This window comes from Mycobacterium sp. NPDC051804, from assembly GCF_044452905.1.
In the GTDB taxonomy this organism is placed as follows: Bacteria; Actinomycetota; Actinomycetes; order Mycobacteriales; family Mycobacteriaceae; genus Mycobacterium.
Genome location: NZ_JBITCD010000007.1, coordinates 224,417 through 280,856, shown reverse-complemented (window position 1 = coordinate 280,856; position 56,440 = coordinate 224,417). Strand labels below are relative to the sequence as shown.

General features: G+C 65.9%; 56 protein-coding genes and 2 pseudogenes (2 of these 58 cut by a window edge). 34 read left to right on the top strand and 24 right to left on the bottom strand.

The annotated features are described in order from the left end of the window. Positions 1–505, top strand: partial view of an ATP-binding cassette domain-containing protein gene (locus ACIA48_RS27290; RefSeq protein ID WP_396738964.1) — the 3' portion only. Its footprint begins 320 nt before the window's first position; only the last 505 of its 825 coding nucleotides appear in the window; the start codon falls outside the window, past its left edge; it ends in the stop codon at positions 503–505. A gap of 271 nt (positions 506–776) precedes the next feature. On the opposite strand, the gene ACIA48_RS27285 is transcribed toward ACIA48_RS27290, so the two are convergent. Genes ACIA48_RS27285 through ACIA48_RS27270 form a run of 4 tightly spaced genes read right to left on the bottom strand, consistent with a single transcriptional unit; the run spans position 777 to position 4,781 of the window. Next, the gene (locus tag ACIA48_RS27285) at positions 777–1,739 is read right to left on the bottom strand and encodes a Gfo/Idh/MocA family protein (RefSeq protein WP_396738963.1); all 963 of its coding nucleotides are present in this window, start codon (positions 1,737–1,739) and stop codon (positions 777–779) included. Further along, positions 1,736–2,617 carry a sugar phosphate isomerase/epimerase family protein gene (locus tag ACIA48_RS27280; RefSeq protein WP_396738961.1) on the bottom strand — a complete coding sequence of 294 codons (882 nt, stop codon included), beginning with the start codon at positions 2,615–2,617 and terminating at the stop codon, positions 1,736–1,738. The genes ACIA48_RS27285 and ACIA48_RS27280 overlap by 4 nt, the downstream gene beginning before the upstream one ends. Further along, entirely contained in the window at positions 2,614–3,621 is a 1,008-nt protein-coding gene (locus ACIA48_RS27275) for a Gfo/Idh/MocA family oxidoreductase (RefSeq protein WP_396738959.1), read from the bottom strand. The genes ACIA48_RS27280 and ACIA48_RS27275 overlap by 4 nt, the downstream gene beginning before the upstream one ends. Then, positions 3,618–4,781: a phytanoyl-CoA dioxygenase family protein gene (locus ACIA48_RS27270; RefSeq protein WP_396738957.1), complete on the bottom strand. Its 1,164-nt coding sequence runs from the start codon at positions 4,779–4,781 to the stop codon at positions 3,618–3,620. Before ACIA48_RS27270 ends, ACIA48_RS27275 begins: the two co-directional genes overlap by 4 nt. Before the next feature lie 71 nt (positions 4,782–4,852). Here ACIA48_RS27270 and ACIA48_RS27265 point away from each other — a divergent pair, with 71 nt between their 5' ends. The 6 genes and pseudogenes from ACIA48_RS27265 to ACIA48_RS27240 all read left to right on the top strand — a co-directional run bounded on the left by ACIA48_RS27265 (position 4,853) and on the right by ACIA48_RS27240 (position 11,849). Continuing rightward, positions 4,853–5,857, top strand: a complete 1,005-nt coding sequence (locus tag ACIA48_RS27265; protein WP_396738955.1) for a LacI family DNA-binding transcriptional regulator — start codon at positions 4,853–4,855, stop codon at positions 5,855–5,857. A 313-nt stretch (positions 5,858–6,170) separates the two neighbouring features. Then, positions 6,171–8,108: a 2-oxoacid:acceptor oxidoreductase subunit alpha gene (locus ACIA48_RS27260; protein ID WP_396738953.1), complete on the top strand. Its 1,938-nt coding sequence runs from the start codon at positions 6,171–6,173 to the stop codon at positions 8,106–8,108. Beyond that, a complete protein-coding gene (locus tag ACIA48_RS27255) occupies positions 8,105–9,175 on the top strand; it encodes a 2-oxoacid:ferredoxin oxidoreductase subunit beta (protein ID WP_396738951.1) in 1,071 nt (356 codons plus the stop codon). The genes ACIA48_RS27260 and ACIA48_RS27255 overlap by 4 nt, the downstream gene beginning before the upstream one ends. Before the next feature lie 10 nt (positions 9,176–9,185). Beyond that, a complete protein-coding gene (gene mobA, locus ACIA48_RS27250; RefSeq protein ID WP_396738949.1) occupies positions 9,186–9,776 on the top strand; it encodes a molybdenum cofactor guanylyltransferase in 591 nt (196 codons plus the stop codon). A 1,139-nt stretch (positions 9,777–10,915) separates the two neighbouring features. Next, positions 10,916–11,149: pseudogene (locus ACIA48_RS27245) on the top strand (transglycosylase family protein); the annotation flags it as partial. A 217-nt stretch (positions 11,150–11,366) separates the two neighbouring features. Continuing rightward, entirely contained in the window at positions 11,367–11,849 is a 483-nt protein-coding gene (locus tag ACIA48_RS27240; protein ID WP_396738947.1) for a transglycosylase family protein, read from the top strand. Position 11,850: 1 nt separating this feature from the next. Here the strand turns inward: ACIA48_RS27240 and ACIA48_RS27235 are convergent, their stop codons facing one another. Genes ACIA48_RS27235 through ACIA48_RS27225 form a run of 3 tightly spaced genes read right to left on the bottom strand, consistent with a single transcriptional unit; the run spans position 11,851 to position 13,979 of the window. Next, positions 11,851–13,017: an FAD-dependent oxidoreductase gene (locus ACIA48_RS27235; RefSeq protein WP_396738945.1), complete on the bottom strand. Its 1,167-nt coding sequence runs from the start codon at positions 13,015–13,017 to the stop codon at positions 11,851–11,853. 22 nt (positions 13,018–13,039) lie between these two features. Beyond that, positions 13,040–13,570 carry a PaaI family thioesterase gene (locus tag ACIA48_RS27230; protein ID WP_396738943.1) on the bottom strand — a complete coding sequence of 177 codons (531 nt, stop codon included), beginning with the start codon at positions 13,568–13,570 and terminating at the stop codon, positions 13,040–13,042. A 10-nt stretch (positions 13,571–13,580) separates the two neighbouring features. Beyond that, positions 13,581–13,979: a winged helix-turn-helix transcriptional regulator gene (locus tag ACIA48_RS27225; protein ID WP_396738941.1), complete on the bottom strand. Its 399-nt coding sequence runs from the start codon at positions 13,977–13,979 to the stop codon at positions 13,581–13,583. A 69-nt stretch (positions 13,980–14,048) separates the two neighbouring features. Here ACIA48_RS27225 and ACIA48_RS27220 point away from each other — a divergent pair, with 69 nt between their 5' ends. From ACIA48_RS27220 to proB, 12 genes are all read left to right on the top strand, one after another. Continuing rightward, positions 14,049–16,043: an alpha/beta fold hydrolase gene (locus ACIA48_RS27220; protein WP_396738939.1), complete on the top strand. Its 1,995-nt coding sequence runs from the start codon at positions 14,049–14,051 to the stop codon at positions 16,041–16,043. A gap of 10 nt (positions 16,044–16,053) precedes the next feature. Then, positions 16,054–17,307 (top strand): saccharopine dehydrogenase family protein, encoded by a 1,254-nt coding sequence (locus ACIA48_RS27215; protein ID WP_396738937.1) that lies wholly within the window; start codon positions 16,054–16,056, stop codon positions 17,305–17,307. A gap of 91 nt (positions 17,308–17,398) precedes the next feature. Next, positions 17,399–18,019: a DUF937 domain-containing protein gene (locus ACIA48_RS27210; protein WP_396738935.1), complete on the top strand. Its 621-nt coding sequence runs from the start codon at positions 17,399–17,401 to the stop codon at positions 18,017–18,019. A 74-nt stretch (positions 18,020–18,093) separates the two neighbouring features. Next, positions 18,094–20,748, top strand: coding sequence for a valine--tRNA ligase (locus tag ACIA48_RS27205; protein WP_396738933.1), 2,655 nt, complete (start codon positions 18,094–18,096; stop codon positions 20,746–20,748). A gap of 28 nt (positions 20,749–20,776) precedes the next feature. Then, positions 20,777–22,201, top strand: a complete 1,425-nt coding sequence (locus ACIA48_RS27200) for a bifunctional folylpolyglutamate synthase/dihydrofolate synthase (protein WP_396738931.1) — start codon at positions 20,777–20,779, stop codon at positions 22,199–22,201. After that, a complete protein-coding gene (locus ACIA48_RS27195) occupies positions 22,198–22,599 on the top strand; it encodes a DUF4233 domain-containing protein (protein WP_396738929.1) in 402 nt (133 codons plus the stop codon). Before ACIA48_RS27200 ends, ACIA48_RS27195 begins: the two co-directional genes overlap by 4 nt. Before the next feature lie 10 nt (positions 22,600–22,609). Then, entirely contained in the window at positions 22,610–23,029 is a 420-nt protein-coding gene (gene ndk, locus ACIA48_RS27190) for a nucleoside-diphosphate kinase (RefSeq protein WP_396738928.1), read from the top strand. Positions 23,030–23,295: 266 nt separating this feature from the next. Beyond that, positions 23,296–26,157: an Rne/Rng family ribonuclease gene (locus ACIA48_RS27185; protein WP_396738926.1), complete on the top strand. Its 2,862-nt coding sequence runs from the start codon at positions 23,296–23,298 to the stop codon at positions 26,155–26,157. A 177-nt stretch (positions 26,158–26,334) separates the two neighbouring features. Further along, on the top strand, positions 26,335–26,658 hold the full coding sequence (rplU, locus tag ACIA48_RS27180) for a 50S ribosomal protein L21 (RefSeq protein WP_014212465.1): 324 nt from the start codon (positions 26,335–26,337) through the stop codon (positions 26,656–26,658). A gap of 13 nt (positions 26,659–26,671) precedes the next feature. Beyond that, positions 26,672–26,938: a 50S ribosomal protein L27 gene (gene rpmA / locus ACIA48_RS27175; protein WP_396738923.1), complete on the top strand. Its 267-nt coding sequence runs from the start codon at positions 26,672–26,674 to the stop codon at positions 26,936–26,938. A gap of 82 nt (positions 26,939–27,020) precedes the next feature. Next, a complete protein-coding gene (gene obgE, locus ACIA48_RS27170) occupies positions 27,021–28,466 on the top strand; it encodes a GTPase ObgE (RefSeq protein WP_396738922.1) in 1,446 nt (481 codons plus the stop codon). Next, entirely contained in the window at positions 28,463–29,560 is a 1,098-nt protein-coding gene (gene proB / locus ACIA48_RS27165) for a glutamate 5-kinase (RefSeq protein WP_396738920.1), read from the top strand. The genes obgE and proB overlap by 4 nt, the downstream gene beginning before the upstream one ends. A gap of 3 nt (positions 29,561–29,563) precedes the next feature. Here the strand turns inward: proB and ACIA48_RS27160 are convergent, their stop codons facing one another. The 4 genes and pseudogenes from ACIA48_RS27160 to ACIA48_RS27145 form a co-directional block, all read right to left on the bottom strand. Beyond that, complete coding sequence (locus ACIA48_RS27160) at positions 29,564–30,226, bottom strand: hypothetical protein (RefSeq protein ID WP_396738918.1); 663 nt, start codon at positions 30,224–30,226, stop codon at positions 29,564–29,566. Between the two features lie 8 nt (positions 30,227–30,234). Then, positions 30,235–31,071 carry an NAD-dependent protein deacetylase gene (locus ACIA48_RS27155; protein WP_396738916.1) on the bottom strand — a complete coding sequence of 279 codons (837 nt, stop codon included), beginning with the start codon at positions 31,069–31,071 and terminating at the stop codon, positions 30,235–30,237. 147 nt (positions 31,072–31,218) lie between these two features. Beyond that, positions 31,219–31,662 (bottom strand): annotated as a pseudogene (locus tag ACIA48_RS27150) (Hsp20/alpha crystallin family protein); the annotation flags it as partial. 137 nt (positions 31,663–31,799) lie between these two features. Further along, a complete protein-coding gene (locus tag ACIA48_RS27145) occupies positions 31,800–32,339 on the bottom strand; it encodes a cysteine hydrolase family protein (protein WP_396738914.1) in 540 nt (179 codons plus the stop codon). Between the two features lie 43 nt (positions 32,340–32,382). On the opposite strand from ACIA48_RS27145, the gene ACIA48_RS27140 reads away from it, so the two are divergent. Further along, positions 32,383–34,425, top strand: coding sequence for an NAD(+) synthase (locus tag ACIA48_RS27140; RefSeq protein ID WP_396738912.1), 2,043 nt, complete (start codon positions 32,383–32,385; stop codon positions 34,423–34,425). Here the strand turns inward: ACIA48_RS27140 and ACIA48_RS27135 are convergent. Genes ACIA48_RS27135 through ACIA48_RS27115 form a run of 5 tightly spaced genes read right to left on the bottom strand, consistent with a single transcriptional unit; the run spans position 34,422 to position 37,729 of the window. Continuing rightward, positions 34,422–35,024: a methyltransferase family protein gene (locus ACIA48_RS27135; protein ID WP_396738910.1), complete on the bottom strand. Its 603-nt coding sequence runs from the start codon at positions 35,022–35,024 to the stop codon at positions 34,422–34,424. The two genes, ACIA48_RS27140 and ACIA48_RS27135, sit on opposite strands and share 4 nt — an antisense overlap. Continuing rightward, the gene (locus ACIA48_RS27130; RefSeq protein ID WP_396738908.1) at positions 35,015–35,647 is read right to left on the bottom strand and encodes a cation transporter; all 633 of its coding nucleotides are present in this window, start codon (positions 35,645–35,647) and stop codon (positions 35,015–35,017) included. The genes ACIA48_RS27135 and ACIA48_RS27130 overlap by 10 nt, the downstream gene beginning before the upstream one ends. Next, complete coding sequence (locus tag ACIA48_RS27125; RefSeq protein WP_396738907.1) at positions 35,647–35,976, bottom strand: ArsR/SmtB family transcription factor; 330 nt, start codon at positions 35,974–35,976, stop codon at positions 35,647–35,649. The genes ACIA48_RS27130 and ACIA48_RS27125 overlap by 1 nt, the downstream gene beginning before the upstream one ends. A 53-nt stretch (positions 35,977–36,029) precedes the next feature. Further along, on the bottom strand, positions 36,030–36,851 hold the full coding sequence (locus ACIA48_RS27120) for an enoyl-CoA hydratase/isomerase family protein (protein ID WP_396738905.1): 822 nt from the start codon (positions 36,849–36,851) through the stop codon (positions 36,030–36,032). Beyond that, a complete protein-coding gene (locus ACIA48_RS27115) occupies positions 36,848–37,729 on the bottom strand; it encodes a ribokinase (protein WP_396738903.1) in 882 nt (293 codons plus the stop codon). Before ACIA48_RS27115 ends, ACIA48_RS27120 begins: the two co-directional genes overlap by 4 nt. 73 nt (positions 37,730–37,802) lie before the next feature. Here ACIA48_RS27115 and ACIA48_RS27110 point away from each other — a divergent pair, with 73 nt between their 5' ends. The 10 genes from ACIA48_RS27110 (at position 37,803) to ACIA48_RS27065 (ending at position 45,588) form a co-directional block, all read left to right on the top strand. Next, the gene (locus ACIA48_RS27110) at positions 37,803–39,074 is read left to right on the top strand and encodes a glutamate-5-semialdehyde dehydrogenase (protein ID WP_396738901.1); all 1,272 of its coding nucleotides are present in this window, start codon (positions 37,803–37,805) and stop codon (positions 39,072–39,074) included. Between the two features lie 14 nt (positions 39,075–39,088). Then, a complete protein-coding gene (locus ACIA48_RS27105; RefSeq protein ID WP_396738899.1) occupies positions 39,089–39,988 on the top strand; it encodes an AAA family ATPase in 900 nt (299 codons plus the stop codon). A gap of 12 nt (positions 39,989–40,000) precedes the next feature. Further along, a complete protein-coding gene (locus ACIA48_RS27100) occupies positions 40,001–41,449 on the top strand; it encodes a VWA domain-containing protein (RefSeq protein ID WP_396738897.1) in 1,449 nt (482 codons plus the stop codon). Positions 41,450–41,496: 47 nt separating this feature from the next. Beyond that, a complete protein-coding gene (nadD, locus tag ACIA48_RS27095) occupies positions 41,497–42,120 on the top strand; it encodes a nicotinate-nucleotide adenylyltransferase (protein WP_396739508.1) in 624 nt (207 codons plus the stop codon). Continuing rightward, positions 42,117–42,518, top strand: coding sequence for a ribosome silencing factor (rsfS, locus tag ACIA48_RS27090; protein WP_396738896.1), 402 nt, complete (start codon positions 42,117–42,119; stop codon positions 42,516–42,518). The genes nadD and rsfS overlap by 4 nt, the downstream gene beginning before the upstream one ends. Continuing rightward, the gene (gene gpgP, locus ACIA48_RS27085; protein WP_396738894.1) at positions 42,515–43,177 is read left to right on the top strand and encodes a glucosyl-3-phosphoglycerate phosphatase; all 663 of its coding nucleotides are present in this window, start codon (positions 42,515–42,517) and stop codon (positions 43,175–43,177) included. Before rsfS ends, gpgP begins: the two co-directional genes overlap by 4 nt. After that, positions 43,167–43,895, top strand: coding sequence for a diglucosylglycerate octanoyltransferase (gene octT, locus ACIA48_RS27080; protein WP_396738892.1), 729 nt, complete (start codon positions 43,167–43,169; stop codon positions 43,893–43,895). The genes gpgP and octT overlap by 11 nt, the downstream gene beginning before the upstream one ends. Then, complete coding sequence (locus ACIA48_RS27075) at positions 43,886–44,722, top strand: DegV family protein (protein ID WP_396738890.1); 837 nt, start codon at positions 43,886–43,888, stop codon at positions 44,720–44,722. Before octT ends, ACIA48_RS27075 begins: the two co-directional genes overlap by 10 nt. A 63-nt stretch (positions 44,723–44,785) precedes the next feature. Then, the gene (locus tag ACIA48_RS27070; protein ID WP_396738888.1) at positions 44,786–45,112 is read left to right on the top strand and encodes an ArsR/SmtB family transcription factor; all 327 of its coding nucleotides are present in this window, start codon (positions 44,786–44,788) and stop codon (positions 45,110–45,112) included. Continuing rightward, complete coding sequence (locus tag ACIA48_RS27065) at positions 45,109–45,588, top strand: SRPBCC family protein (RefSeq protein WP_396738887.1); 480 nt, start codon at positions 45,109–45,111, stop codon at positions 45,586–45,588. The genes ACIA48_RS27070 and ACIA48_RS27065 overlap by 4 nt, the downstream gene beginning before the upstream one ends. Here ACIA48_RS27065 and ACIA48_RS27060 read toward each other — a convergent pair. The 3 genes from ACIA48_RS27060 to ACIA48_RS27050 are packed head-to-tail and all read right to left on the bottom strand — an operon-like array spanning position 45,585 to position 48,093. Then, positions 45,585–46,637, bottom strand: a complete 1,053-nt coding sequence (locus ACIA48_RS27060) for a dihydrodipicolinate reductase (RefSeq protein ID WP_396738885.1) — start codon at positions 46,635–46,637, stop codon at positions 45,585–45,587. The genes ACIA48_RS27065 and ACIA48_RS27060 overlap by 4 nt on opposite strands. Positions 46,638–46,647: 10 nt before the next feature. After that, complete coding sequence (locus ACIA48_RS27055) at positions 46,648–47,451, bottom strand: SDR family NAD(P)-dependent oxidoreductase (RefSeq protein WP_396738883.1); 804 nt, start codon at positions 47,449–47,451, stop codon at positions 46,648–46,650. Between the two features lie 60 nt (positions 47,452–47,511). Then, on the bottom strand, positions 47,512–48,093 hold the full coding sequence (locus ACIA48_RS27050) for a PaaI family thioesterase (protein WP_396738881.1): 582 nt from the start codon (positions 48,091–48,093) through the stop codon (positions 47,512–47,514). 121 nt (positions 48,094–48,214) lie between these two features. On the opposite strand from ACIA48_RS27050, the gene ACIA48_RS27045 reads away from it, so the two are divergent. Continuing rightward, complete coding sequence (locus ACIA48_RS27045) at positions 48,215–48,886, top strand: PadR family transcriptional regulator (protein WP_396738879.1); 672 nt, start codon at positions 48,215–48,217, stop codon at positions 48,884–48,886. Here ACIA48_RS27045 and ACIA48_RS27040 read toward each other — a convergent pair whose 3' ends face one another. Then, positions 48,887–50,602, bottom strand: a complete 1,716-nt coding sequence (locus ACIA48_RS27040; RefSeq protein WP_396738877.1) for a 3-ketosteroid-delta-1-dehydrogenase — start codon at positions 50,600–50,602, stop codon at positions 48,887–48,889. Between the two features lie 100 nt (positions 50,603–50,702). On the opposite strand from ACIA48_RS27040, the gene ACIA48_RS27035 reads away from it, so the two are divergent. The 3 genes from ACIA48_RS27035 to ACIA48_RS27025 are packed head-to-tail and all read left to right on the top strand — an operon-like array spanning position 50,703 to position 52,967. After that, a complete protein-coding gene (locus tag ACIA48_RS27035) occupies positions 50,703–51,857 on the top strand; it encodes a Rieske 2Fe-2S domain-containing protein (protein WP_396738876.1) in 1,155 nt (384 codons plus the stop codon). Then, the gene (locus ACIA48_RS27030; RefSeq protein ID WP_396738874.1) at positions 51,857–52,147 is read left to right on the top strand and encodes a ferredoxin; all 291 of its coding nucleotides are present in this window, start codon (positions 51,857–51,859) and stop codon (positions 52,145–52,147) included. The genes ACIA48_RS27035 and ACIA48_RS27030 overlap by 1 nt, the downstream gene beginning before the upstream one ends. A gap of 10 nt (positions 52,148–52,157) precedes the next feature. Further along, on the top strand, positions 52,158–52,967 hold the full coding sequence (locus tag ACIA48_RS27025) for an SDR family NAD(P)-dependent oxidoreductase (protein ID WP_396738872.1): 810 nt from the start codon (positions 52,158–52,160) through the stop codon (positions 52,965–52,967). A 3-nt stretch (positions 52,968–52,970) separates the two neighbouring features. Here ACIA48_RS27025 and ACIA48_RS27020 read toward each other — a convergent pair whose 3' ends face one another. The 4 genes from ACIA48_RS27020 to ACIA48_RS27005 form a co-directional block, all read right to left on the bottom strand. After that, positions 52,971–54,047 (bottom strand): hypothetical protein, encoded by a 1,077-nt coding sequence (locus tag ACIA48_RS27020; RefSeq protein ID WP_396738870.1) that lies wholly within the window; start codon positions 54,045–54,047, stop codon positions 52,971–52,973. Positions 54,048–54,333: 286 nt separating this feature from the next. Then, positions 54,334–55,236: an LLM class flavin-dependent oxidoreductase gene (locus ACIA48_RS27015; protein WP_396738868.1), complete on the bottom strand. Its 903-nt coding sequence runs from the start codon at positions 55,234–55,236 to the stop codon at positions 54,334–54,336. A 15-nt stretch (positions 55,237–55,251) separates the two neighbouring features. Further along, positions 55,252–56,130: an alpha/beta hydrolase gene (locus ACIA48_RS27010; RefSeq protein ID WP_396739506.1), complete on the bottom strand. Its 879-nt coding sequence runs from the start codon at positions 56,128–56,130 to the stop codon at positions 55,252–55,254. A 53-nt stretch (positions 56,131–56,183) separates the two neighbouring features. Continuing rightward, positions 56,184–56,440: the 3' portion of an SDR family NAD(P)-dependent oxidoreductase gene (locus tag ACIA48_RS27005; RefSeq protein ID WP_396738866.1), read on the bottom strand. Its footprint extends 598 nt past the window's final position; 257 of the gene's 855 nt are visible here — the last part of the coding sequence; its start codon lies off the right edge, out of view; it ends in the stop codon at positions 56,184–56,186.

Here is a 56,440-nt window from a genome sequence, read left to right as displayed (position 1 = left end):
GCCGCTGATGCCGGTATGGCGTAACTTCTTCCTTGGCCAGGAGATTCGCAAGAGGTCCTTTCCGTTCTCTTTGGACTCCAACGCTATGCGTGCCACCACACTGACCGAATTGTCGAAGATGGGCATCGATCTGCCCGACGTCGACGTGCCGATCGGTTCACTGTCCGGTGGGCAGCGCCAGTGTGTGGCGATCGCGCGGGCCGTGTTCTTCGGTGCGCGGGTGCTGATCCTCGACGAGCCGACGGCCGCGTTGGGCGTCAAGCAATCCGGCGTTGTGCTGAAGTACATCTCCGCGGCGAAGGAGGCCGGCTTCGGCGTGGTGTTCATCACACACAATCCGCATCACGCCCACATGGTCGGTGACCACTTTGTGCTGCTCAACCGTGGTCGCCAGAAGTTGGACTGCACCTACGACGACATCACACTCGAGCACCTGACACAGGAGATGGCAGGTGGTGACGAGCTGGAGGCGCTGTCGCACGAATTGCGTGGTAAAGGCGCATAACTGACGGCGGTGGCGCCCCGCAGCCCTCGAGGTTGCGGGGCTTTTCCTTATTACAGTTCGGCCGCTGTTCACTCGGGAGCCAGTGCGGCGCGAATGACGGCGGTCAGCCGAGGCGGCACAATGTAAGCGTGCACATCGAACCCGATCCGAACCGCCACTCGCCGGTCTGGCGTGACCCGCTGTCTGCGGGTTGGCGAGCGCACCGGGGCCTGCTGATGCTCCGTTTGAGGTGGCACGAGCGCCGCGATGCAGCCGCGGCTGAAGAACGCAGCTAGCGGGGGTCCATTCCGGCCGCGCGGTACGCGGCGTCGATGTAGGACATGTTCTCGACCGCGTCGACGTTGTTCACCGGCAGCGGTGCGCCGTGCAGGACGTGCGCGGCGAAGGCCTCCAGCTGGTAGGTGTACGAGGTGCGCGTGCCGAGATGTTCGACGGTGCTGCCTAGCGGAGTCCGGATGGTGATGCGATCGTCGGCTTGGGGCTTGATGAAGTTGTGCACCAAAACATCTCCCTTGGTGCCGACGATCTGAATCGTGAACGAATAGTCGTCGCCGACCATCGAGTTGGCGCTCAAGCCCGTTGCACCGCTGGGGAAGACGAGCTCGACATCGCACCACGCGTCGATGCCCGGACTGCGTTCCTTCGCGTGCGCTCGCACGACCGACGGCTGACCCAGCCGCCGCATGACGTGTAGTCCGTAGCAACCGAGGTCCATCAGCGCGCCGCCGGCCAACTCGAGCGACCATCGCGGATCACCGTCGTCCGGTTCGGGCATCGCCATACGCACCTCGACATGCGTGATGTCACCCAGCGTGCCGTCACCGGCCAGCTCCAGGGCGCGTCGCGTCACCGGGTGATACAGGTAGTGGAAGGCCTCCACCACAGGAACTCCCGCGGCGTCGGCGGCCTCCGCGACGCGCACCGCCTCAGTCCGGTTGCGGGCGAACGGCTTTTCACTGAGCACCGGCTTGCCCGCCGCCACCGCCGCGAGATTCCACGGCGCATGCAGTGCGTTCGCCAGCGGGTTGTAGACGACGTCGACCTCGGGGTCGTTGATCACGTCCTCGTAGGACGCCACGACGCGTTCCACGCCGTACTTGTCGGCGAAAACCTGAGCGCGTTGCGGATCACGGGCCGCGACCGCGACCAGTCGGTGGCCCAGCTCGTGTGCAGGCCCGACGATCGCCGGCTCGGCGATGCGGGACGCGCCGAGCACGCCGATGCGCAAGCTCATACCGACACGCGGCCGCTCACATCGTGTATGAACGCCACGCTGGTCCGCACGTCGCGCACGGGCCCCTCGTCGGTGGGCTCGTCGTCCAGGATCGTGTCCTGCTCCATGACGAACCAGCCATCGAATCCGTTGCCGCGCAGCGCCGTAACGATGCCCGCGATGTCGACGTCACCCGCACCCAACGGGGTGTACATGCCTGCGCGCACCGCCTCGGTGTAGGTGAGCTCCCCGGACTGCACGCGAGCGGCGAGCGCAGCGTCGACGTCCTTGAGATGGGCGTGCGCGACCCGGTCGGGCACCTGCAACGTCAGCGCCAGCGGATCTGTCCCGCCGATCAGCAGGTGGCCGGTGTCCAGACACAGCTTGATGCTCGAACCCTCCAGCACCCGGTCCACATCGCTGCGGGTCTCGACCATGGTCCCGACGTGCGGGTGCAAGACGGCGAGTGCACCGCGGTCGGCAGCCGCGGCGGCGACCCGGTCGAGATTGGCCAGCAGCGTGGCCCATTGGCTGTCATCGAGCGTCGGCCGTGAGTCGTATCCGTCCGAGCCGGTCGCCGCCGCCAGCACGAGCACATCGGCGTCACACGCGATCAGCGCGTCGAGCGGACCCGCGATGTCGGCCAGCGGGTCGTAGTCGGCGTCGTGCAACAACACGGGCACGAACATGCCGACACAGCTGAGGCCGTTTGCCGCGAGGACACTCGTCAACTCGTCGGGATCCGATGGAAGGAAGCCTTCGGGGCCCAATTCGGTTGCGGACAGCCCGAGTTCGCGCATCTCGGCGAGTACCCGCTCGGCGCTGAGTTGATGGCCCCAGCCGGGTACCTCGCACACGCCCCACGAAATCGGTGCGCCCGCGATCTTCAGATTGTTCACTGTGACCTCACTTCCTTGATGCTCACCGGTACGCGGCGCTGCAACGACTCGGCGGCCGCTTCGGCCAGCCATGCGACCTCGACCGCGTCGGCGACCGTGCATGCCGGCGCGGCGTTTCCCTTGACCACATCGACGAACGCACTGAGTTCCGCACGGAACGCCTCGGTGAAGCGGTCCATGAAAAAGTGGTGCGGCGGTCCGTCGGGAAAGCTGTTGGTGGGGTCGACATTCCGCACGGGGACACCCTGGTCCCAGCCGGCGACCACCGTGTCATGGAAGCCGTGCACCTCGAGGCGGCAGTCGTAGCCGTGCGCGTTGTACCGCGCCGCCGAGACCAGGCCGAGCGCGCCGCCGTCGAAGGTGACCACCACAGCGGCGGTGTCGACATCACCGAACTCGGCGAACTTCGGGTCGCCCTGGACGCTGCCGGTGGCGTATACCTCGATGGCCTGCTGCCCGGTGATCCAGCGGAGGACGTCGAAATCGTGCACGGCACAGTCACGGAAGATGCCACCGGAACCCTTGATGTAGTCCATCGGTGGGGGAGCCGGGTCCATGGTCGTGCTGCGCACCGTATGCAGCGCGCCCAGCGAGCCGTCGTCGACTGCGCGCTTGGCGGCCGCGAACGCGGCGTCGAACCGTCGTTGATAGCCGACCTGGACCGGTACGCCGAACCGCGCGATCGCCTCGGCAACCCGTGCGCTCTCTGCGGCCGTGGATGCGATGGGCTTCTCGCAGAACGTGGGCAGGCCACGCTCGACCGCGGCCAGCGTCAGCTCCGCATGCGCGGGTGTCGCGGCGGACACGACGACCCCGTCCACCCCGGACGCCAGCAGCGCCTCGACCGAATCAACGGGTTTCGCCCCGTGTTTGGCGGCGACGGCCGCGACGACGTCGGGCCGCTCGTCGGTGACCACCAGCCCATCGATGCTGTCGAGTCCCGAGAGGGTTTCGGTGTGGAAGGCGCCGATGCGGCCCAATCCGATGACGCCGAGGGTGGTCATGGAATTCTCCGTTCTTCTTGGGCGCGTAGGACGACGTCGAGTTCGTCCACGCTGAGGTTTCCGTCCAGCGCCGCCAGCACCGTGTCCACCTGACTGGGTGGGGCGAGGCTGCCGATGGGTTGATCGCTGTCGAGGTTGGTGGGGAACGCGTAGCCCTCCGCGGTCGCGACCACGGCGTTGACGAGGTCGCGCTGCGACCGTCCGGCCGCCTTCATCGCCAGCAGTGCGGGATAGATCGCGCGGACCATCGCCGTGCGGTCCAGCGCTTCCATCGCGCGGCCGAACGGCGAGGACACCTGCAGCAGATTGGCGATCCGACGGATGTCACCCGAAACATTCGATCCCGCACCGTGATACAACGCCGGGTTGAAGAACACCGCATCGCCCTTGTTCAGCGGCAGCTGCACGTGATGATCGGCGAAGAACTCCACGAACTCGGGCCGATTGAACGCGATGTAGCCGCCGGGGAACCGCTGCGAACCGGGCAGCAGCATCGTGGGGCCGCTTTCGACCGGCATGTCGCAGTGGGCCACTGCACCCTGCAGCGTGAGAACCGGCGAGGTGCGGTGCAGATGCGCGGGATACTGCGCGAGATGCTCGTCGGGTACGAACCCGAGGTGGTAGTCACGGTGTGGGACCTGCTGTGTGCCACCGGGGTTGACGACGTTGACCTGAGAGGTGACCTGGTAGCGCGGGCCCAGCCAGGCCTGGCAGACGAGGGCCAGGGTGTCGTTCGCGTAGTACTCGGCGAACACATCCGGAGCGTGCAGTGCGAGCTTCTGCGCCGCGTTCCAGATGCGGTCGTTGGCACCGGGCTTGCCGAAGTGGTCGCCCGCCGCGGTACCCGCGTCGCGCTGGGCGGCGATGATCGAGAAGAAGCCCTCGTTCGCGCGGTCGACGATGTCGGGGGAGAAGGCGTCTTCGAAGACCACCACGCCGGGCCCGTCGGCGAACGCCCGGATCAACTCCGACTGCAAATCCCGCCGGTCGGCATCGGCCACCACGGCCGCCGAATACACCAGCACGTTGTTTCGCACGTCGCTGGCGTTCGGGTAGTCGGCGCGTTCGGTATCGCACAGCACCTGCTCGCGGAATTCGTCGAGCCGGCATTCGGACTCGTCGATCCACGGCGTGTACGTCGTCCTCACCGGTGCGGCCATGGCAGCTAGTCTTGCTGTGACAGTCACCGCAATCAACGCCAAAAACCCATCAAAAACACCTCAGGAATCCGATGGCGCACCGATACAAGGTCCGCGAGATCGCGCAACAGTCCGGGCTGAGCGAGGCCACGGTCGATCGCGTCCTCAATGATCGGCCTGGCGTCCGCGCGAATACCAGGGCCGAGGTCGAGCAGGCCATCGCGGATCTCGACAAGCAGCGTGCCCAGCTGCGCCTGAACGGCCGTCGCTACCTCATCGATGTCGTGATGCAGACGCCGGAGCGGTTCTCTGATGCGTTCCGCGCCGCCATCGAGGCCGAACTACCCGCCTTCGCTCCCGCGATGCTGCGCGCCCGATTCCATCTTTGGGAGTCCGGGTCGACGGAACAGATGGTCGAGGCGCTCAGCCGGATCCGGGGCAGCCACGGCGTCGTACTCAAGGCCCAGGACGAACCCGAGGTGGCCGAGGCCGTCGATCGCCTTGTCGAGAGCGGCGTGCCGGTGGTGACGTATGCGACCGATATTCCCGGCAGCGCGCGGTGCGCCTACGTCGGTATCGACAATCACGGGGCCGGGGTGACTGCGGCCTATCTGATGCGGGAGTGGCTGGGATCGGCGCCGTCGGATGTCCTCATCACGCTGAGTCGCGCGGTGTTCCGCGGCGAGGGCGAACGGGAGGTCGGTTTCCGCTCGGCGATGCGCGGCACCGGTCGAACGATCGTGGAGGTCAGCGACAGCGACGGTCTGGACTCGACCAACGAGCGGTTGGTCCTGGAGGCGCTCGAGCGGCATCCGGAGGTCGGAGCCGTCTATTCGGTCGGGGGTGGCAACACCGCCACCATCGCAGCGTTCGAGCGCCTCGGACGACTCTGCCACGTGTTCATCGCACACGATCTGGACGTTGACAACAGAAAACTGCTGCGTGAGGGCCGGATATCGGTCGTCCTGCACAACGATCTGCGCGCTGATGCGCGGCTGGCGATGCGGCTGCTACTCCAGCAGCAGGGCGCGTTGCCGGCGGAGCCGGCGCGCGCGGTGCCGATCCAGGTCATCACGCCCTTCAACCTGCCGCCCTAGACATCGGGCGAGTGCTAGCAGCGAGCTACTGATCGGTAGCAATTTCCTTATTAATGACACTCAGTGCCACGTGACGCAAAACACAATTTTGTCTCACGACGGGTGTCGGCACAGGCGCTGATCAGCGGGTTCGATAGTTGGTTACCTGTGCGTATTCCGCGAGTCGGGTGAAGGGCCACCTAAGAGAAGTGCCATAATCGGTACTGCCAGTGACATCAAATTTCTGTGGACGTTCAACGACGGCGCGTCGCTTCGACCGCGACTCCGAGGATGTTCGCCGGAACGGCTTGACTTAGGACGGAAGGCGGTCGCAGTGGGGGCCAACGGCAACGGGGCCAACCCGGCCAGGCAGAAGCTCGAGAAGGTCGTCATTCGCTTCGCGGGCGACTCCGGCGATGGCATGCAGCTCACAGGTGACCGGTTCACCTCCGAGGCTGCGCTCTTCGGCAATGACCTTGCGACGCAACCGAATTACCCCGCCGAGATCCGCGCACCACAGGGCACGCTGCCCGGCGTGTCATCGTTCCAGATTCAGATCGCCGACTACGACATCCTCACCGCGGGCGACCGACCCGACGTCCTCGTGGCGATGAACCCCGCCGCGCTCATGGCCAACGTGTCCGACCTGCCCCGAGGTGGGCTGATCATCGCGAACTCGGACGAATTTACCAAGCGGAACCTCGCCAAGGTCGGCTACGAGGGCAACCCTCTCGAGAACGACGAGCTGTCCGATTACGTCGTGCAGGCCGTCCCGATGACCACCCTGACGCTGGGTGCGGTGGAAGAGATCGGCGCGTCGAAGAAGGACGGCCAACGCGCCAAGAACATGTTCGCGCTCGGCCTGTTGTCCTGGATGTACGGCCGCGAGCTCGAGCACAGCGAAGCGTTCATCCGCGAGAAGTTCGCCCGTAAGCCCGATATCGCCGAGGCCAACGTGCTGGCGCTGAAGGCCGGTTGGAACTACGGAGAGACCACTGAGGCCTTCGCGGGCAGCGTCTATGAGGTCTCGCCCGCCAAGCTCAAGAGCGGTGAATACCGCCAGATCTCGGGCAACACCGCGCTGGCGTACGGCATCGTCACGGCGGGGCACCTCAGCGATCTGCAGGTGGTGCTCGGCACGTACCCGATCACCCCGGCGTCGGACATCCTGCACGAGCTGTCCAAGCACAAGAACTTCAACGTGCTGACCTTCCAGGCCGAGGACGAGATCGCGGGCATCGGCGCGGCGATCGGTGCGTCGTACGGCGGTGCGCTGGGCGTCACCAGCACCTCCGGTCCCGGTATCTCGCTGAAGTCGGAGGCCATGGGCCTCGCGGTCATGACTGAGCTCCCGCTGATCGTCATCGACGTGCAGCGCGGTGGTCCGTCGACGGGTCTGCCGACCAAGACCGAGCAGGCCGACTTGCTTCAGGTCCTGTTCGGCCGCAACGGTGAGTCCCCGGTCGCGGTGGTCGCGCCGCGGTCGCCGTCGGACTGCTTCGACGTCGCCGTCGAGGCCGTGCGCATCGCGATCAACTACCACACTCCCGTCGTCATCCTGTCCGACGGCGCGATCGCGAACGGCTCTGAGCCGTGGCAGATTCCGGACGTCAGCACATACGAGAAGATCGAGCACACCTTCGCGAAGTCCGGTGAGCCGTTCCAGCCGTACGCCCGCGATCCCGAGACGCTCGCGCGGCAGTTCGCGATTCCGGGCACCCCCGGCCTCGAACACCGCATCGGTGGGCTGGAAGCGGCCAACGGCTCGGGCAACATCTCCTACGAGCCGAAGAACCACGACCTCATGGTGCGTCTGCGCCAGGCCAAGGTCGACGGCATCACGGTGCCCGATCTCGAGGTTGACGACCCGACGGGCGATGCCGAACTGCTGATGCTCGGGTGGGGCAGCAGCTACGGCCCCATCGGCGAGGCGTGCCGTCGCGCGCGCCGCAACGGCATCAAAGTGGCCCAGGCACACCTTCGTAATCTCAGCCCCTTCCCCGCCAACCTGGGCGAGGTGCTGCGGCGCTATCCCAATGTGGTGTTGCCGGAGATGAACCTCGGCCAGCTGGCGCTGCTACTGCGCGGCAAGTATCTGGTCGACGTTCAGTCCGTGACCAAGGTGGAAGGTATGGCGTTCCTCGCCGACGAGGTCGAGGGCATCATCGACGCCGCGCTCGACGGAACGTTGGGCGATAAGGAAATTGACAAGGCCAAGTTCGCGCGGCTGGCGGCAGCCACCGTCGAGAGTGGTGTGGGAGCAATCGCATGACCGACCTGATTGGTGCAGATCTCGGACTGACGGCTGGGACCAGCCTGGTGCCGACGACCGACGAGCCGCAGAAGTCGAAGGACTTCACCAGCGACCAGGAAGTCCGCTGGTGCCCCGGCTGCGGTGACTACGTCATCCTCAACACCATCCGCAACTTCCTGCCCGAGCTCGGGCTGCGTCGCGAGAACATCGCGTTCGTCAGCGGTATTGGCTGCTCGAGCCGTTTCCCGTACTACCTGCAGACCTATGGTTTCCACTCGATCCACGGCCGTGCGCCGACGATCGCGACCGGCCTGGCGCTGGCCCGCGAAGATCTGTCGGTGTGGGTCGTCACCGGTGACGGCGACGCGCTGTCGATCGGCGGCAACCACCTGATCCATGCGTTGCGACGCAACGTGAACCTGACGATCCTGCTGTTCAACAACCGGATCTACGGTCTCACCAAGGGCCAGTACTCGCCGACGTCGGAGACGGGCAAGGTCACCAAGTCCACTCCGATGGGCTCGCTGGACTATCCGTTCAACCCGGTGTCGTTGGCGCTTGGCGCCGAGGCGACGTTCGTCGGCCGCGCATTGGACTCTGACCGCAAGGGCTTGAGCGAGGTGCTTCGCGGCGCCGCCGAGCACCGTGGTGCGGCGCTCGTCGAGATCATGCAGGACTGCCCGATCTTCAACGACGGTTCCTTCGACGCGCTGCGCAAGGAGGGCGCCGAGGAGCGCCTCATCAACCTGACCCACGGTGAGCCGATCACGTTCGGTGCCGACGGCGAATACTGCGTCGTCAAGTCGGGTTACGGCCTCGAGGTCGCCAAGACCGCCGATGTGTCGGCCGACGAGATCGTCGTCCACGACGCGCAACTCGAGGATCCGGCGTACGCGTTCGCGCTGTCGCGGCTGTCCGAGCAGAACCTCGACCATATGGTGATGGGTATCTTCCGGAAGGTCAGCAAGCCGACCTACGACGATGCCGCGCGACAGCAGCTCGCGTCGGCACGCGATGCCAAGCCACACGACACGGCCGCGTTGCAGTCGCTGCTCCGGGGCAAGGACACCTGGACCGTCGACTAATCTCAACGGCGTGACGTCCCCCGTGCCGCTCGCAGCGGTCATTCTGGCCGGCGGGGCATCCCGCCGGATGGGCCGCGACAAGGCCACCGCCATGTTCGACGGCTCGACTCTGGTCGAGCGAACGGTGACTGCCGTCAGCGCACGATGCGCGCCGGTGTTCGTCGTCGCCGCCCCCGGGCAGGCCCTGCCTGCGTTGGACGCGCACATCTTGCGGGATGACGTCCGCGGCGTCGGACCACTGCTGGCGACCGGCCGCGGGCTGCGGGCCGCCGCAGAAGCCGGCCTCGAACTGGCCTTCGTCTGTGCCGTCGACATGCCGCTGCTGTCCGCCGACCTGATCGATGAGCTCGTCGGTCCGGCCGTCCGACTCGGGGCCGACGTCGTGCTGCCGTGGGACGGTCGATCGCACTACCTGGCCGGGATCTACCGCACGAGCTTGCATGAACGGGTGTCCAAACTGGTCGACGCGGGGGAGCGCAGCATGCGCGCTCTGGTCGAGAGCGTCGATACGCAGCGGGTGGTCATGCCCGAACAGGCGTCGCTGACCAACGTCAACACGGCCGCGGAGCTGCGGGCCACTGCGTCCTCGCGAATCGCCTAGCAAATTCTCAGACTCAGCCACTTCTAATTCGATTTGTACCGCCGCTAATTCGGTGCACCGAATTACGCTGAATTTTCTGCGTGATATGTCGCTCCCTCAGCGGCGATGCCCGGTTCAGCGGGATGGTCGAGTTGCGCCCGATGTGGGATGAGTTCTGTTGGCCGACAGTTACTTTCGTATCCATTTGAGGCTTGGTAAGCACCAATTTCAGCATGAACTGGCGCGAATTTCGTTCTCAGGCAGCGTCGAGAGGTGAAATGCGGCCCGGTTTGAGTGCCGCTCACCGTGCGCCCACCGCTGACTGCGCTGAGGCTGGCACTTTATCGGTAGCCGATCCACCATTCGGGGACGCGCGAAGCATCGAAATATATTGCGAGTCAACGCATATAAAGTTTTTCCGGCCCGAACCCTGTCGGCTGGAAGGATGACCTGATTGATACGCGCACGTCGATGCTATGACGGAAAGATCAAGGGCTGCTGCGTAATTACGGAAAAACGCTTCGGATCGGCGGTATCGGTGCTCGCAGCGAACCAATTCGCCAAAACTGGCATCTACCAGCGACTTGCCTACTTGCACTGGATGTTTCGCCACAAAAGCTGGAGATATGAAGACCCGCCTGAGTGGTGCGCTGGGTCACAAAAACCTAGTGAGATAGCTCACGGCGACACGCCGAAGCTGTGAAATCCTCAGATTCCCGGAACTCGCGGATGACCTGCATGGACGCTGACCCTCGTTGGCCGTGATCAGTCCGTGATCTGACCGCGACACGATCTTGACCGAAATGACTTTCGCCGAATCGGTTTGTACGGTCCTAACGAGTTCCAAACGGAGCAAATAATTTCAAAAACCACGAACCTGCGTGTGAGTGGGGCCAGCACGGCGTGACGCTGTCGACGGCCACTGGGCGTGATCGTCCAGCGAGGCGCTTTACGTCTCCCACTGCTGCACCTACCCGAGACGGTGCAGCCCAAAACCCCGGCCTGGTTACAGGCATGAACCCGTGCGTCCGCGCATGGGTGAGGGTGGCGCGCGCTCGTCGAAAGGATCGAAGTTGAAGAACATCCGCAAGACGATTGGTCTGGCGACCTTCGCCGGCGCGCTCGCCGTGACGCCGATGGCGCTGGCAGGCACCGCCAGTGCGGACAGCGTCAACTGGGATGCGGTCGCGGCTTGTGAGTCCGGCGGCAACTGGGCGATTAATACGGGCAACGGCTACTACGGCGGCCTGCAGTTCACCATGGGCACCTGGCAGTCCAACGGCGGCAGCGGCTCGCCGCACAACGCCAGCCGTGAAGAGCAGATCCGCGTTGCGGAGAACGTTCTGCAGTCGCAGGGCATCGGCGCGTGGCCGTCCTGTGGCGGGCGTGGCTAGTAAGTAAGTCCTTTGTTGAGGCGGTGTCCGGGCGGAAAGCCTGGACACCGCCTCTTCTTTCTCAGAGACCTCTTACGCCAATTAAGTAACGATTAAAACTCTTGACGCATACGTAACACGTGACCTTCCTCACCCGAAATACCGGATAACCGCAGCGGCGAGAGCGCAGCGCTTCACGCGGGGCCTTGAGTTCAACGGTCGGGGAAGGACCGCAGAGATGAAGATTGCCAAGCTTGTTGCCAAAGGATTGTTGACGGCCGCCATCTCAGGCGTGCTCGCAATCGTGCCGATGGCCATGTCCACTGCCACCGCCAATGCGGATTCCGTCAACTGGGACGCCATCGCCGAATGCGAGTCCGGTGGAAACTGGAACATCAACTCCGGTAACGGCCACTATGGCGGGCTGCAGTTCAAGCAAGCGACGTGGAATTCCAACGGTGGACGGGGCAATCCCGCGGCTGCTTCTCGCGCCGAGCAGATCCGGGTCGCCGAGAACGTCCTGCGCAGCCAGGGGCTCAAGGCCTGGCCGAAGTGCGGCCCGCGCGGCGCCTCGCCCGCCGTCTGGACCACCCCCGGTTCAGCGCCGTCGATGCCGGCGGTGCCTGTCGCCACGGGCGGCTGCTCGGCGATGCCGTCCAGTGCGCTCCTTGGCTTCATCAACCCGCGCCAGATGTGCGCAGCGCTGCTCGGCGGTCGCTGAGTCAGACGGGCTGGACATCGCGGTCGGTCGGGAGCGCGAACGCCGACCGGGCCGCCACCGTTGCCAAGTGCCGGGTGACCAGCGCTTCGGGCCCCAGCACGCTCGCCCGGCTCACCGCGGCGCTGAGCAACGGCGGCAAATTCACAATCCGACCGATCGTCTTCGACTCGCGCACCAGCGAGCGCACCCGCGGACGACGGAACGCCGCGAATCGGCTGAACGCGGTGGCCAGATCGTCGGCCCCGCGTACGAAAGACGCGAGGATAGCGGCGTCCTCGATCCCCTGACAGCCGCCTTGACCAAGATGCGGCCGCATCGGGTGGGCCGCGTCACCCACCGCCACGATGGGCCCCCGCGACCACTGCCGCGCCGGATCGCGGTCGTAGAGGTCGTTGCGCAACACCTGGGCAGGGTCGGTCGCGGCCAGCACGGTGGGAACGGGCTCGGCCCATCCTCCGAACTTGTCCATGAGGTAAGTCAGCTCGCCCTGCGGCGCGCGGCGCCCTTCCGGTGTGCGTTCGGTGGCGAACCAGTAGGTGCTGTCACCGCCAAGGGGCACGTGGCCGAACTCGACGGCCGGGCCGAGGACCTCGCCGGCGACTTCGGGGTCGATAGTGCAACCGGCCACTCCGCGCCACGCGGTGTAGCCGACGTAGCGATTGCCCAGGGGGCCGTTGAGATGACGCGCCACCATCGAATGCGTGCCGTCCGCGCCCACGACCGCATCGGCCCGAATGGTCGTGGAGTCCGACATGTTCACGTGCACACCGTCGGCGGTCGCGACCAGTGAGCGGGCCGCGACCCCGTACTGCAGGGTGTCCTCGGCAAGCGCATCGGCCAGCACCGACGTGAGGGCATTTCGGTGGATCACCACCAGCGGTTCGCCCAGCGCCTTGACCAGTCGTTGCGGTGACGGGTGGCGCAGCCAGGTGCCGTCGCGCCAGCGCATCGCCCCACCGGTGATCCGGCCGCCCGCAGCGCGGACTGCGTCTCCCAGACCAATCTCGTCGAGTGCGGCCAAGGCGTTGGGCCAGATGCTGATGCCCGCGCCCGACGACGTGTCGGTGCGCTCCTCGACGATAGTGACGTCGTGCCCGTGCTGCTGGAGCGCGTTGGCGGTCGCCAGTCCGGCGATGCCCGCACCGATCACCAGGATCCGCTTCGGCATCCGTCGAACGTAGCGTGTGCGCCTAAAGGTCGAAGACGAGGAGCGTGCTGGTCGCCGTGGCGACGACCGCGCCGGACTCGTCCGTCACGACCCCTTCGGAGAAGCCGACGCGCGAACCGCTCTTCACCACCGTGCCGACGGCGGTGAGGACGCCGCTGTTCAGGCGGACCGCCTTCAGGTAGTTCACCTTGATCTCGATCGAGGTATAGCTCTTACCCGCGGGCAGGGTGCTGTGGACGGCGCAGCCCGTCACCGAGTCCAAGAGGGTGCAGATCAGCCCGCCGTGAATCGCGCCGATTGGGTTGTAGGCGGATTCGTCTGGCTTGCAGGTGAATACGACACGACCGCGCTCGGCCTCGGCGATGGCGAACTCCATCAGCCCGCTGATCGGCGGCTGCGGCAGACGGCCGTCGGCCATCGCCTGCAGGTAGTCGAGGCCCGCCATCGTAAGGCCTTTGGCGGTGCTCGGGCCCGGCTCGTGCCATGTGATGATCTTCGACCGTTGCGGACCCCAGTCGGTACTGGCGTCGGTATCGGTGAGTTCTGCGGTCATCGGTTGTCCTTCAATGCTTGTTCTTCGATGCGGTCATTGACGGGTAGTGGCGCTGGCGATCGGGATCGTCGAGGGACACGGCGTGCACCTTGCCCCACGCCAACAGGGCGTCGAGGACGGGAATCAACGCCTCGCCCGATTCGGTGAGTCGGTACTCATAACGCGGGGGAGCGCTTTGGTACCGCAATCGGGCGACGACGTCTGCCTGCTCCAGCGCCTTCAATCGGGCCGCGATGCGGTCGCGGGGTGCGCCGGTGCCTCGCACGATATCGGTGAAGTGGGTGGCGCCCAGCGCGATCTCGCGGATGACGAGCAGTGCCCAGCGCTCTCCGACAAGTTCCAGCGCCGCCGCGATAGGGCACGGCCGGCCGGGAAGGTCCGCCAGTGGTAGCGCGTGCGCCGACGTCATATTGCCAGCGTGCCATGAGTCAGTTTGAAAATCAAACTCAGGGTGCGGCTCGGAGCGTGTGCTACCAACATGGGCATGACCGAGCCGACGCCATTCAACGACCTCGATGCCTACATCGCGCTGCCGCGCGTTTCGGGCCTGGCGGTGTCGGCGGACGGGAGCCGCGTCGTCACGACCGTCGCCGAACTCAACGAGAAGCGCACCGAGTACGTCAGCGCCGTGTGGGAGATCGACCCCGCGGGCGTGCAACCGGCGCGGCGGCTGACCCGTGGCGCCAAGGGTGAGTCGTCGCCCGTGTTCACCGCGGATGGCGACGTGTTATTCGTCGCGGCCCGGCCCAATGAGGACGACGACAAGGCGCCCGCGGCTCTCTGGCGCCTACCCGCAGCGGGTGGTGAGGCGTTCGAGGCGCTGGCATTGCCAGGTGGGGTCGAGGCGGTGCGCACCGCCACCGAGGCGGAGCTTGTCGTGGTGCGCGCGCCGTCGATGCCGTCCGCCCGCAGTGTCGACGACGATCGCCGGCTGCGGGAACTGCGCAAGGACAACAAGGTGACCGCCATCCTGCACACCGGTTACCCGATTCGCCACTGGGACAAGGATCTCGGGCCAGGCGAACCGCACTTGTTCGGCACCGATCTCGACGGCGGCGCGCCAAAGGACCTCACGGAAGCGCCGGGAGGTGCGTTGTGGGACACGGACTTCGACGTCAGCGCCGACGGCCGGTTCGTGATCGCCAGCTGGCGGCAGCCGGCCGTTGGAGCTGCCAAACGCGCCGTGCTCGTGCGTATCGATACCGACAGCGGCGAGCGGACGGTGATAGCCGACGATCCCCTCGGCGACCTGTGGAGCCCCGTGATCGCACCGGACGGATCGGCGATCGCATTTGCCCTCGAGTCGTATTCGACACCTGAAGAGGCGCCCCGAATCACCCTGCAGTACTTGCGCTTCGGCGATGATCCGGTCGACGTGGCGCCGGACTGGGACCGTTGGGTGACGTCGGTGAAGTGGTCGCGCGACGGCTCGACGCTCATCGTCACGGCCGACCAGGACGGTCGAGGACCGGTCTTCTCGATCGACCCGACCGACGGCACGGTCATGCAGCTGACGCACGATGACTACACCTACACCGATGTCAACACCGCGCCCGGCGGGGTGGTGTATGCACTGCGCAGTTCCTACGCCGCGCCACCGCATCCGGTGCGCATCGATCCCGACGGCGCGGTCACTGAGTTGCCCTGCGTCGACTTGCCTGCATTACCCGGCGCCCTGACCGAGCTCGAGGCGACGGCGACCGACGGCACCCGGGTGCGCTCATGGCTCGCGTTGCCGGAGGGTGATGCGCTCGCGCCCCTGCTGCTGTGGATCCACGGCGGCCCGCTCGGCAGTTGGAATGCCTGGTCGTGGCGATGGAATCCGTGGTTGCTGGCCGCGAGGGGCTACGCCGTGCTGCTCCCGGATCCCGGGTTGTCGACGGGCTACGGCCAGGACTTCATCCAGCGGGGTTGGGGCGCGTGGGGAGGCGCGCCGTACGAGGACTTGATGGCCGCCACCGACGCGGCGTGTGCGCACCCGCGCGTGGATGCCGACCGAACCGCGGCGATGGGCGGATCGTTCGGCGGCTACATGGCCAATTGGGTTGCCGGACAGACTGATCGGTTCGATGCCATCATCACGCACGCGAGTCTGTGGGCGCTCGACCAGTTCGGCACCACCACCGACGCGTCGTACTACTGGGTGCGGGAGATGACCCCAGAGATGGCGGCGAAGAACTCGCCACACCTACGCGTCGGCCAGATCGCCACCCCGATGCTGGTCATCCACGGCGACAAGGACTATCGCGTTCCCATCGGCGAGGCGTTGCGCCTGTGGTACCAACTGCTCACCGAGTCGCGTCTGCCCGCCGCCGATGACGGCACCAGCCCGCACCAGTTCCTGTACTTCCCGTCGGAGAATCACTGGGTGCTCACCCCTCAGCACGCCAAAGTCTGGTACCAGGTCGTGACGGCTTTCCTCAGCCGTCACGTGCTCGGTGAGGACGTCGAACTGCCGGAGACGCTCGGGTAGCGTCGCGGCCATGAGTGGGGAGCGCGAGTTCGACATCATCCTGTACGGAGCGACCGGTTTTGTCGGCAAGCTGACCGCCGCATACCTGGCAAAGGCCGGCGGTGACGCCCGCATCGCGCTGGCGGGCCGCTCACAGGACAAGCTGCTCGACGTCAAGCGGTCGCTCGGTGACGCCGCGCAGTCGTGGCCGGTCATCGCCGCCGACTCGTCCGACCCATCGAGTTTGGACGCGATGGCTGCCAGAACGCAGGTGGTGGTGACCACCGTCGGGCCGTATGCCCGTTACGGCCTTCCGCTGGTGGCGGCGTGTGCGGCTGCGGGCACCGACTACGCGGACCTGACGGGCGAGCCCACCTTCGTCCGCGAGAGCATCGACCTCTGTCACAAACAGGCTGTCGACAACGGCGCTCGCATCGTCCACTCGTGTGGTTTCGATTCCGTCCCTTCTGATCTCACTGTTTTCGCGCTGTACCGGCGGGTCGAAGAGGACGGTGCCGGAGGGTTGACCGACACCAACTTCGTGGTGCGCCGCATGGCAGGTGGTCTGTCGGGCGGCACTGCCGCGTCGTTCGTCGAGCTCATGGACGCTGCGTCGGACGACCCCGAGGTACGGCGTTTGATAAACGACCCGTATTCGCTCACGCCCGACCACGCGGCCGAGCCGCAACTCGGCGCCCAGCCCGATATGCGGTGGCGTCGTGGCCGGGAAATCGCCCCGGAGTTGGACGGCTACTGGGTCGGGCCGTTCGCGATGGCGCCCGTCAACACGCGAATCGTCCGACGCAGCAACGCATTACTAGACTATGCCTACGGGCGGCGTCTCGAATACGGCGAGCAGCTGAGCATGGGCAGATCAGTCGCCGCGCCGGTGGTCTCAGCACTGTTCACGGCGGGCAACCGCGCCACGATGGAACTGGGCAGCCGCTACTTCAACCGGCTGCCGCGCGCCCTCGTCGACCGCGTGCTGCCGAAGCCGGGCGCGGGTCCGAGCGACCGCACCCGCGACCGCGGCCACTACACCATCGAGACGTACACGACGACGACGACAGGTGCGCGCTATCGGACGACCATGTCGCAGAAGGGCGACCCGGGATACAAGGCCACGTCGGTGCTGCTGGGAGAGTCCGCGTTGGCGCTGGCATTCGATCGTGACCGCCTATCCGATCTGCGCGGTGTCCTGACCCCCGCAGCGGCGATGGGTGATGCGTTGCTGGCGCGATTCCCCGCCGCCGAAGTGCGCTTGGAGACAACGCGACTGAATTGATCTGCGCGATACCGAACGCCTGTGCACCAAGATCGTTTCGACTAGTTTTGACCACATCAATGTGTATCCCAGCGACGAAGGTGGGCAGGTAATGGCTGGTCTCGATGAGCTCTTCGCACAAATTCCGGTACAGGACATTGCGAACAAACTCGGCGCCGATGAAGGCGAAGTGAACAACGCGATTCGAACCCTGGTGCCAGCGCTGGTCGGTGGTGTGGCCGAGAACGTCCAGGCAAATCAAATCGACTCGAGCGACCTCGAATCCGCCGTGGAGCAGCAAGGTGCGAGCGGTCTGCTCGACGGCGGCGTCAGCGTCGACCAAGTCGACGAAAAGCAGGGCGACCAGTACGTCGCGAAGATCTTCGGCGGTAACGACAGCGGGGCAGTGGCTTCCGCGTTGTCCGGTCAGGGCGCCGGCGGCAGCGACCTGATCAAGCAACTGCTGCCGATCTTGGCGCCCATCGTGCTGGCCTACATCGGCAAGCAACTCACCAAGGGTTCGGCGCCGGCCGATACTCAGCAGGCGCCCGCGGGCGGCGGGGGAGGCCTCGGCGACATCCTCGGCAGCATCCTCGGCGGTGCCGGTGGTGGTGGCGGTGGCGGTGGCAACAACCCACTCGGCAGCATCCTGGGCAGCGTGCTGGGCGGCGGCGGCGGTCAGAGCAACCCGATCGGCGAGATTCTCGGCGGTCTGCTCGGGGGCAAGAAGTAGGCGGTCGACCGGAATGTCGTGCGCCCGGCAATCCACCTGAACGGCCGCCACGCTGGACTTCATAGAATGGCGCGGTGACCGACAGCTCCCACCCCGGCCTTGACGCCCTGCCCAAATCCTGGGACCCCGGCGCGGTCGAGAGCGATCTGTACGAGGGCTGGGTCAATGCCGGCTACTTCAAGGCCGACGCTGCGAGCGAGAAGCCGCCGTACTCGATCGTCCTCCCACCGCCGAATGTGACCGGCAGCCTGCACATGGGCCACGCGCTCGACCACACGTTGATGGATGCGCTGACGCGACGCAAACGCATGCAGGGCTTCGAGGTGCTGTGGCTGCCCGGAATGGATCATGCGGGCATCGCGACCCAGAGTGTCGTAGAGAAGCAGCTCGCCGTCGACGGCAAGACCAAAGAGGACTTCGGCCGCGAGCTGTTCATCGACAAGGTCTGGGACTGGAAGCACGACTCCGGCGGCACGATCGCCGGGCAGATGCGACGTCTGGGTGACGGCGTCGACTGGAGTCGCGACCGGTTCACCATGGACGATGGCCTGTCCCGCGCGGTGCGCACGATCTTCAAGAGGCTGTTCGACGCGGGACTGATCTACCGCGCCGAGCGCTTGGTGAACTGGTCACCGGTGCTCGAGACCGCCGTCTCCGACCTGGAGGTCAAGTACGAGGACGTCGAAGGCGAGCTGGTGTCGTTCCGTTACGGCTCGCTCAACGACGACGAACCGCACATCGTGGTGGCGACGACCCGCGTGGAGACGATGCTGGGCGACACCGCGATCGCAGTGCACCCCGACGACGACCGCTACCGCGATCTGGTGGGTAAAACCCTGCCGCACCCGTTTATGGATGATCGCCTCATCATCATTGTGGCCGACACGCACGTCGACCCCGAGTTCGGCACGGGTGCAGTCAAAGTCACCCCCGCACACGATCCCAACGACTTCGAGATCGGTCTGCGCCACCAGCTGCAAATGCCGACGATGTTGGACACCAAGGGCCGGATCGCCGACACCGGAACCGAATTCGACGGTCTGGACCGCTTCGAAGCGCGTGTCAAGGTCCGCGAGGCGCTGGCCGAACAAGGACGCGTCGTTGCCGAGAAGCGGCCCTACCTGCACAGCGTCGGGCATTCCGAACGAAGCGGCGAACCCATCGAACCGCGACTGTCGTTGCAGTGGTGGGTCAAGGTGGAATCGCTCGCCAAGGCCGCGGGCGATGCCGTGCGTGACCATCGCACCGTGATCCACCCGCCGAGCCTGGAGCCGCGCTGGTTCGCCTGGGTCGACAACATGCACGACTGGACGATCTCCCGACAGCTGTGGTGGGGCCACCGCATCCCGATCTGGCACGGTCCCGACGGTGACATGGTGTGCGTCGGTCCCGACGAGACCCCGCCCGAGGGGTGGGAGCAGGATCCCGACGTGCTCGACACCTGGTTCAGCTCGGCGCTGTGGCCGTTCTCCACGATGGGCTGGCCCGATAACACGAAAGAACTCGAGAAGTTCTATCCCACAACGGTTCTGGTCACCGGCTACGACATCCTCTTCTTCTGGGTGGCGCGGATGATGATGTTCGGCACCTTCGTCGCCGACGATCCCGCCATCACGAGCGGCGGGACGCGCGGGCCGCAAGTGCCGTTCGAGAACGTCTTCCTGCACGGGCTGATCCGTGACGAGTTCGGCCGCAAGATGAGCAAGTCGCGCGGCAACGGTATCGATCCGCTGGACTGGGTCGACAAGTTCGGGGCCGACGCGCTGCGCTTCACCCTGGCCCGTGGTGCGAGCCCGGGCGGCGACCTGTCCATCGGTGAGGACCACGCGCGCGCGTCGCGCAACTTCGCCACCAAACTGTTCAATGCAACCCGTTTCGCACTGATGAACGGCGCGGCGCCCGCGCCGCTGCCCGACGCCGGCCAGCTGACCGATGCCGATCGGTGGATCCTCGGGCGGTTGGAAGAAGTTCGCGCCGAGGTGGATTCGTCGTTGGACAGCTACGAGTTCAGCCGCGCGTGCGAGTCGTTGTACCACTTCGCCTGGGACGAGTTCTGCGATTGGTACGTCGAACTGGCGAAGGTGCAGCTCGCCGACGGCATCACCCACACCACTGCGGTGCTGGCGGCGGTGCTCGACGCGCTGCTCAAACTGCTGCACCCGGTCATGCCGTTTGTCACGGAGGTGCTGTGGAAGACGCTGACCGGTGGTGAGTCGCTGGTCATCGCCGACTGGCCGCAGCCGTCGGGGTTCGCGCCGGATCAGGTTGCGACACAGCGGATCACTGACATGCAGAAGCTGATCACCGAGATTCGGCGATTCCGCAGCGACCAAGGCCTCAACGACCGGCAGCGGGTCCCCGCACGGCTCTCCGATGTCGCGAAGGCGGGCCTCGAAGCGCAACTGCCCGCGGTCGCCGCGCTCGCTTGGCTGACCGAGGCCGAAGACGGCTTCACCCCGTCGGCTGCGGTCGAGGTGCGACTGTCGCAGGCCACGATCGTCGTGGAACTGGACACGTCGGGCACCGTCGACGTCGCCGCCGAACGGCGCAGGCTAGAAAAGGATCTTGCCGCCGCGCAGAAGGAATTGAAGGGCACCGAGGGCAAGCTCAACAACGATGCGTTCCTGGCCAAGGCCCCGGCCGACGTCGTCGACAAGATCCGTAACCGCCAGCAGGTGGCCTCCGAAGAGGTCGACCGGATCACGGCCCGGCTCGCCGGGTTGGGGTGATGAGCGCTTGCGCGAAGAACAGAGTGCCATGAGCGACCCAACCCCGGACGAGGTCGCGGCGCTGCTCCAGGTCGAGCATCTGCTCGATCAGCGTTGGCCGGAAACGAAACTCGAACCGAGCACGGCCCGCATCGCTGCGCTGATGGAACTGCTCGGCTCGCCGCAGCGCGGGTACCCGTCGATCCATATCGCCGGGACGAACGGCAAGACGTCGGTGGCGCGGATGGTTGACGCCCTGTTGACCGCGTTCAGCCGCCGCACGGGCCGCACCACCAGCCCGCACCTGCAGTCGGCCGTCGAACGCATCTCGATCGACGGGCGACCGATCAGTCCCGCGAAGTACGTCGAGACCTACCGTGAGATCGAACCTTTCGTGCAACTGGTCGACCAGCAGTCCGAAGCGGCCGGCGGACCTGCAATGAGCAAGTTCGAGGTCGTCACCGGAATGGCGTTCGCCGCCTTCGCCGACGCACCGATCGACGTGGCCGTCGTCGAGGTCGGCCTCGGCGGCCGCTGGGACGCCACCAATATCGTCGACGCGCCCGTCGCCGTCATCACCCCGATCGGGGTGGACCACACCGCGTACCTGGGTGACACCATCGCCGAGATCGCGGGCGAAAAGGCTGGGGTCATCAAGAAGCAGGCGGAGGAGCCAGTGCCGTCGGGCACAGATCTGAGCACGGTTGCGGTGATCGCCCGCCAGGTACCCGAGGCGATGGAGGTGCTGCTGGCCGAGACGGTGAAGGCCGATGCCGCAGTGGCACGCGAGGATTCGGAGTTCGCGGTGCTCGGCAGGCAGATCGCCGTCGGAGGTCAGCTGCTGGAATTGCAGGGCCTCGGCGGGGTGTACAGCGAGGTCTTCCTGCCGCTGCACGGTGAGCACCAAGCACATAACGCGGTGGTGGCGCTCGCCGCGGTCGAGGCGTTCTTCGGCGCAGGCGCACAGCGCCAGCTCGACGTCGACACGGTGCGCGCCGGCTTCGCCGCCGTTACCAGTCCCGGCCGGCTCGAGCGGCTGCGCAGTGCACCAACGGTTTTCATCGATGCCGCGCACAATCCCGCCGGTGCCGGCGCATTGGCACAGGCATTGCAGGAGGAGTTCGACTTCCGGTTCCTCGTCGGCGTCGTGTCGGTGATGGCCGACAAAGACGTCGACGGGATTCTCACCGCTCTCGAACCCGTACTCGATCAGATCGTGGTGACGCACAACGGTTCACTGCGGGCGCTGGAGGTCGAGGCGCTGGCGATCCGCGCCGAGGAGCGTTTCGGACCGGAACGGGTGATTGCCGCGCCGACGTTGGCTGATGCGATCGAGACCGCCACCGCGCTCGTCGAGGAGGCCGGAAATGAAGGCGAGGGCCTCGGCGGCTTCGGAGGGGTCGGCATGGTGATCACCGGTTCGGTCGTCACGGCAGGCGCGGCGCGGACGCTGTTCGGCAGGGAACCCGAATGACTGAGCAACCGCAGGGCCAGCCCGATCCCTGGAAGAGCTTTCGCGGCGTGATGGCAGGGACGCTGATCCTGGAGGCGATTGTCGTGCTGCTCGCGCTGCCGGTGGTGGCGCGCATCGGTGGCGGACTGACGGCGGCCAGCGGCGGGTATCTGATCGGGCTGGCTGTGGTGCTGGTGCTGTTCGCCGGAATTCAGGGCCGCCCGTGGGCCATCTGGGCCAACCTGGCGCTGCAGCTGGTGCTGATAGCCGGTGTCGTCGTGCACGGCGCAATCGGCTTCATCGGCCTGGTTTTCCTCGGGGTGTGGCTGCTCATCGCCTATCTGCGGTTCGAGGTGTTACGCAGGCAGAAGCGCGGATTGCTGCCCGGCCAGCAGGGCCCACCCGACCAGTCCAGCTAGGCTGGCCGGCGTGACCGAGCCGACTGAGCGCACCCTCGTATTGATCAAGCCCGACGGCGTCAAGCGACAGCTGATCGGCGAGATTCTCAGCCGAATCGAACGGAAAGGCCTGACGGTTGCCGCCCTGCAACTACAGGTCGTCGGCGACGAGCTGGCCCGCAAGCACTACGCCGAACACGACGGCAAGCCCTTCTTCGGGTCGCTGTTGGAGTTCATCACCTCCGGGCCCGTTGTCGCAGCCATCGTGGAAGGCCCGCGCGCCATCGCGGCATTTCGCCAGATTGCCGGCGGAACCGACCCCGTCGAGAAGGCCGTACCGGGCACGATCCGTGGCGATTTTGCGCTGATCACCCAGGACAACCTGGTGCACGGCTCGGATTCGCCGGAGTCCGCCGCCCGCGAAATCGAGCTCTGGTTCCCTGGCGCATAGCGCCCGCAAACAACCAGCTCGGCCAGCTTGGTCTGGTGGAGCGGCGTGATGTGGGATACTGGGCGCGGGTAACCGGCCGATTAACCAGCGGGCGGATGCCCGAATGAAGACTTTGACGTGCGCGACCATCGCCACGCGCGGTGCGGCGCAGACCGTCCAGCCATCATTCAGACCGGCACTGACGGTCCCCAACCAGGGGATTGATCGGAGCGAGACCATAACAAGCTCGGGCGAAGTGAACCCGGGTCAATAGCGGAAGCCCTCGCGTGGCCGCGTCAAACACGACGCGCCCGGGGGCTAAAGGAGAATACGTGGCCGAAGATGCCCATACCGAAGCCCTATCAGAAGAATCGCAGCCCGCGGAGGATGTTCAGCCGGAGACGCTGACCGTCCCACCGCCCGCTGAGCAGCCTGAGGAGACCGACCCAGGCGTCGGTGCGGTGGCTGTCGACGACGCGGTTGCCGAGGAAGCCCGGGCAGAAGAAGCCCAGGTGGAGCCATCGGCCGAGGCCGACGATGACGAGCCGAAGTCCCGGCTGATGCTCGACACCCCCCAGGAAGCACCCGAGCGCGCCCACTACCAGCCGCTGTTCATGGCACCCCAGCCGATCCGGTTCGAATACGACGCCGGCGACGACGATGACGACGACGATGACAGCGACGAATCCGGGGCCGATTCCGACGACGAGCAGTCTGCGCAGCCCTCGGGCCGGCGCAGGCGCCGCGGACGTCGTGGGCGTGGGCGGGGACGCGGCGAACAGAACGGCGACGACTCCGACGACAACGACTCCGAAGGCCGAGGCCAGGAGCCCGGCGACGATTCAGACGACGCGGACGATTCCGACGACTCCGACGACGACAACGGAGATGACGACAGCGCGGGTGGTGACGGCAGCACGCGCCGCCGCCGTCGGCGCCGTCGCCGCAAATCCGGCTCCGGGGACGACAGCGACAACGGATCGTCGGACGATCCGCCGAACACCGTCGTTCACGAGCGCGAGCCACGTAAGTCGGGCCGTGGCGATAAATCCTCGAAATCCGGCGGCGACGAGATCCAAGGCATCAGCGGATCGACCCGGCTGGAGGCCAAACGGCAGCGCCGTCGTGACGGCCGCGACGCCGGCCGGCGCCGCCCGCCGATCCTGAGCGAGGCGGAGTTCCTCGCCCGCCGCGAAGCCGTCGAGCGGATGATGGTCGTGCGCGACAAGGTCCGCACCGAGCCGCCACACGAGGGTGCGCGCTACACGCAGATCGCCGTACTTGAAGACGGGGTCGTCGTCGAACATTTCGTGACATCGGCAGCGTCGGCGTCGCTGGTCGGCAACATCTATCTGGGCATCGTGCAGAACGTGCTGCCCTCGATGGAGGCGGCGTTCGTCGATATCGGTCGCGGACGCAACGGCGTGCTCTACGCCGGCGAAGTGAACTGGGAGGCAGCCGGTCTCGGCGGAGCCGCCCGGAAGATCGAACAGGCCCTCAAGCCGGGTGACTACGTCGTTGTGCAGGTCAGCAAGGACCCGGTCGGACACAAGGGCGCTCGCTTGACCACGCAGGTCTCGCTGGCCGGCCGGTACCTCGTCTACGTGCCTGGCGCGTCGTCGACCGGTATCAGCCGCAAGTTGCCCGACACCGAACGGCAGCGGCTCAAGGAGATCCTCCGCGAGGTCGTGCCGCCCGAGGCGGGCGTGATCATCCGCACCGCGTCCGAGGGCGTCAAGGAAGAAGACATCCGCACCGACGTCAACCGGTTGCAGGAACGTTGGACGCAGATCGAAGACAAGGCCGCCGAGACCAAGAAGAAGGCGGCCGGGGCCGCCGTCGCGCTGTACGAAGAGCCCGACGTGCTGGTCAAGGTCATCCGCGACCTGTTCAACGAAGACTTCACCGGTCTCATCGTCTCGGGTGACGAGGCCTGGAACACCATCAACGAGTACGTGAATTCGGTTGCACCCGAGCTTGTTCCGCGGATGAGCAAGTATGAGACGGCGGCCGCTGACGGCCCGGATGTTTTCGCGGTGCACCGCATCGACGAGCAGCTGACCAAGGCGATGGACCGCAAGGTGTGGCTGCCATCCGGTGGCACACTAGTCATCGATCGCACCGAGGCCATGACGGTCGTCGACGTGAACACCGGCAAGTTCACCGGTTCGGGTGGAAACCTGGAGCAGACCGTCACGCGCAACAACCTCGAGGCCGCGGAAGAGATCGTGCGCCAGCTGAGGCTGCGCGATATCGGCGGCATCGTGGTCATCGACTTCATTGACATGGTGCTGGAGTCCAACCGCGATCTCGTGCTGCGGAGGCTGACCGAGGCGCTGGCACGAGATCGTACGCGTCATCAGGTGTCCGAGGTGACGTCGCTGGGATTGGTGCAGCTAACGCGAAAGCGGTTGGGCACCGGCCTGATTGAGGCCTTTTCGACGACCTGCTCGGAGTGCGGCGGCAGGGGAATCCTGCTGCACGGAGATCCCGTCGACTCGACGTCCAACGGCGGCCGCAAGGCCGAGGCCGGCGGCGGGCGTCGTGGCAAGCGCGGAAAGCGCGGCGCCAAGGCCGAAGACGTTCCGGTCGCCAAGGTGCCGTCGCATCCCGCCGGCGAGCATCCGATGTTCAAGGCGATGGCCGCCGCCAACGGTCGTCATGAGGACGACGAGGACGAGACCGACTCGGAGACCACCCCCGAGGAAGTCGCCGAAGTGGATTCGGAAACCATCCGCGAAGCCGTCGCCGGGGCCCCCGGGGAGGATTCGGAAGACGATTTCGACGACACCGATGACGATTCGGATGACGACGAGTCCGATGAGGACGACATCGACCTGGATGACGACGACGAGGAGTCCGAAGACGACGATATCGAGGTCATCGGGGCCGATTCCGACGACGACTCGGATGATGACGACGACTCCGATGAGGATGACGACGACTCTGACGACGAGGACGAAGACGACTCTGACGAGGACGAGGACGAGGACGACTCTGACGACGAGGACGAAGACGACGAGGACACCGATGAGGATGACTCGGACGACTTCGAGGAACCTGCGCCAGCTCGGGTCATCGTTCCGGCCGGTCGGCACCGTCGCCGCGCCGCCGCCAGGCCCGCAGGTCCGCCCATCAACGAGGACTGACCAGGCGCTGACTTGGCTGGCGGCGTGACCTGCGGTGATTTGACCCTCGCCGCGCGGCTCAAGTAATCTTGAGCAGTTGTCGCCAGGCCCTGCGGCCGCCGACCAGGAAAGACCCGGAAACCCAGACATGCGCAGCCACCGGTAGCGCGCGCCCAGAGACGAGAAGAAGAAGGACTGATGGCAGGCGAGAAAGCCACGTACGCGATCGTCAAGACCGGCGGTAAGCAGTACAAGGTCGCGGTCGGCGACGTGGTCAAGGTCGAGAAGCTCGACGCCGAGGCCGGTGCGAAGGTGTCGCTGCCCGTCGCCCTGGTGGTCGACGGTGCGAACGTCACGAGCGCTGCCAAGGACCTGGAGAAGGTCGCCGTCACCGGTGAGGTGCTCGAGCACACCAAGGGTCCCAAGATCCGCATCCACAAGTTCAAGAACAAGACCGGCTATCACAAGCGGCAAGGGCACCGTCAGCAGCTGACGGTCCTCAAGGTCACCGGAATCAAGTAGTAGGAGGCGACACATGGCACACAAGAAGGGCGCTTCCAGCTCACGTAACGGTCGCGACTCAGCCGCCCAGCGGCTCGGCGTCAAGCGATTCGGCGGCCAGATCGTCAAGGCCGGCGAGATCATCGTCCGCCAGCGCGGCACTCACTTCCACCCCGGCGTCAACGTCGGGCGTGGCGGCGACGACACCCTGTTCGCCACCGCTCCCGGTGCGGTCACTTTCGGCAAGAAGCGTGGCCGCAAGACGGTCAGCGTCGTGCGACCGGTCGCTTCGGAGGCGTAACTTCCTGCCGCGAATGTGAGCTACTGCGAATTCTCGGCTGAATTCTCGCAGTAGCTTCACACTCGTATGGAAAGGAAGTCCGATGCCCCGGTTCGTCGACCGCGTTGTGATTCACGCGAAGGCGGGCAACGGCGGTAACGGCTGCGCGTCGGTCCATCGCGAGAAGTTCAAACCACTCGGGGGACCCGACGGCGGCAACGGTGGGCGCGGCGGAAGTGTCGTGTTGGTCGTCGATCCGCAGGTGCACACTCTGCTCGACTTCCATTTTCATCCCCATGTCGACGCGCCGTCCGGCAAGCAGGGCATGGGTGGCAACCGGGACGGGGCCGCAGGCGCCGACCTCGAGGTCAAGGTCCCCGACGGCACCGTGGTGCTCGACGAGAAGGGACGGCTGCTCGCCGACCTGGTGGGTGCGGGCACCCGTTTCGACGCCGCGGCAGGCGGTCGCGGCGGGCTCGGCAACGCCGCTCTGGCCTCCCGTGCGCGTAAGGCCCCGGGATTCGCGCTGCTCGGTGAAAAGGGGCAGATTCGCGATCTCACTCTGGAGCTGAAGACCGTCGCCGACATCGGCCTGGTCGGGTTCCCCTCAGCGGGTAAGTCCTCGCTGGTTTCGGCCATTTCGGCGGCCAAGCCGAAGATCGCCGATTATCCGTTCACCACGCTGACGCCCAACCTCGGCGTGGTGTCGGCGGGGGAGCACACCTTCACGGTTGCCGATGTCCCTGGTCTGATCCCGGGCGCCTCGGAGGGACGTGGCCTCGGCCTGGAGTTCCTGCGTCACATCGAGCGGTGCGCGGTCCTGGTGCACGTGGTCGACTGCGCGACGTTGGAACCCGGCCGTGATCCGGTTTCTGACATCGAGGCACTCGAGGCCGAGTTGGCCGCGTACACCCCGACGCTGCAGGGCGATACAACCCTGGGCGACCTGGCATCGCGGCCGCGTGCTGTGGTGCTCAACAAGATCGACGTGCCGGACGCGCGCGAGCTCGCTGACTTCGTTCACGAGGAGGTCGCGCGCAAGTTCGGCTGGCCGGTGTTCGAGGTGTCCACGGTGTCGCGAGAGGGATTGCGGCCGTTGACGTTTGCGCTGTGGGATATGGTGTCCGCGTATCGCGCGGCGCAGCCTGCTGCCGTGCCTCGCAGGCCGGTTATCCGGCCGATCCCGGTCAATGAGAGCGGCTTCACCGTGGAATCCGACGGTGACGGCGGTTTCGTCGTACGCGGTGCACGGCCCGAAAGGTGGATCGCTCAGACCGATTTCACCAACGACGAGGCCGTCGGCTACCTCGGCGACCGGCTGGCTCGGCTCGGCGTGGAAGACGAACTGCTGCGCCTTGGCGCCAAACCCGGCTGCGCGGTCACCATCGGCGACATGACGTTCGACTGGGAACCGCAGACGCCGGCGGGTATCGACGTGACGATGACGGGGCGTGGCACCGACATCCGGCTGGAACAGACCGAACGGGTCGGCGCCGACGAGCGCAAGGCCGCACGAAAGGCGCGTCGGCGCCCCGGCGGTGAGTCGTGACCCATCGGGAAACCATTCGGACCGCACGCAGCATCGTCGTCAAGATCGGTACGACCGCGCTGACCACACCGTCCGGCGAGTTCGACGTCGCACGCCTGGCGACCCTGGCCGACGCGATCGAGGCGCGCATGAAGGCCGGTTCGGACGTGGTGATCGTGTCCTCCGGTGCGATCGCCGCCGGTATCGAACCGCTCAGGCTGTCCAAGCGGCCCGCCGATCTCGCCACCAAACAGGCGGCGGCCAGCGTCGGACAGGTCGCTCTGATCAACTCGTGGAACACGGCGTTCGCGCGCTACAACCGCACCGTCGGACAGGTGCTGCTGACCGCGCACGACATCTCGATGCGTGTACAGCACACCAACGCTCAGCGCACGCTGGACCGCCTGCGCGCGCTGCACGCGGTCGCGATCGTCAACGAGAACGACACCGTCGCCACGAACGAGATCCGGTTCGGCGACAACGACCGACTCTCCGCGCTGGTTGCCCATCTCGTCGGGGCCGACGCGTTGGTGTTGTTGTCGGACATCGACGGCCTATACGACTCTGATCCGCGAAAGGGTAACGCGCGCTTCATCTCCGAGGTGTCCAAGCCCGCAGATCTGGATGGTGTCGTCGCTGGGCGGAGCAGTCACCTGGGTACCGGCGGGATGGCGTCGAAGCTTTCGTCGGCGCTGCTCGCCGCCGATGCCGGCGTTCCGGTGTTGTTGGCCGCCGCTTCCGACGCAACGACTGCGCTGGTCGACGCGTCGGTGGGCACGGTGTTCGCGCCGCGCCCCGAGCGCATGTCGGCGCGCAGGTTCTGGGTCCGCTACGCGGCCGAGGCATCCGGGGCGCTCACGCTTGACGATGGTGCGGTGCGGGCCGTCGTCAAGCAGCGGCGGTCACTGTTGCCGGCGGGCATCACCGCGGTGTCGGGCCGCTTCTTCGGCGGTGATGTCGTCGAGTTGCGCTCGCACGACGCGACGATGGTGGCGCGCGGCGTGGTCGCCTACGACCACGCGGAGTTGGCCACGATGCTGGGCCGCTCGACGTCGGATCTGCCCGCCGAGATGCGCCGTCCGGCGGTCCACGCCGACGATCTGGTCGCCGTCTAATCGCTAGTGCAGGCGGTCCTGGAGCTTGGCCAGCATCGACTTGATCTGCTCGGCCCGCTCGTCGGCGTCCTCCATGACGTCGTCCTCCGCGGGTAACACCGTGACGCCGTGGGCCTGCGCGGTCGCCTCGAAGCAGGCGCGCACAGCGGGGTCGGCCAGGATCAGGGCGGCGAGCATGCCGGGCGTGAGCTCGCGGGAGCGCAACATGCCGCGGTAGTGCACCTCGGCCGGTATGCGGATGTCCATCGCGCCGCCCTCGAGCTGCTGTTTCGCCGCGGCTAGCAGCAGGGTGAGCGCTGCGCGTGAGATAGCGCCGATGACCTTCCGGCGGAACGGGAACCACGGCACCGGCAGCTTGTCGATCTGGCTGTCCAGGCCGCCCGTGAACATGTACTCGATGAGGCTGCGAGTGCGGACTTCTTCGACGTCGGCCCATTCGACTTTGTCACCGTCGAACTCGACCGTATCCTCACTGATCGCGACGCCACCGAAATAGTTGAGTTTTCGGACCAGTCCGCGCAGCTTGCTCGGCGTCAGCGAGTGATTCGCGATCATGTCGCCGACCCCGAGTGCCCAGCGGCCGGTAATCGGTTCGGGATCGGGCCGATGGCTGTCTAGAAGCGACTGCAGCCAGGAGGCGTCGTCGTCGTGTGTGGCTGTGGTCACCGACTCATCTAAACCGAGTTGACGATCGCGGGCAGTTCATCGGCCAGCAGCGCAAGCATCTCCGAACATCCGCTGTCGATCTTCACCACCGCATAGTCGTCGCCGCGAGTACGCCCTCGGTTGATGATCGCTACAGGGATGCCCAGCGACGCCGCATGACGGACAAACCGGAAACCCGAAAAGACCGTCAAGGACGAGCCGGCAACCAGCAGTGCGTCAGCGTCCTCGACGAGTGAATAGGCTTCTTGGACACGGTCTTTGGGGACGTTCTCGCCGAAGTAGACAACGTCGGGCTTGAGCATGCCGCCGCAGCGTGGACAGTCGATGATGGTGAACGTCGCGGTGTTGCCGACGACCGCATCCGCATCCGGGGCCACCGCGATGCCGCCCACCGCCTCCGCCCGCTCGAGGAACCCCGGATTCGCGGCTTCCAGAAGTTCGGCGAGAGAGGCGCGTGGCATCGTGAATCCGCAGTCCAGGCAGACCACCCGCGCGTAAGTGCCGTGCAGGTTGACGACGGTGCTGCTACCGGCCTTGGTGTGCAGCAGGTCGACGTTTTGGGTGATCAGCCCGGAGACGACGCCCGCGCGTTCGAGCGCCGCCAACGCGCGATGCCCGGCATTGGGCATCGTGTCGTGCATGTGCCGCCAGCCGACGTGATTGCGCGCCCAGTACCGCTGGCGAAACTCAGGGTCGGACGTGAACTGCCGAATGGTCATCGGGTTGCTCGGTGGCGAGTCGGGTCCGCGGTAGTCGGGGATCCCGGAATCGGTGGACACCCCTGCACCGGTCAGCACCGCGACCCGACGACCTCTCAGCAGGCCGACGAGCTCGGGTGCGTCCACCCCGTCCAGGGTAGTTCAGCTGGCGGGGTGCTCCTGATTCTCGCCGGCCGAGAGCTCGGCCAGCGCGTCTTCGCGCTGCTCGTCGGCATCGTCCGCTTCGTCATCGTCGTCGCCGTCGTACTCGTCGTCGTCCTCGTCGACAAGGATCGTCTCGATGACCTCGACGTGCTTCTCTTCCGGCGCGGCGTCAGTCAACGTGACCGAGACGGTGAGGATGCCGCGGTCGTAGACGGCGCTGATGTCGTCCTCGTCGGCGCCGACGGGCAGCAGGATCGTGCGGGAGAACGATCCGTACGAGAACTCCGAGCGCCCGTTGGTATCGGCGGTCTGGGTCCGCTCGGCCTTGATCGTCAGCCGTCCATCGCGAACAGTGACCTCGATGTCTTCGATCGGGTCGACACCGGGCAGTTCGACGCGGACCTGGTAGAGGCCGTCGCGGGTTTCGTCCTCCATACGCAGCAGGTTGTTGTCGAAGAACGGGCGTAAACCGGGGATGGACGGCAGGCTGGCGAACGTCGGAAAGCCGTCAAAAAGCTCAGACAGCTCGGTGAGCAAGGGGCGTGACTGACGTTGCACGGCAAGCTTATTCACGGTTCCTCCAGGGATTGCGCGCGGTGATGGGTGTGGGCGTACTTCGCCGACTCACGATGCGCGACGGAGGAAAAATCGCCGAATCCGTTGTGATGCATATGGGCGAACTGCAAGCCAACACAAGGGTCGCAACCCGGTCAGCGCAGGCACTCCTCGGCGGGTACGAGTTCGGCGTGCATGTTCTTGTTCATCATGGTGAGCGCCGCGCCGCCGAGTTCGGAATCGATCTGCGCGACGCAATCCGGCGGTACGACGAAGGAGAAGTGGCGCACATACGCGTCCAGCGCGCTGTACAGGATGCACTGTTCGGTCACCTGCCCGGTGATGATCAGGTGTTGTGTCTTGAGCCGGCCGAGTAGATAGTCCAGCGAGCTGGCGTAGAAGGCGCTGTGGCGCACTTTGAGGACCCGCAGGCTGTCTTTGTCCGGAGCGATGGGCTTGACCAGATCCGGCCGCTCGCCGTTACGCGCGGCGTCGACGATCTCTTCGAAGTCGGCAGTGAAGTCGCCGTAGTTGTCGTTGGCGTAGATCACGTCGACGTCATCTCGGTCCCTGGCGCGGGAGATCAGCTCTGCCAGCGGATCGACGATTTCGGCGACATTGGCGGCCAGCACCCCGGCGTCCTCGTGACGATAGGTATTCATCATGTCGATGACCAGCAGCGCAGTGTCACTCATGGGGAGTTGCATACCCGGATCTGATTTCGGGCAACAATGAGTTATGGATTTCTACTCGGCGTACGGGCAGGGCTTCCTGCGTGTGGCCGCTTGTACCCATCAGACGACCCTCGCCGACCCCGCGGCGAACGCGGAGTCGGTGTTGCGCATCGCCCGGGCCTGTCACGACGACAGCGTCGGGTTGGCGGTGTTTCCGGAGCTCACACTGTCGGGGTATTCGATTGAGGACATCCTGCTGCAGGACACGCTGCTGGACGCGGTCGAGGATGCGCTGCTCGACATCACGGTGGCTTCGGCTGACTTGCTGCCCGTCCTGGTCATCGGCGCGCCGCTGCGGTACGCGCACCGGATCTACAACACCGCGGTAGTCATCCACCGTGGCCGTGTGCTCGGTGTGGTGCCCAAGTCCTACCTGCCGACGTACCGCGAGTTCTATGAGAAGCGTCAGATCGCGGCGGGCGACCAGATGCGTGGTGCGATCCGGATGGGTGACGCGGACGTGCCGTTCGGACCGGATCTACTGTTCACGGCGACAGACTTGCCCGGTTTCGTGTTGCACGTCGAGATCTGCGAGGACATGTTCGTCCCCGTGCCGCCGAGCGCGGAGGCCGCGCTTGCGGGTGCGACGGTGTTGGCCAACCTGTCCGGCAGCCCGATCACGATCGGTCGTGCCGACGACCGTTGCCTGCTGGCGCGCTCGGCGTCGGCGCGCTGCCTCGCCGCCTACATTTATGCGGCCGCCGGGGAAGGCGAGTCGACCACGGACCTGGCCTGGGACGGCCAGACCATGGTGTGGGAGAACGGAACATGTCTCGCGCAGTCCGAGCGGTTTCCGAAGGGCGAGCGACGTTCGACCGCCGACGTCGACCTCGAACTGTTGCGTTCCGAGCGACTCCGGATGGGCACGTTCGACGACAATCGCCTCCATCACGGCATCACCCCCGATTCTTTTCGTCGCGTGGAGTTCACGCTCGATCCGCCCGCCGGTGACATCGGCCTGCTCCGCGAAGTGGAGCGGTTCCCGTTCGTACCCGCGGATCCGACGCGGTTGCAGCAGGATTGCTACGAGGCGTACAACATTCAGGTCGCCGGTCTGGAGCAGCGGTTGCGCGCTTTGGACTATCCGAAGATCGTGCTGGGGGTCTCCGGCGGACTGGACTCCACCCACGCGCTGATCGTCGCCGCGCGCGCTATGGATCGAGAAGGCCGCCCGCGCAGCGACATTCTCGCGTTCACACTCCCCGGTTTCGCAACCGGCGATCGCACGAAAACCAATGCCACCCGGCTCGCGAACGCACTCGGAGTCACCTTCGAAGAGATCGACATCAAGTCGACGGCAGAGCTGATGCTCACGGAGATGGACCACCCGTTCGCGCGCGGGGAGAAGGTGTACGACGTCACGTTCGAGAACGTGCAGGCGGGTCTTCGCACCGATTACCTGTTCAGGCTGGCCAACCAGCGCGGCGGAATCGTGCTCGGCACAGGCGATCTCTCCGAACTCGCACTCGGATGGTCCACCTACGGTGTCGGCGATCAGATGTCGCACTACAACGTCAACGGCGGGGTGCCCAAGACGCTGATCCAGCACCTGATCCGTTGGGTCATCTCGTCAGCCCAGTTCGATGACACCGTCAACGAGGTGCTGCAGTCGGTGCTAGACACCGAGATCACACCCGAACTGGTGCCGACCGGCGAGGACGAGGAAATCCAGAGCAGCGAGGCCAAGGTCGGACCGTATGTGCTCCAGGACTTCTCACTGTTCAGCGTGCTGCGGCACGGGTTCAGGCCGTCCAAGATCGCATTCCTGGCGTGGCACGCGTGGAGCGATCCCGAGCGCGGCGACTGGCCATCTGGGTTCCCGCTCGACAAGCGACCGGCTTACTCGCTCAAAGAAATTCGCCACTGGTTGCAGGTGTTCGCGCAGCGCTACTACTCGTTCTCCCAGTTCAAGCGGTCGGCGCTACCCAACGGACCGAAGGTCTCGCATGGCGGGTCGCTGTCGCCCCGCGGTGACTGGCGGGCGCCGTCGGACATGTCGGCGCGTATCTGGCTGGACGAGATCGAACGCGAAGTCCCCGAAGATTAAGCGCGTCCCACTCTGGGGATGAAGCGGCCGACACCGGCGAGGTAGTCGCGGTAGGCGTCGCCGTGCGTGGTCAGCAGGTACGGTTCTTCGACGACGCAAACCTGAAGCTCGATCGTCACGACCAAGAGCGCAAATCCGATCAACGCCATCGGATTCGGTGTGATCAGGGCGAATCCGAGGCCGAAGATCATCATCGCGGTGAAGATCGGGTTGCGCACCCATCCGAAAACGCCGGTGCGCACCAGCGTGGTCGTCTCGCTCTTGTCGACGCCGATCCGCCACGATTCGCCCATATCGAGCTGCGCGTAGACGGTGGTGGCGATGCCGATCACCGCAGTCGCGGTGCCGGTGATCTGAATCCACGGCGTGTGCAAGAAACTCAGCGGTGACACGACGCCGAGCAGCTGAAGGATCGGCGCGAAGACGGCGACGGCCATCGAGATGATGAATCCCACTCCGGCGAACCATTCGATCGATCCGGGACGACCGGAGATGCCCTTGAATCCGGTGGATCCGGTGCGACGGCGCTGTTCCCAACTGCGCCAACCGAATCCGAGTAGCGCGAACACCGCGAAGAGAACGAGTGCGACTACCGGCATGATGATCCTTCCGTATTGCAGCAGGGGTCTCCGCGCCAGGCATTGACGCCTTCGCGTACGGCGATCGCGGCGATGCCAAGGGCCGCGACGGGGTCGGCCCACGACCAGCCGAGCAGGCTGTTGAGCACCAGACCGGCGAGCAGGATCGCCGACAGGTACGTGCACAGCAGCGTCTGCTTGGAATCCGCGACCGCCGAGAGTGATCCGAGTTCACGACCTGCGGCGCGTTGGGTCAGTGACAGCACGGGCATGATCGCGAGGCTGAGCGCCGCGAGCACGATGCCGATCGGCGAAGGGCGTGCCTCACCCGCGCCGGCAAGTGCGCGGACCGCGTCGACGGTGACGTACGCGGCGAGGGCGAAGAATGAGAACGCGATGAACCGCAGCGCGGTCTTCTCGCGCGTTTCGGGATCCTTGGCCGCGAACTGCCACGCGACGGCCGCCGCCGACGAGATCTCGACCACCGAATCGAGCCCGAAGCCGATGAGCGCCGAAGACGACACTCTGGTGCCCTCGGCCAGCGCGACGGCGGCCTCAACCACGTTGTAGGCGATGGTCGCGGCCACCAGTAGTCGGATGCGACGGGTGAGGACGGATCGCCGCGCCTCGGTCAGCGCGGCCATCAGCAGCAGTCCTCGGAGTCCGCGACGGGGCAGCACGCCGGGTCGACGGCGAGGACCAGGCCCACGAGATCATCGAGGGCGTGTGCGATCCGTTTGTCAGCCAGTTCGTAGCGGCTGCGCCGGCCCTCGGGCTGGGCGATCACCAAACCGCAGCCGCGAAGGCATGCGAGGTGATTGGACAGGATCTGGCGCGACACCCCGATCTTGTCGGCCAGGTCGGATGGGTAGCCCGGCCCGTCGCGCAGCATCAACAGGATTTCGGCGCGGGTCGGGTCGGACAGTGCGTAGCCGAACCGCGAGAGGGCGTCGCTATGGGTCACCGTCTGCATGGCACAGACAATACATCTGAACCTGTATTCAGAAAATACTGAACTATTTGTGACTAGAGTCGGCCGTCGATCCGCAGATCGGGGTGCACCCAGTTCGGCGAGCGCCGCTCCTTGAACGACAGGAAACCCTCCATCGCCTCGGGTGACGAGTAACTGGCTTGCATACCGATGCGGTCGAACAGCCCCAGGTAGTTGTCCAGGCTCGACTTGACCATGCTCCTGGCCGCGGGCGCGGTCCGGCAGCACTGACCCAGCACGTCGCGCGCCGTATCGAGCAGTTCGTCGTGCGGAACGATCCGCGCGACCATGCCCCACTCGTATGCCTCCTGCGCGGTCAGCGTGCGCCCGGTGAACATCAGGTCGCGCGTGCGGACGGGGCCGATCAGGCGCGCCAGCATCTGGCTGTAGTACGTGTCGGCGATCCCGCGCAGCAGCTCAGGCACGCGGAAGGTGGCACGGTCGCTGACTACCGTCATGTCGCTGCACAGCGCGATCTGCAAGCCGCCGCCCTGACACAGCCCGTTGACCGCCGACACCACCGGCTTCACCGACTGGCGCAGTGTCTCGAACGGTGTCACGTCCATGCCGAGCGCCGAACCGAACGTCAGCCAGTTGTCGCTGCCGTCGCCGCCGCCCATGTCACCGCCGGGAGCGAATACGTCACCCGCGCCGGTGATCAGCAGACCGGCCAGATCCGGGTCGGCGTCGACGTGCCGGACCGCGTAACGAATGCCGAAGTACATCGCCGGCGTCATCGCATTGCGAGCCTCGGGCCGGTCCAGAGTGCACACACCGAACGCGCCCTCCCGGGTGAAGCGCAGATACGGGGTGCCCAGCCAGTCGCCCTCGGGTGGCCGCGGTGCAGTCGTTGTCATAGATGTCCCTCGCTCGCCTTTCTGGTGGAAACCGCATCATCGATGGCCTCGGGGTACGGAGCGCAGTCGCCCGCCCCCGGCACCAACGTCGCCAATGCCCCTGCCGCGCTCGCGCGGCGCAGCGCGGCTTCATGGCCGTCGGGCCAGCCAGCGGCCAGCACGCCGGCGAATACGTCGCCGGCCCCCGTGGTGTCTAGGGGGGTGACCCGCGGGGCGGGCACATCGAAGCGTTCGTCCTCGCCGAGGTAGCTCGCGCCACGTCTGCCCCGGGTTATCACCAGATGCGCGACGGGCCAATGCCATTCACGCGCTTCTTCCTCGTTGACCACGACGACGTCGGCCAGTTCGGACAGGGCGAGCAGGTCGTGTGGCCGCGCGCCGGAAGGGGAGGCGTTGACGATGACGGTCGTGCCCGCGGCCCGCGCCACCCTGGCCGCGGCGATAACCGTGGCGATCGGGATCTCCAGCTGCAGCAGCATGACGTCGCTGTCGGCGATGATGGCTTGGATATCGGCCGAGTCGACGGTCAGCTGCGCGTTCGCACCCGGCGCGACCACGATGGTGTTCTCGGCCGCGGCGTCCACCACGATGACCGCGGTTCCGCTGGGCCCAGCCACGGTCACCACACCGTCGAGCGCAACATCGTTCGTCGACAGATGAGCCCGCAATTGCTCGGCGGCGGCGTCGCCGCCCAGCGCCGCGATCAGCTGCACCGATGCTCCGGCGCGGGCCGCGGCCACCGCCTGGTTGGCGCCTTTTCCGCCGGGAGCGGACAGCAGCGAGGACGCCAGAACCGTTTGGCCGGGCCGCGGTAACGCGGTCACGGTGAACGTGAGATCGGCGTTGACACTGCCCACAACACAGACCCGCGCGGTCATAACAGTCAAGCTAGCCCAGCCGCGCTACCTGACACGTGTCGAACGGTCCAGAGAGGTTCGATACGCTGGCTCAATGAGTGTGCCGGCACCTGTTCGGAGCGGGGCGACAAATTGGCCTGAGTCCGATCTGCGTTCGCAGGTCCACGAGGCCGCCCGACGGGCCCGCGTCGCCGCGCGCACGCTGGCCACACTCAGCACCGAAACCAAGAACCGCGCGTTGCATGCCGCGGCCGACGCCCTGCTCGCGCGGGTGCACGAAATCCTGGCCGCCAACGAGCGCGATCTCGAGGCCGCCAGAGCGGCGGGCACTCCGGACGCGATGCTCGACCGGCTCGCGCTCAACCCGCAGCGCGTCGATGGCATCGCCGCCGGCCTGCGACAGGTCGCCGGACTGCCCGACCCCATCGGCGAGGTGCTGCGCGGGCGCACGCTGCCCAACGGTCTGCAACTGCGTCAGCAGCGCGTCCCGCTCGGCGTCGTCGGCATCGTCTACGAGGGCAGGCCCAACGTCACGGTCGATGCGTTCGGCTTGACCCTCAAGTCCGGCAACTCGGTGCTGCTGCGCGGAAGCTCGTCGGCCGCGCACTCCAACGACGCACTCGTCACGGCACTGCGCGCGGCGATGGTCGGCGAGGGCCTTGGACCCGATGTCGTGCAGTTGCTTCCCAGTGCCGACCGCGCCAGCGTCACGCACCTGATCCAGGCGCGCGGCCTCGTCGACGTCGTGATCCCGCGCGGGGGAGCAGGCTTGATCGACGCGGTGGTGCGCGACGCGATGGTCCCCACGATCGAGACCGGTGTCGGCAATTGCCATGTGTACGTGCATGAGGCGGCCGATCTCGACGTCGCCGAACGCATACTGCTCAACGCCAAGACGCGTCGGCCCAGCGTGTGCAACGCCGCCGAGTCGCTGTTGATCGATGCCGCGATCGCCGACACCGCGCTGCCCCGGCTGACCGAGGCCCTGAAGGACGCGGGCGTCACTCTGCACGAGAATCCATCCGAGGACGATCTGCGCGCGGAGTTCCTGTCGATGGATATCGCGATCGCAGTGGTCGACGGTCTGGACGCCGCGATCGACCACGTCAACGAATACGGCACCGGCCACACCGAAGCCATCGTGACGACCAATCTTGCTGCTGCACAGCGGTTCACCGAGAGGGTGGACGCCGCGGCAGTGATGGTGAACGCATCGACCGCGTTCACCGACGGCGAGCAATTCGGGTTCGGCGCCGAGATCGGCATCTCGACCCAGAAGCTGCACGCCAGAGGCCCGATGGGTCTGCCTGAACTGACATCGACCAAGTGGATTGTGTGGGGCGACGGCCAGACTCGTCCCGCCTGAGTAGGAGTACATACGTGAGTGTCCCCGCGCGCCCGGCGCCGTTGTTCGCCGACATCGAGGATGTCGGGAAGAAGCTCGCCGAGACCGGCTACCTTCCCGACACCGCAACCGCCACAGCGGTATTCCTCGCTGATCGGCTGGGCAAGCCGTTGCTGGTCGAGGGTCCCGCAGGTGTCGGCAAGACTGAACTGGCCCGCGCGGTCGCGCAGGCGACCGGCTCGGGTCTGGTGCGCCTGCAGTGCTACGAGGGCGTCGACGAGGCCCGCGCCCTCTACGAGTGGAACCACGCCAAGCAGATCCTGCGCATCCAGTCGGCGCATGGCTCGACTACCGGCTCGGCCGGCGCTGACTGGGACCAGACGAAAACCGATGTGTTCAGCGAAGAGTTCTTGCTGACGCGTCCGCTGCTCACCGCGATTCGCCGCACCGACCCGACGGTTCTGCTGATCGACGAAACCGACAAGGCCGACATCGAGATCGAGGGCCTGCTGCTGGAGGTGCTCAGCGACTTCGCGGTCACCGTGCCGGAATTGGGCACCATCGTCGCCGAGCGCAAGCCGTTCGTCGTGCTGACCTCCAATGCCACCCGCGAACTGTCGGAGGCGCTCAAGCGCCGGTGCCTGTTCCTGCACATCGACTTTCCCGATGCCGAGCTGGAGCGGCGCATCCTCTTGTCGCGCGTGCCTGAACTACCCGAGCACCTGGCAGACGAACTGGTTCGCATCATCGGTGTGCTACGCGGAATGCAGCTCAAGAAACTGCCGTCGGTGGCCGAGACCATCGACTGGGCGCGCACACTGCTGGCGCTGGGGCTCGACACGATCACCGATGCGACCATCGCGGCGACGCTCGGAGTGGTGCTCAAACACCAGTCCGATCAAGTTAAAGCGGCCGGCGAACTCCGGCTCAATTAAGGGGCAGATCTGATGGCAGTCCGCCGAACCCGCCCACCACAGCCGTTGGCGCCGCATGGAATTCCCGGCCACCTGGTCGAGTTCGTGGAAGCGTTGCGCGGGCAGGGGATCTCGGTGGGACCGTCGGAGACCGTCGACGCCGGGCGGGTGATGTCGGTGCTTGGCCTGCAGAGTCGCGAACAGCTGCGCGAAGGGCTTGCGTGCGCGGTGCTACGCCGTCCCGATCACCGCGAGACGTATGACGCGATGTTTGACCTGTGGTTCCCCGCGGCGCTGGGCGCGAAGACGGTGCTCGTCGACGACGACGACGAAACGGATGGCGAGCCCGAAGGTTTGCCGCCCGAGGACGTCGACGCCATGCGTCAGGCGTTGCTGGATCTGTTGGAAGCCAACGAAGATCTGGCCAATCTGGACGAACGGCTGCAGCGGATGATCGCGCAGATCGTCGAGGCGCACGGAAGGTACAACTCCAGCCGCGGCCCGTCGTATTCGTCGTATCAGGCCCTCAAGGCGATGAACCTCGACGACCTCGAGGGCAGGCTGCTGGCCGGCTTGCTCGCACCGTACGGCGACGAGCCGACACCGACACAGGAACAGATCGCGAAAGCGATGGCGGCGCAACGCATCAACCAACTGCGCCGCATGGTCGAAGCGGAAACCAAACGTCGCACTGCCGAGCAGCTGGGCCGCGACCACGTGCAGATGTACGGCGTGCCACAGCTCGCAGAGAACGTCGAGTTCCTGCGCGCCTCCGGCGAACAGCTGCGTCAGATGCAACGTGTGGTGAAGCCGCTGGCGCGCACGCTGGCGACCCGGCTGGCCGCGCGTCGGCGGCGGGCGCGACAAGGTGAGATCGACCTGCGCAAGACGCTGCGCAAATCGATGTCCACCGGTGGCGTGCCGATCGACGTGGTGCTCAAGAAGCCGCATCCGGCGCGGCCCGAGCTGGTGGTGCTGTGCGACGTGTCCGGCTCGGTCGCGGGCTTCAGCCATTTCACGTTGATGCTCGTGCACGCGCTGCGCCAGCAGTTCTCGCGCGTGCGGGTCTTTGCCTTCATCGACACGACCGACGAAGTCACCGAGTTGTTCGGGCCCGACGCCGATCTCGCCGTCGCCGTGCAGCGCATCACCCGCGAGGCGGGGGTGTACACCCGCGACGGCCATTCCGACTACGGGCATGCGTTCGCCTCGTTCATGAACAGCTGGCCGAATGTGTTGTCGCCGCGCAGCTCACTGCTGGTGCTCGGCGACGGACGCAACAACTACCGTAATCCCGAACTCGATCTGCTGGCCCACATGGTCAATTCCAGCAGGCATGCGCACTGGCTCAATCCCGAGCCCAAGCATCTCTGGGGCAGCGGCGATTCGGCGGTGCCGCGCTATCAGGACGTCATCACGATGCACGAATGCCGCTCGGCCAAGCAGCTGGCCTCGGTCATCGATGCGCTGCTGCCGGTCTAGGCGCGGCACAAGACGTAAGCTGGTCAATCGTGGTTTCTCGACGCAGGGTGGGCGTGATGGGTGGGACGTTTGATCCCATTCACAACGGCCACCTGGTCGCGGCCAGCGAGGTCGCCGACCTGTTCGAGCTCGACGAGGTGGTGTTCGTCCCGACCGGTCAGCCGTGGCAGAAGCATCACCGCGACGTCACCGCCGCCGAGGACCGCTACCTGATGACCGTCATCGCCACCGCGTCCAACCCGAGGTTCTCGGTCAGCCGCGTCGATATCGACCGCGGCGGTCCGACGTATACCAAGGACACCTTGCGCGACCTGCGTGCGCTCAATCCGGACGCCGATTTGTACTTCATCACCGGAGCAGACGCCTTGGCGTCGATCCTGTCCTGGCAGAACTGGGAGGAGATGTTCTCCATCGCCAAATTCGTGGGAGTCAGTAGACCCGGCTACGAGCTCGACGGCCAGCACATCAAGGCGGCCAGAGCCGAGTTGCCGCCCGAAGCGCTCAGCCTCGTGGAGGTGCCCGCGCTAGCGATCTCGTCGACCGACTGCCGTAAGCGCGCCGAAAAGGGTAGGCCCATCTGGTATCTGGTGCCCGACGGTGTCGTGCAGTACGTGACCAAACGCAGGCTTTACCAAGCCAATTCGTTGGCATCCGAGGAGAGCACACGATGACCGCGTCCCAAGAGGCCATCGACATGGCGACCGTGGCGGCGCGCGCGGCGTCGTCCAAGCTCGCCGAGAACGTCATCGTGATCGACGTTTCGGGGCAGCTGGTCATCACCGACTGCTTCGTCATCGCATCGGCATCCAACGAGCGACAGGTCAATGCGATCGTCGACGAGGTCGAGGAGAAGATGCGGCTCGCGGGACACAAGCCGGCCCGCCGCGAAGGCGCGCGCGAGGGACGGTGGACGCTCCTCGACTTCGTCGACATCGTCGTGCACATCCAGCATGAGGACGAGCGGGACTTCTATGCGCTGGACCGGCTATGGCGTGACTGCCCCGTCATCCCGGTGGACCTGGATGGCGATGAGTCGCTTGCGCGAAGAGCAGAGGACTACGAGTCATGAGGGTCCGCCACCTGGTCCTGCTTCGTCACGGCCAGACCGAATACAACGCGGGCAGCCGCATGCAAGGCCAGCTGGACACCGATCTGTCCGACCTCGGGCGGGAGCAGGCTGTTGCCGCGGCTGAGGTGCTGGCCAAGCGCCAGCCGTTGCTCATCGTGTCCTCGGATTTGCGGCGGGCGCTGGACACCGCGGTCACGCTGGGGGAGCGCGCAGACGTGCCGGTGCAGGTGGATACCCGGCTGCGCGAGACGCATCTCGGAGATTGGCAGGGGCTGACGCACCTCGAGGTCGACGCTCAGGCGCCCGGTGCGCGACTCGCGTGGCGCGAGAACGCTCGTTGGGCACCGCACGGGGGAGAGAGCCGGGTCGACGTCGCCGCGCGCAGCACGCCACTGGTCAATGAGCTGCTAGCCGAACAGACGGAATGGGGCGCCGACGAACGGCCGGCGGTCCTCGTCGCCCACGGTGGCCTGATCGCGGCGCTGACCGCGGCGTTGCTCGGGCTCCCTGTCGACAATTGGCCGATCCTCGGCGGAATGGGCAACTGCAGCTGGGTGCAGCTGTCAGCGCACAGTGAGATCGACGCCGCTCCAGCGGATATCCGCTGGCGGCTCGACGTCTGGAACGCCTCGGCACAGGTCGCCAACGATGTCCTCTGATCCCGCCCGCCGGACGTTGCTGTTGTTCTGCGACTCGCTGTCCTACTACGGCCCCACCGGTGGCCTGCCCTCCGACGATCCGCGAATATGGCCTAATATCGTTGCCGCACAACTTGATTGGGACGTCGAGATCATCGGTCGGATCGGTTGGACCTGCCGTGATGTCTGGTGGGCTGCCACTCAGGACCCGCGGGCGTGGGCGGCGCTGCCGCGCGCGGGTGCGGTGGTGTTCGCGACAAGCGGGATGGATTCGCTGCCGTCGCCACTCCCGACGGCGCTGCGCGAGTTGATCCGATACATCCGACCTGCGTGGCTCCGCCGCTGGGCGCGCGACGGGTACGGCTGGCTGCAGCCGCGACTCTCGCCGGTGTCGCGGGCGGCATTGCCACCGCACGTGTCGGTCGAATACCTCGAGATGACCCGCGGCGCCATCGATTTCAATCGCCCGGGCATCCCGGTCGTGGCGTCGCTACCGTCGGTGCACATCGCGGAGACGTACGGCAAAGCCCACCACGGCCGCGAACCCACGGTCAAGGCGATCACCGCATGGGCGGCCGAACACGGCATCCCGTTGGTTGACCTCAAGGCCGCCGTCGGTGAAGAGGTCATGAGCGGCCGGGGCAATCCCGACGGCATCCACTGGAATTTCGAAGCGCACCAGGCCGTGGCCGACTCGATGCTCAAGGCGCTTGCGGAGGCCGGCGTGGCATGTCCGTGATCGTCGTAACGGACTCGTCGTCCCGCCTGACTCCAGATGAGCTGAAGCAGTGGAACATCCGGCAGGTGCCGCTGCATGTTCTGATCGACGGCGAGGATGTGCGCGACGGTGTCGACGAGGTGCCCAACGACATTCACGACCGTCCGCGCGCGACGACTTCGGGGGCGTCGCCGGCCACATTGACCGAGACGTATCGGCAGGCGCTCGCCGACAGCGGCGGCGACGGTGTAGTCGCGGTCCATATCTCGGCCGCCCTGTCGAGCACGTTCAGTACGGCGGTGCAGGCTGCCCGGGAGTTCGGCCCATCGGTCCGCGTCGTCAATTCGCGATCAGCCGCGATGGGCGTCGGGTTCGTCGCGCGCGCTGCCGCGGATGCGGCCGCGACCGGGGCCGATCTGGAAACCGTTGAGGCTGCGGCCCGTTCAGCGGTGCCGCGTACGCATGCCTTCATCGTCGTCCACCGTCTGGACAACCTGCGGCGCAGCGGACGGATCGGCACAGCCGCCTCGTGGCTGGGCACGGCACTCTCGCTCAAGCCGCTACTGTGTCTGGACCTGGACGGCCGGCTGGTGCTGGATCAGCGTGTGCGCACGCTGACCAAGGCCCACGCGGCCATGGTCGACCGGGTCGCGGAGATCGTCGGCGACCGCAGCGCGAGGATTGCGATTCACCACGTCGACAACCACGACGGCGCTGATGAGATGGGCGCCACCCTGACGGCACGTCTTCCTCAGATCGACTCGCTCACCGTCGCCGATATGGGCCCGGTGTTGTCGATCCACCTCGGTGCGGGCGCGATCGGCGTCGTCGTCCAGACCGCCGAGTAATCAACCACCGTCAATGAGCGGTGCCCCTTGTCGCCTGCTTTGGTAAGTGATAACTTACGGTTCGTGTCCACTTACCAAGAGGTCGACGATGTGTGGGAAGCGCTGGCTGACCGCACGCGCCGGTCGATTGTGGAACGTCTTGCACATGGGCCGTTGCCTGTCGGCGAGCTGGCTCGCGATCTTCCTGTCAGCAGGCCGGCGGTGTCGCAACACCTGAAGGTGCTCAAGCGTGCCGGGCTGGTGCGTGACCGTGCCGCCGGCACACGTCGCGTCTATCAGTTGGACCCGTCGGGGCTCCAAGCCCTACGCGCCGATCTCGATCGGTTCTGGGTGCAGGCCCTTGCGGGTTTCAAGGAGACGGTCGAACGTCTAGAAGGAGACGAATCATGACAACTGCGCGATCCGAAACCATCCGTCATCACGTCGTCGTGAACGCGCCCCTGGAACGCGCATTTCGCGTATTCACCGAGCGGTTCGGCGATTTCAAGCCGCGCGAACACAATCTGATGAGCGTGCCGATCGTCGAGACGGTGTTCGAGCCGCGAGTCGGCGGGCACATTTTCGACCGCGGCGAGGACGGGACTCTCTGCAAGTGGGCGAGCATACTGGCCTACGAGCCGCCGACCAAAGTCGTCTTCACCTGGAACATCGGTCCGACCTGGCAACTGGAAACCGACCCCGCCAAGCGAAGTGAAGTCGAGGTCCGGTTCATCGCCGAATCCGCCGAAAGTACCCGCGTTGAACTGGAACACCGTCACATCGAACGCCACGGCGACGGCTGGGAGGCGGTCGCAGGAGGAGTCGGCGGAGACGCCGGCTGGCCGCTGTACCTGGAGCGCTACGTCGGCCTGTTCGGCGACGATTAACCCGCGAAGCGGCCGGTGACCGGCGGGAGATCGGCCAGCGTGACGATGCCCGGTGCGGCCGCGACGACCGCGGGCACAGCGTTCGTCACCGGCATCGCGGTGTAGATCATGCCGAGACCCATGAAGCCGGGCTCGGTCCAGTCCTTGGGCGGCAGGCAATGCAGCACCGTGCGCATGTTGGGGAGGCCGAACACCTGGATGACGTGACCGTGTTCAAGCGGTTTGGGTGGGGTGACGTGGCTGCCCATGATCCAGTTGAAGCCGACGCTGACGACGTTCTTGTCGCCCACCCAGCCGCGGTGGTAACCCATGACGCCGCCGACGGTGCCCGCGGGGATCGTCATGAAGCCCAGATCGCTGTCGCCGGTGGCGGGCGTGAACGTCACGTCGAATGTCAGCTTGTCGAGCTTGGCGCCGATGGCGTCCGCCATCATCGCGGCAGATTCGGCGAACACCTCACTCTCGCGACGCACGCTCTCGGCCAGCCCCGGGGTGTCGGGATCCTGCGAGAAGCCCATGGCCGTCTGCGTTCCCGCCGACTCATACGTCGAGCAGTCCACCGACTCAGTGATCCGGATTTCGTCGACCCGCTCGCATGAGCCGGACAGCACCATTCCCACCATGTTCGTCATGCCGGGGTGCGCGCCGTTGCCGAAGATCGTGGAATTGCCCTTCTCGCAAGCCTTCCGGATGCGAGCCTGATCCTCGGGCGTCTGCTTGCCGCCGGTGATCCAGGCCGCGCTGGAGCAGACGTTCACGCCGGCTTCGAGCAGCCGGACCAGTTCATCGATGCTGGGCCACAACGGGTTGTAACAACAGGCGTCGGGCTTCAGTGCGATGAGCTCGTCGATGTCGTTGGTGGCCTTCACCCCCGTGGGTTCGGGCCAGCCGGACAGCTCGGCGGCGTCCACTCCGACCTTGTCCGCGCCGTGGGCGAACACGCCGACGAGCTCCATGTCGTCGCGGCCGATGATCGCGTGCAGCGATCGTCGGCCGATGTTGCCGGTCGTCCACTGGATTACGCGAAGGGGCCGCTGAGGGGTCGTCATTCCCAGCACGTTACATGTGGGTTCCGCCGTCGACGCGCACCTCGGTACCAGTCACGAAATAGGCATCCGACGAGGCGAGCATCGCCACCACGGCGGCGACGGCGTCCGGCTTGGCGAACATTCCGCCGCCGTCCACGGGCAGGGTCGGCATGATCTTGCCGAACAGCGAGAAGTCGGCATCGTCAGGCAGTCCGGGACCGATGCTCTGTTTGGATTCGCCGGTGCCATCGGTCATTCCAGAGGAGATCGAGCCGGGCTGGACCGAGTTGAACCGGATCCGTTCCTTTGCGAACTCCAGCGCCAGCGTGTGGGTCATCGCCTGGATCCCGCCCTTGGACGCCGCATAGGCCGACATGTAGGGATGCGCGAAGGCGGCGGAGGTGGAGCTGAAATTGACGACGGCAGGGTCGGTGCCGTTGCGCAAGGCGGGGATGGCCTCGCGCGTCATCAGGAACGTGCCGATCAGATTGATCCGCAGCACCTGCTCGAAATCGGCGAGCGTGGTCTCGAGGAAGTGCACCGACCGCAGAATCCCCGCCGCGTTGACGAGAGCATCGAGACCGCTGAGCGCCTCAATGGCCTGGGCCACGCCCTGCTTGACGGAGTCCTCGCTGGACACGTCGAGGACCACTGTCGTCAGCCGGTCGCGGTTCGCTTCGGCCCTGGCGACGGTGTCCTTCAAGCCGGACTCGCTGATGTCCGCCGCGGCCACCCGGCCGCCTTCGTCGAGGATCCGCAGGACGGTTGCTTGCCCGATGCCGGAGCCGCCACCGGTGATCAGGACTCGACGATCGTTGTATCGCTGAAGAGGCATAGGCAGATACTTGCGCGAAAATCCGGAGGTGTCAGCCGATTGTCCCGGCCAGTGGGCCTATCACTGCGGTGTGTTCCTGGGATGGATGAAAATGCCCTCTGCTTCGACAGTGGCGCCGTCTGCGTCGGAGATGTGGCCGACGGCGAACGTCTTCGCCCTGTCGATCCGGTCGACACGTGCCGACGCCCGCAGTGGCTGCCCGAGACGCGTGCCGCGCAGGTAGCGCAGTGTCAGGGTGCCGGTGACCGCGGGCTTGCCCGGCTGATGCGCGGTGGCGCCGAGGACGTGGTCCAGGATCAACGCGCAGACGCCGCCATGGACATGCCCCGGTGGTCCCTCGTACGCGGCACCGAGTACGAATTCCGTATGCACCTCCCCGTCCGCGCTGCGGTGGATGGTCAGCGGAGGAGCGACGGGATTTCGTTGGCCGATCATCACGTTGCCCAACGCGATCGAGCGCCCGTCGGGGGTGGCCTGAACACCAAACGATCCCGGTATCAGCGAGTCGCTCAACTGAGCCGTCGCGGCCTCGATCTTGTCGGTTGCGGCCGCGATGGCTGCCGCATCGACTTCGCTGCGGATGGTTGCATCGATCAGGTGACGAACCGACGCGGTCAGGCGCTCGTGTGCGTCGGTCGTCATGGGACTCCTTTGGTCGGGTGCCAACTCACCTTGGCCACCGTACAAACGGTCCGCAACGGAATGTCCCGCCCAGTGGTGAGTTCCCCTCAAGCCTGTGACCTGTGTTGTTAATCTGAAAATCGTGGAAGGAAGCGATCTGGGAGGCAAGCCGAACCTCGCGGCGACCAGCTGGGCGCTTCTGGGCATGCTTTCGTACGAGTACGAGCTGTCGGGCTACGACATCCGCAAGTGGATCGACTGGAGTATGCGCTTCTTCTACGGAAGCCCTGCGTACAGCCAGATCTACTCAGAACTCAAGAAGCTCGAACAGCTCGGTCTGGTGACGTCGCGCTTCGACAACAGCAGTGGCGCCCGTAGCCGAAGGTTGTACAAGATCACAGAGGCCGGCCTGGACGCCGTCACGCGGTGGGCGAACGATGCGCCGCTCGACCCTCCTGTTCTCAAGCACAGTCCTCTGCTGCGAGTGACGTTGGGGCATCTCACAAATCCCTCACGGCTCAAGGAGATCCTGCAGGAGCATCTCGCCTGGGTCGACGAGATGTACCGGAGCGCAGCCAAGGACGCGAAGTGGGCGAAAGCCGACACGACATGGGCCTACGCGCGGGTCGCGCTGAACTGGGCCGAGCGGTATTACGCCAACGAGCGTGAGCTGACGCTGAAGATGATCAAAGAGCTCGACGAGGCGGAGGCGGAATTCCCGCGGGTCGGCGAAGGCGGCCGAACGAAAGTTCCTTGGCCCACACCGGAGTACTGGTACGAAGTCGAGAAGAAGGCTGACGCCGACGACGCGTGACTACGTCGTAGGGGCGTCACCGGCGGCGTCGAGGGCCGCAATGTAGCCGTACACCAAACCCTGCGCGATCGTCGCGCCCGCACCGGGATAGGTGGCTCCGAATGCGTTTGCGGCCGTGTTGCCGATCGCGTACAGCCCCGCGATGGCGGTTCCGTCTTCGCGCAGCGTTCTGGCGCGTTCGTCGGCGCGTAGGCCGCCGCATGTACCCAGGTCGCTGAGCGTCATCTTGACCGCATAGAACGGCCCCTTGTCGAGCGGGCGCAGGTTCGGGTTGGGTGTGATGGTGGGATCGCCGTAATAACGGTCGTAGGCACTATTGCCGCGTCCGTAGTCGGAATCGTCTCCAGCGCAGGCCATGTCGTTGAATCGGGACACCGTGGCGACAAACTGCGCCTCGGGTACCTTCATCAGCCGCCCGAGCTCAGCCATGTCGTCGGAGCGATGCGCGATGCCCGCGTCGTACCACGCCTTCGGCAGACTCATCCGCGGAAAACGGTCCGCGGCAAAGACATAACTGTTGCGGTACTGCTGGTCGAAAACGATCCACATGGACTCGACCGGGTTCCCAGCACGTTCGCGGGCGAGCACACACTGGCCGAAGGACATGTAATCGCTGGCCTCGTTGGTGAACCGTTGACCGGTCTGGTCGACGATCAGTGAGCCCGGCAGCGATCGTTCGGCGAGCATGACCAGCGGATCGGCGCCGGGCAGCGGCGCCACCGCGGGGAACCACCACGCCTGATCCATGAGATCGATTCCGGCACCGACGTCTTGGGCGATGCGGATCGCGTCGCCGGTGTTGGTTTCCGCGCCGAGGCTGGTGTGGTCGCCGAGAGACTCGGACTGGAACTTCCAGCGCATGTCCATGTTGTGGTCGAACCCGCCGGCGGCCAGCACGACGCCGCGTCGCGCCTCGATGGTGACCTCGCGTCCATTCTGCGCGACCACGGCACCGGTCACCTTGTCACCGTCGGTGATCAGCCGCACCAGTGCGGTCTGCGTCCACACGCCGATGCCCGCCCGTAGGACGCCGGCGAACAACCCTGCGGCCAGCGCCTGCCCGCCGGCGTTGTAGCGCCGTCCGAGCATGAGCCCGCCCACACCCTGGGCCAGGCGTTTGACGATGAGCGGCAGGCCTTTTCGAGGGACGCGTGCCATCAGGTTCATCCAGCGATAGTCCGCACTCGTTGTCGGCATCGGGATCTTCGGCTCCATCAAGCCCGGGCGCAGCAGCGACCGGTACTGGCCGAGCAGCGAGGCATTGAAGGGCCTACATTCACACGTCCGCCCGTCGGCGCTGCCGCCGGGACGCTCGGGGTGGTAATCGGAATAGTCGCGCGCCCAGGTGAACCGCATCGGTGTGGTGCGTCGCAGCATCTGGACCGTCGCCGCCAGCTGGGTGACGAACTCCGCAGAGCGCTGCGGCGGAGCGGTACCGGCGACGACCGAATCAAGGTACGTCCGCGCCTTCTGCGCTGTGTCGCCGGCGCCGTTCTCGTCCAGCACCGGGCTCGCAGGAATCCACAGGGCGCCACCGGACCGTGCGGTCGAACCGCCCACATAAGGCGATTTCTCGACGATCAGCACCTTCAGCCCGCGCTCGGCGGCCGCCAGCGCGGCCGCCATGCCCGTGCCCGACCCCACGACGAGCAGATCGACGGTCGTATCGCGCACGGGTAGCCCGGCGGGGATGGTGGTCGGTGCAGCAGTCGTCACGACGTCGACAGTAGGTCGGGGCGATCGCGGCCGCGGAGGATTTTCCCTCCCAGCGGGACGATTGGCTCCATAAGCCGTATCCCGGGCGTACAACGAGGTTATGACGTTGCAGCCAGGGACCGCAGATGCCGACGAGATTCGGCAGATCGAAGCAGCAGCAGCACCGACGAGGTTCGCCCGTGGATGGCACTGCCTCGGTTTGACCAGGGACTTCGGCGACGGCGAACCGCACTCGGTGAGCGCGTTTGGCCAGAAGCTGGTGGTGTTCCGCAGCGGCGACGGCAAGATCAACGTGCTCGACGGCTACTGCCGCCACATGGGCGGCGACCTCAGCCAGGGCACGGTGAAGGGCGACGAGATCGCCTGCCCGTTCCATGACTGGCGGTGGGGCGGCGACGGGCGGTGCAAGAAGGTGCCCTACAGCAAGCGAACGCCAAGGCTGGCCCGCACCGCCACGTGGACCACGCTCGAACAGGACGGGATGTTATTCGTCTGGAACGACCCGGAGAAGAATCCGCCGCCCGCCGACATCGACATCCCCCGGATCGAGGGCGCGACGAGCGACGACTGGACCGACTGGCATTGGTACACGACCATCGTCAATACCAACTGTCGCGAAATCATCGACAACATCGTCGACATGGCGCACTTCTTCTACATCCACGGATCGTTGCCGACGCACTTCAAAAACATCTTCGAAGGCCATGTCGCCACGCAGTACATGAACGGCGGCTCGCGCGGGGACATCCCGGATCCCGAGGGACAGCCCCGGCTGCTCGGTACGACCTCGGTGGCGTCGTACTTCGGCCCGTCCTTCATGATCGACGACCTGACCTACCACTTCGAGAACGACGATCAGAACACGATTCTGATCAACTGCCATTACCCGATCGATGCCAATTCCTTTGTGCTGCAATACGGCATCATCGTCAAGAAGTCGGAGTCGCTACCCGGTGATGCGGCGCTGCAGGCGGCGATCGCGCTCGGCGATTGGGTCAAGGTGGGCTTCGAGCAGGACGTACAGATCTGGAAGAACAAGGCGCGTATCGACAATCCGCTGCTGTGCGAGGAAGACGGGCCCGTCTACCAGCTGCGACGGTGGTACGAGCAGTTCTACGTCAACGCCGCGGATGTCGAGCCGGACATGGTGGACCGCTTCGAATACGAACTCGACACCACCAGCCCGCACGAGGAGTGGATGAAGGTCGTCGAAGAGAACATCAGCGCCCAAACCGCGGGGTCGGGAAGCGCCTGATGGCCGTCCGGCCCGACAACCGCCTCGCCGACTCACCGATGGTGCCGGTGGCCTGCCGGCGTTGCGGGGCGTGCGTGCTGGCGCGGAAGAGCACCTGGAACCAGACCAGCGTGCAGTGGAACGCCGACGCGTCTGCCCGTTGCCTGGAACGTCGCGACGCGGACCACCTCACCGAGCATGCCGAGCGCGGCCTGTTCCTGGCCTGCTCGGCGCTCAACGACTCCATCGTCGACGCGGTCCGCACCGGCGATCTGACGGTGGTCGACGAATCGGCGCGGGTGAGCACGTAACTTCAATCCCGTGACACACACTGAGCCGCCGGTGGCGGTCGTGACAGGAGCCAGTCGCGGCGCGGGACGCGGCATCGCCGCCGCGCTCGTTGCTGACGGGTGGCGGGTGTACCTGACCGGCAGAACCGTGAGCGATCCGGGCGACGGCGGTATCGCCGTGAGCGTCGACCACCGTGACGACGATGCGGTGGCGGCGTTGTTCAAGCGCGTCGACTCCGAACACGGCGGGTTGGATCTCTTGGTCAACAACGCCGCGGCCATCTCCGACGAGCTGGTCAGCCCGAAACCATTCTGGGAGAAGTCGATCGAACTGGGCGACGTGCTCGACGTCGGGTTGCGGTCGTCGTATGTGGCGTCGTGGCATGCCGCACCGCTCTTGGTGCGTCGGGGCCGGGGCCTGATCGCGTTCACGTCGTCGCCCGGGTCCGTCTGCTACATGCACGGTCCGGCCTACGGCGCGCAGAAGGCCGGCGTGGACAAAATGGCCGCCGACATGGCGGTCGACTTTCGCGACACCGGGGTGGCCACGGTGTCGATCTGGATGGGCATCCTGCTCACCGAACGCTTCCGTAGTGCCTTTGACGGGCATCCTGACGCGCTGGCGAAGACGGCCGAGCACGCTGAAACCCCGGAATTCACTGGGCATGTGATCAATGCGCTGTATCGCGATCCCGATCTCGCCGAGCTGTCCGGCCACACGGTGATCGGCGCGGAGGTCGCGCTGCGCTACGGCATCACCGACGAGGACGGCAGGCAGCCGCCCTCGCATCGCGACATGTTGGGGGCGCCCCGGGAGCCCAGCTCTGTGGTGGTGCGCTGACGGTCAGGCCGGTTGGAAAGCGCTGATCGGTGCTTCGTCTGGGTAGATCGCCGGGCCGCCCAGATCGTATGCGGCGTTGAGCGTGCGAATGAAGTCCGGATCGTGCAGCGGCGCGTCGGGCATGGCGAGCGTGATGCCCTTGGCGTTGACATCTTTGACGAGCATGTCCAATGCCTGCTCGATGGTGAGATCGTCTGAGCCGTCCATGTTCTTCTTCAGCTCGTCGAAGTCTGTGAAGACCTCGGCCGACCAGTGGACGAGGAAGCGAAGGTCGTCGGTGTGATGGCGGGCGATCACGTCATCGCCGTTCTTGAGCAGCCACTGGTCGCGATCGGCCGGATCACCGGTGAAGACGGTGTCGAAAGCCAGCCCTGCGGGTGTCTGTTGTTCCAACGCTCCGTTGGCTTCTCCGCGATGCACCATCATTTCGTTCTGCACCACCACACCGCGGTTGTAGACGGGAGGCAGCAGTCGATGTGGTGTTTTGAGGGGACCGTCCGGCCAGTAGGTGAAACCACTGCTTTCATCCAGCGAGAACCAGGTGATCACCTGGGCCATCTTGATCAAGTAGTCCTGAAACAGACCCGACTTGCCCATCACACTGCAGAGCCAGGTGGGGGCGTTCTCGTGGCGAACACCGCGGAAGCTGGGGGAGTCCAGGTGACCCGGGTCGCGGTTGGCGCACGGCCCGTTGATGTTGAACAGCATCAACTCTGGCTTCGCGTACTCGGCGTTCCAGTAGCGCTTCGCCATCTGGAGGAACTTCTCGTTGTAGAAGCAGTCGTGCAGTTCCGGATGCAGCACCGCCCCGTAGTTCGCGAGATAGCCACGAAAGGTCGGCGTCAGAAAGAGATCCAGAGAGGGAGTGAAGCCCTCCGGGAATGCGCCGCTCATCGTCGCCATCAGCTCGTCAGCCGATGCGAAGTGCTGAGCGATGATCAGCTTCCACGGCCCCTGGGTGCGGACGACGTCGAGCATGCGGTCACGTTGATCATCGGTGTAGACACCGTCGATCTCTGTCGGCGGGGACGCCGGGCGCAATACGTCGGAAAGTTGCATCCGCTGCTGTTCGGTGAGCATGGCTCGATTGTGGTGCGGCTGAGAACCTCCGGATCAAGGCCTGTCCAGTCATCGGGAGGTTTGTTTTCTCTTCTCCTGGCTTGATTAGGATCACAATGTCAGTCTGAGGGCCTCACCACGCATATATGTCCACCGCGAAGCTCTCAGGCTGACATTGCGCACGTGTGGACCCGGTGTAAGGACGACAAATCCACGTGGCTCGGCATCTCGTCGACGCGGCAGTCAGGCTTCATGCTTTCGAGATTGACGGAAGTCCTCTTCACTTAGGGGCTTCCGACTGGCCGGATCAGATACCGAGCACCTCACGCGCTCTGTCGATTTCGTCGGGATCGGCGGTTGACGGGATGAGCCTGAGTTCGTCGAGTCCCGCCTCGCGCGCGCCACTGACCGCAGCGAGGAGTCCGGGTGCTCCGCACATCAACGTCCCCGCGTCCGGAGCCGTCAAGTAGCCCGATTCCGTTCCGGCGGCGGTGACTTCGTGCTCCCAGAAGTCCTTGACGTGTTCTCGGAGCTGTTGTTCCGGGTCGGGACCGAGCGCAAACCACACTGGTGCGGAAAAGTGCGGTCGTTCCGCTCTGCCGGCCACCTGCCACGCCTCGATGACTCGTTCACGTTGCGCGGCCAGTGCTTCGGCGTCGAAGTGCAGAGAATGGGCCGGGTCGCTTACCCCGACGGCCCACTGTGCAGCTCGAGCGAGCGCCTTCGGTCCGACCACGCCGGCGACGAGCGGGATGCCGCCGGTCTGTACCGGCGCGGGCCCCACCGGAAGGTGTCCCTCGACGGGAGGTTCCTGGGCCCACACGCTGCGCATCGCCGCCACGGCCTCGTCCATGCGCTGACGCTTGCGATCGAGCGCGGCGCCGACCGCGAGGTAATCCTCATCCCACGCGCCGATCCCGACGCCGAGCGTCAGGCGCCCACCCGACAGGACGTCGATGGTTGCCAGGTCTTTGGCGAACAGGACCGGGTTGCGCATCGGTAGCGCGACCACGTCGGTCCACAGCCGCACCCGCTCCGTCATCGCTGCCGCGGCGGCGAGCTGCGGGACGACCGACCAGCTGTCTGGATAGACGAGCCGTTCATAGGTGGCGAGGCCGTCCCACGGCCCCTCATCGATCTTGCGATACCACGCGAGCTCCGTCTCGCGGCCGTGCGGGAAGAGGGTGGGAAGACCCATGGTGATGTGCATGCGGGGGTTATCCCTTCAAAATCGCAGGGGATGAGAGAATTTCGCGCGCAGTAGTGCGCCGACCTCGGCGATCGCGAGCCTTCCGCGTGCCGTGGCATCCGAGCGCATCAAGAACCCGTGATAGGTGCCCGGGTAACGCGTGACGGTGGTCTGCACACCGGCGTCCCGCAGACGTGTCGCGTATCGCTCGCCCCAGTCGCGGATCGGATCGCATTCTGCGGTAACAACTATCGCGGGCGGCAGTGCGCTCAAGTCCGTCGCGTGCGCCGGTACCCTGTACTCGTCGTGGGGCGCGGTGCTGCCGGTGTCCGCGAGCTCGTGCATGTAGACGATGTCATCGTGAGCGAGCATCGGTGCATCGATGAGGGCGAGCATCGACTCGGCCGCCATGTCGCGGTCGAGGCCCGGATAGAGCAACACCTGGCAGCAGATGGCGGGGCCGCCGCGGTCGCGCGCCGCGAGCGCCACCGCCGCGGCGAGTGAACCGCCGGCGCTGTCGCCGACGACCGCCAGCCGGTCGGCGTCGACTCCCAACAGGCCGGCGTGCGCCGCAAACCATTCGGTCGCCGCATAGGCGTCGTCGAACTGGGCAGGCGCGGGGAACTCCGGAGCCAGCCGGTAGTCCACCGACACCACGGTGGCGTTGGATTGCGCGGCAAGCATTCTCGCCAGCGGCTCGAACGAATGGTTGGAACCCATCACCATGCCGCCGCCGTGGAAGTACACGAGCACAGGCGCGGCTGATTCGGTCGAAGGGTGGTAGATCCGTACGGGTATCGGGCCGTCGGGGCCGTCGATCACGCAATCCTCGATGTGCGCCATGAGCGGCATGTCGTCCGGATGTGGTGCGGACTCGATCGCCTCCCGCACGGCCGCCAGGCCACGCACCCGCATCCGTGGAATCGCACCGAACGACGCGACCCGCGCGGCCGCGTCGGGGTCCAGTCTCACTGATCCTCCGGGTCGAACCGGCGGCCCGCGCGCAGCACCGGCGGCCGTTGGGCGGCAAGCGTTTCTGCGCGTTCGGCCATCGCAGAGCCGACGTAGTCCGGTTGGGTGAGTAGGTAGAACCGTCCCTCGGCGGCTTGCTCGAAGACCGCTTCGGCGGCGGCGAGCGGATCCATCGCGTCGGTCTTGATGTCAAGCATGGCTGAGCGCTGCGACTCGGCGGCGGCGACGTCGCCGTCGTCGACGCCACCTGCGG

Bases quoted from the DNA above. Each gene is read 5' to 3' on its own strand.
- obgE (WP_396738922.1), top strand. From the start codon at position 27,021: ATGCCCCGGTTCGTCGACCGCGTTGTGATTCACGCGAAGGCGGGCAAC.
- ACIA48_RS27230 (WP_396738943.1), bottom strand. From the start codon at position 13,570: ATGACCGCAGAACTCACCGATACCGACGCCAGTACCGACTGGGGTCCG.
- ACIA48_RS27075 (WP_396738890.1), top strand. From the start codon at position 43,886: ATGTCCGTGATCGTCGTAACGGACTCGTCGTCCCGCCTGACTCCAGAT.
- ACIA48_RS27265 (WP_396738955.1), top strand. From the start codon at position 4,853: ATGGCGCACCGATACAAGGTCCGCGAGATCGCGCAACAGTCCGGGCTG.
- ACIA48_RS27140 (WP_396738912.1), top strand. From the start codon at position 32,383: ATGGATTTCTACTCGGCGTACGGGCAGGGCTTCCTGCGTGTGGCCGCT.
- ACIA48_RS27200 (WP_396738931.1), top strand. From the start codon at position 20,777: ATGAGCGACCCAACCCCGGACGAGGTCGCGGCGCTGCTCCAGGTCGAG.
- rplU (WP_014212465.1), top strand. From the start codon at position 26,335: ATGGCAGGCGAGAAAGCCACGTACGCGATCGTCAAGACCGGCGGTAAG.
- rpmA (WP_396738923.1), top strand. From the start codon at position 26,672: ATGGCACACAAGAAGGGCGCTTCCAGCTCACGTAACGGTCGCGACTCA.
- ACIA48_RS27130 (WP_396738908.1), bottom strand. From the start codon at position 35,647: ATGGCCGCGCTGACCGAGGCGCGGCGATCCGTCCTCACCCGTCGCATC.
- ACIA48_RS27115 (WP_396738903.1), bottom strand. From the start codon at position 37,729: ATGACCGCGCGGGTCTGTGTTGTGGGCAGTGTCAACGCCGATCTCACG.
- ACIA48_RS27065 (WP_396738887.1), top strand. From the start codon at position 45,109: ATGACAACTGCGCGATCCGAAACCATCCGTCATCACGTCGTCGTGAAC.
- ACIA48_RS27010 (WP_396739506.1), bottom strand. From the start codon at position 56,130: ATGCGGGTGCGTGGCCTGGCGGCCGTGCGGGAGGCGATCGAGTCCGCA.
- rsfS (WP_396738896.1), top strand. From the start codon at position 42,117: ATGACCGCGTCCCAAGAGGCCATCGACATGGCGACCGTGGCGGCGCGC.
- ACIA48_RS27035 (WP_396738876.1), top strand. From the start codon at position 50,703: ATGACGTTGCAGCCAGGGACCGCAGATGCCGACGAGATTCGGCAGATC.
- ACIA48_RS27125 (WP_396738907.1), bottom strand. From the start codon at position 35,976: ATGCAGACGGTGACCCATAGCGACGCCCTCTCGCGGTTCGGCTACGCA.
- ACIA48_RS27240 (WP_396738947.1), top strand. From the start codon at position 11,367: ATGAAGATTGCCAAGCTTGTTGCCAAAGGATTGTTGACGGCCGCCATC.
- ACIA48_RS27225 (WP_396738941.1), bottom strand. From the start codon at position 13,979: ATGACGTCGGCGCACGCGCTACCACTGGCGGACCTTCCCGGCCGGCCG.
- ACIA48_RS27285 (WP_396738963.1), bottom strand. From the start codon at position 1,739: ATGAGCTTGCGCATCGGCGTGCTCGGCGCGTCCCGCATCGCCGAGCCG.
- gpgP (WP_396738894.1), top strand. From the start codon at position 42,515: ATGAGGGTCCGCCACCTGGTCCTGCTTCGTCACGGCCAGACCGAATAC.
- ACIA48_RS27145 (WP_396738914.1), bottom strand. From the start codon at position 32,339: ATGAGTGACACTGCGCTGCTGGTCATCGACATGATGAATACCTATCGT.
- ACIA48_RS27060 (WP_396738885.1), bottom strand. From the start codon at position 46,637: ATGACGACCCCTCAGCGGCCCCTTCGCGTAATCCAGTGGACGACCGGC.
- ACIA48_RS27100 (WP_396738897.1), top strand. From the start codon at position 40,001: ATGGCAGTCCGCCGAACCCGCCCACCACAGCCGTTGGCGCCGCATGGA.
- ACIA48_RS27050 (WP_396738881.1), bottom strand. From the start codon at position 48,093: ATGACGACCGACGCACACGAGCGCCTGACCGCGTCGGTTCGTCACCTG.
- ACIA48_RS27220 (WP_396738939.1), top strand. From the start codon at position 14,049: ATGGGCATGACCGAGCCGACGCCATTCAACGACCTCGATGCCTACATC.
- ACIA48_RS27275 (WP_396738959.1), bottom strand. From the start codon at position 3,621: ATGACCACCCTCGGCGTCATCGGATTGGGCCGCATCGGCGCCTTCCAC.
- ACIA48_RS27235 (WP_396738945.1), bottom strand. From the start codon at position 13,017: ATGCCGAAGCGGATCCTGGTGATCGGTGCGGGCATCGCCGGACTGGCG.
- ACIA48_RS27030 (WP_396738874.1), top strand. From the start codon at position 51,857: ATGGCCGTCCGGCCCGACAACCGCCTCGCCGACTCACCGATGGTGCCG.
- ACIA48_RS27110 (WP_396738901.1), top strand. From the start codon at position 37,803: ATGAGTGTGCCGGCACCTGTTCGGAGCGGGGCGACAAATTGGCCTGAG.
- ACIA48_RS27255 (WP_396738951.1), top strand. From the start codon at position 8,105: ATGACCGACCTGATTGGTGCAGATCTCGGACTGACGGCTGGGACCAGC.
- ACIA48_RS27055 (WP_396738883.1), bottom strand. From the start codon at position 47,451: ATGCCTCTTCAGCGATACAACGATCGTCGAGTCCTGATCACCGGTGGC.
- ACIA48_RS27215 (WP_396738937.1), top strand. From the start codon at position 16,054: ATGAGTGGGGAGCGCGAGTTCGACATCATCCTGTACGGAGCGACCGGT.
- ACIA48_RS27270 (WP_396738957.1), bottom strand. From the start codon at position 4,781: ATGGCCGCACCGGTGAGGACGACGTACACGCCGTGGATCGACGAGTCC.
- ACIA48_RS27195 (WP_396738929.1), top strand. From the start codon at position 22,198: ATGACTGAGCAACCGCAGGGCCAGCCCGATCCCTGGAAGAGCTTTCGC.
- ACIA48_RS27020 (WP_396738870.1), bottom strand. From the start codon at position 54,047: ATGCTCACCGAACAGCAGCGGATGCAACTTTCCGACGTATTGCGCCCG.
- octT (WP_396738892.1), top strand. From the start codon at position 43,167: ATGTCCTCTGATCCCGCCCGCCGGACGTTGCTGTTGTTCTGCGACTCG.
- ACIA48_RS27210 (WP_396738935.1), top strand. From the start codon at position 17,399: ATGGCTGGTCTCGATGAGCTCTTCGCACAAATTCCGGTACAGGACATT.
- ACIA48_RS27120 (WP_396738905.1), bottom strand. From the start codon at position 36,851: ATGACAACGACTGCACCGCGGCCACCCGAGGGCGACTGGCTGGGCACC.
- ACIA48_RS27135 (WP_396738910.1), bottom strand. From the start codon at position 35,024: ATGCCGGTAGTCGCACTCGTTCTCTTCGCGGTGTTCGCGCTACTCGGA.
- ACIA48_RS27015 (WP_396738868.1), bottom strand. From the start codon at position 55,236: ATGCACATCACCATGGGTCTTCCCACCCTCTTCCCGCACGGCCGCGAG.